Here is a 57,671-nt window from a genome sequence, read left to right as displayed (position 1 = left end):
GCGACACCGTTAACGTACGATTGCGCTGCGTTTGATTGTAATCGAGCAACTGCTCAATCAGGATTTGCAGCTCGGCACTGCTGTCGTCGATCAGCAGCACAATTTCACGCTGCCGCTTACCCAGCGCTCCCACCATCCCATCGGCTAACAGACCGGTGCCTTCTCGAATTGCCGCCAGCGGCGTTTTCAATTCGTGCGACATATGCCGCAAGAACGAACGTTTCTGCGCTTCGAGATCATCCAAACGCTTGCCTAGCCAGTTCAGGCCCTGATTGAGCGACACCAGTTCGGCGGGGCCATTGATCACGACCTCGGTATCGCGCGGCGGCTCCTCAAGGGTGCGAATCTGCTGCTCGAGCTGCCGTATTGGATGGGTGATCCGCCAGGTAAAGAAGATAATCGCTGCCAACGTTAGCAGCAGCGTAACGCCCAGTTCGATCCACAGCGTCGCGTATATATCGCGCGCTTCATTGCGCATTGCCTGCAATTGCGTATCGACCAGATCGTTGGTCACCACCTCGATGGTACGCACGTCGTTACCAAGCACCGGCAGCTCCGCCAGCAGTTCGCGCTGCTCCTCGGCATTTTCCCCGGGGAATTTCCTCAGCTTGGCAATACTGTCGCGTATTTCCTGCTCGACGTTAGGACCGTCCAAACGCTTGGCCTGCTGCTCGAACAGTGCCGAGAAGCGTCGCAGCCGCTCGCGATAGGAGTTCAGCAGGCTTTGATTGTTGATCACCACATACTGGCGCGCGACGCGATCAAGCTCGCTGCTCAGCATGCCTAGCGACTGCGCCCGACGCGTGTCATCAACGCCTGCACGGGCACTGTGCTCGCCCAACTGCGCCAGCCGCGAGACGTCGTGGGCGGCCTGGTAAATCATTACCAGAATCGGCAGCATCGCCAGGGCGAAGCCCAGCAGCACCAGATACAGCAGCGACATACGCCGTGAGTCGCGCCTTTTGGGGCGCGAAGAAGCTGCCTGCTTGGATGCTCCCATGCCATATCCTTACCGAAATGAGTTGTTCACCATCGTGAATCGACAGCAGCACCAATCGCCCAATAACGTCGCGATCGATACCACCCTGTGTTTATTGCGGCCGAGCAGTTCGCCAGCCAGCCGATCAGCACTGCCTAGGCAGCGCCCTTCTCTTGCAAGCGCTTGACCAGAATCTTCGAATTACGCGCGTGGTTATAGCCATCACCGCGCTCTTTTGGCAAGTCATCCAAGGTGCCGGGGGCAAAGCCGTGTTCCAGAAACCAGTGCGATGTATGGGTGGTCAAGGCAAACAGCGCGTGATAACCGCGCAAGCGCGCTTCGCGCTCGATTTCGCCGAGCAGCAGCTCACCGCGCTCACCATTGCGGTAATCCGGGTGCACCACCAAAGAGGCCAATTCGCCCATTTTCGCTTCATCGAAGCGGTGCAGCGCGGCGCAGGCGATGGTCATACCGTCGCGCACGATCACCCGATAGTCCTCGATTTGGCTTTCGAGCCGCTCGCGGGAGCGATGAATCAGCACCCCCTTCTCTTCAAGGGGCTTCATCAGCTCCAGCATGCCGCCCACATCACCGCGCTCGGCCAGGCGCAACTGCTCGTAGCTATCCTGAGTGATCATGGTGCCCACCCCGTCACGGGTGAACAGCTCGCCCAGCAGCGCATTGCTATCGCGCCAGCTCAGCAAATGCGCGCGGCCAACACCGCCCCGTGCGGCGGCGCATGCGGCATCGAGATGGCGCGCCAGCTCTGGGTTTCCCACGCGATCAATCGCGATCTGCTGCGCCTCGGGCGGTGCCAGTTGACGTAATAGCTCACCGCTTGCGTCGATCAAGCCCTCGGCATCGCCCAGCAGCACCAGCTTGTCAGCCTTGAGTGCCACCGCCACACTGCGCGCAATATCGGTTGCTTCGAGATCGAAGACTTCACCGGTACTGGAATGCCCTAACGGCGGCATCAGCACCAGCATGCCGCTGTCGAGCAGTTGCTGAATGGCATCCGCACGCACGCTGCGCACTTCGCCGGCCTGAAGATAATCGACGCCATTGCGCACGCCCAGCGGACGCGCCATCACCAGGTTGCCGCTTACCGCATGGATATCGAGCCCGTGCATCGGGGAATTGGGCAGCCCTACCGAAAAGCGCGATTCCAGCGCCAAGCGAGCGCGGTTGGATTCACTTTCGATCACCTCCATCGCCTCAGCCGACACCACCATGCGCTGGTCAATCAGCGGTGCTTCAATGGTGGACTTGGCGAGCGCCCGTGCAACCCGCTCGCGCACGCCAAACACCACTACCACGCGCACGCCTAGCGTGTGCAGCAGTGCGAAATCCTGCACCAGGGTATCGAGGTGATCACCATCGAAGACGCCGCCTTCGATCAGCACCACCAAGGTGCGGTGACGATGCTTGTCAATGTAGGGAGCACTGCCGCGAAACCACTCGGCAAAACGAAACCCTGATGTCATGGTTAGCCCCTGAAGCTGACGCTCTTTTTGATAATGTGCGTGGGGTGCGCAACCCATATGGAGGTATGGCGCAGCCAGCGATGCAGGTTGTTAGGATGCCCCGATAACGCTGCCACGCTTATAACGCTGTACAATACCGCACACAGCGCACGAGGTCGCCCTTCGCAACGGGTTCGCGGCCGACAGTGCAGCCACTGGCTTGCACGTACAGGCGGGCGCATTCGCGTCACCCTACGATGCTCGAACTCATCAGGCTAGCTGAATTCAGCAACGACAGCGGTATTTTTGCACGGCACGCCGCCTAAGTAGCATCGAGCGCGCCACTATCGTGACCGGCCCACCGCTATTCAGCAACAACGCATCAACCCCAAGGATTCGCCATCATGGCAAGTAACGACAATCGCGAAATCGAACTAAAAATGGCGCTAGGGCCAGAAGGACGCGAGCAGCTGATCACCAGTAAGCTGCTTGCTCAGCTTACGCCCACCCGCATGGCGCTGGGCAATCGCTACTTCGATACGCCCGATGGCCAACTGCGTACGCATCGGCTGGCACTGCGTCTACGCAAAGGCGAGGGGGATTGCCTGATCCAGACGTTGAAAAGCGTGGGCACCAGCAGCGGTGGTCTGAGCCAGCGCGGTGAATGGCAGTGGCCACGCGACTCTGATCAGCTCGATCTCGCGGCGCTCAAGCAGCTTGCCGCGCAGCACTCAGCACTTGCCCCACTCGCCGACGACAGCCTGCTGGAGCAGTTGCAGCCGTTGTTCTCTACCGACTTCGAGCGTCTGGCCTACCGCATTCCGTGGCAGCAAGCGATTATCGAGCTGGCGATTGACCATGGCAGCATCGTCGTGGGCGAGCAAAGGCGCGTTATCAACGAGGTCGAGCTGGAGTTGAAACAGGGCGAGCCGGAAGCGCTGTGGTCGTTGGCCGCCGTGGTGGTGAAAGAGGCACCGATGCGCCCCTCTGATACCAGCAAGGCCAGCCGCGCTGGCGCACTGATATCCCCCCAAGCGCTTGACGATAGCCTGCCGGAAGCACCTGACGCGCTGCTGGAGGCCGCCATAGCGGCGCTCGACTACGCCGAAGACGAACGCGGTAGCCATCATGGTCACGAGGTAGCGCTACAGGCGCTACAGAAGCTCGATATTCGCTACCCTGAATTGGGCGGCGACCGCCTGATCGAAGCACTCAGCCAGCCTGACTGGCAGCAGCAAACTCAGGTGGGCATCGAGATGCTCGGGCTGATCAACCGGCTCAGCGCTGAGCGCTAACGGTGGCCTCATTTAGCCCGTGGCAAGCGCGCCGCCTTCCGCGGCGTTACTCGAACGGTGCCGTATCGCCACGACCTTCCCTGAGTACCTGCGGCGGTAGTTCGCGTAGATCAACGACGGTGGTCGGCTCCAGCGAGCAGGCGCCGCCATCGATAATGATATCGAGCTGATGACCGAACCGATCGCGAATGTCTTCGGCGTCGGTCATGGGGTACTCGTCGTCGGGGGCAATCAGCGTCACGCTCATCAGCGGCATGCCGAGAGTGTCCACAATGGCCCGCGCAATTGGGCTATTAGGAACGCGCACACCAATCGAGCGCCGTTTGGGATGCAGCAACAGCCGCGGTACTTCACTGGTCGCTGCCAGAATGAAGGTATAAGGCCCGGGCGTATGCGCCTTCAGCAGCCTGAACACGGCGTTGTCCACCTTGGCATAGGTGCTGATTTCGGAGAGATCCGCGCATACCAGCGTGAAGTTGTGCTTGTCATCCAACTGGCGCAGCCGCTTGATGCTTTCGACCGCTTTTTTCTCACCCAGCGAACAGCCCAGCGCATAGCCTGAGTCAGTGGGATAGGCGATCACGCCGCCCTTGCGCACCCGTTCGACCACTTGGTCGATCAGCCGCTGCTGCGGTGATTCCGGATGAATTTCAACAAAATCGCTCATCGTGTACTCCTGAATAGACGCCGCGTCGAGAAAACAGCTAACCACGCAGCGTCTTGGATAAATCGTGTCGAGCAACGCGCCTCACGCAGCAATGTCGGGGACCAACAAGCGCCCCCACGCGCTCGTAGCGAGCATGATGCCCAGCCCACGCTGCCCTTCAGCAGGCACAGACTGAGGCTGCTAATGACGGTACCACCGCCCTGGGAAGGCATAGCACAGCCGCAGTGGCACTTGGGCAAGTGCCGCCAGGCTTTAGGCCAGCAGAGCACGGCCAGCGGGGGTTAGCCTTCACTATAGCGCCTAAACCAGTCACACAGGCGCGGATGCTGCCAAATGGGCGGCACCTGGGTGCTCGGTGGTTCGCTGAAGCGGCCGGGCGCGAAGGGGCCGCGCGTCATATGGAAATCGCTACCGAGCGATGCATATAGGCTTCGTTCATCAAGCTGGCGGGCGAGATCACGGCCGCGATCGCTGTTTTGAAAACCGCTGACCAGCTCGGCGGCCTCGCCACCGGCGGCGACAAATGCGTCCATCAGCAGTCCGCGCTTGCGTCGCGTTAGTCCATAGCGCAGCGGATGCGCCAGTACCGCCACACCGCCACTGCCAGTAATCCACTCCACTACCTGCTCAAGCGCCGGCCATAGGGCTTTGATGTCACCGGTTTTCCCCGCGCCCAAATAGCGCTTGAACGCCTCGGCACGGTCGCTGACGATGCCTGCATCGACCAGCGCCTCGGCAAAATGCGGCCGCCCCACCGCGGCCCGGCCCTGCGCTTTTTCACGCGCACGCTGGTAGGCGTTGGCAAGGCCCTTTTTTTCCAACTTGAGCGCAATGCGCTCGGCGCGCTCTTCACGCGCACGTTCGAGCGTATCCAGCGCCAGCGCCATCGACGAAGATGGCGCTAGTGCCTGCTGCTCACCGTTGGGCAGCAATGCCACCACGTGAATACCCACGCCCGACCATTGCGTGGACAGCTCAGCACCGGCTAGCAACGCCATGCCGCGCTGCTCGGCGGCAAGCCGCGCTTCGGCGACGCCCGCCAAGGTATCGTGATCGGTCAGCGCCATCCAGCGCACGCCGTTAGCGTGGCATTTCGCTACCAGTTCGGCAGGTGCAAGGGCACCGTCGGAGGCGGTCGAATGCATATGCAAATCGATTCCCGCCACCTCTGGCCCCATACGGTCAGGCAGCGCGGCACAAGGTGCGGGATGCGATGGAGCGTTGCAATCAGCCATGAGCGATATCAGTCGATAGGTAGAGGGGAAGTTAGCGGCGAGCGTCAACGCGGACCGAGGGAACATGTAGCCCCATTAATTCTCTAACGCCGTACTCGATGCCGTGTGGCGCATTCTAACGTTGCCTTAACGCCATCGATAGCGGTTTTCCAAGACAAGGGTCTTCAGCGGGTAGCCGAGCAGGTATAGTGGGCATCTTGAAACGGGAAAGCGCGCGACTGCCTTATCGACATCGGCCTCAGTGCCAGGGCGTCGTCTTACCCGCTGCCAATCGCAACCATCAAGAGTTCATTCATGAAACTGCTGCTCGATTTTTTGCCGATCGTTGTCTTCTTTATTGTGTACAAGATGACCGGCAGCCTGATTATCGCCACTGCGGTGCTGATCCCCGTTACCGTCCTGCAAGTGCTGTTCACTTGGTGGCGCTATCGCACCGTCGAAAAAATGCAGTTGGTTACCCTGGGGCTGGTGATCGTACTGGGCGGTCTAACGGTACTGCTCCACGACGGTGAATTCATCAAATGGAAGCCGACCATCGTGAATTGGCTGTTCGCCGCGGCTTTTTTGCTGTCGCCGTTGGTCGGACGCGGCGACAACAAGGGCAAGCCGGTGGTGCAGCGGATGATGGAGAAAAGCGTTACGCTGCCGGGGCGCGTGTGGATGCGCCTCAACCTTGCCTGGGTGCTGTTCTTCATTGTGCTGGGGGGCGTGAATATCGCGGTATTTACGCTTTACAGCGAGAACGTTTGGGTTAACTTCAAACTGTTTGGCATGCTCGGACTCACGGTCGTGTTCATTTTGGTGCAGGGTGTCTATATCGCCCGTCACGCCGAGCAGAACACTCACTCTGACCGCTGAAGCCTGCTTCAGCGCAGCCGTTACCTTCTACCCGCCACTTTCGAAAGGAGCATTCTCATGTTTTACGCTATTGTCAGTCAGGATCATCCCAACACCCTGGATAAACGCATGGCCGCGCGCCCTGACCATTTGGCGCGGCTTGAAAAGCTCAAGGCAGAAGGACGTCTGGTTGCGGCTGGCCCCAATCCCGCCGTTGACAGCGAAGCGCCCGGCGATGCCGGCTTTACCGGCAGCACCGTGATCGCGCAGTTCGATTCGCTCGACGACGCCAAGCAATGGGCATCGGAAGATCCGTATAACGCCGCCGGCGTCTACGAGTCGACCAGTGTCAAACCCTTCCTCAAGGTCTTCCCCTAACCACTGCCAAGCGGACGAGCACCATTAGATTCCGCCTGCACCAGCGCCGCTTATCAAATTATCTATCACGCCTTGATAAGCGACGCTGGTGCCACCTGATGCGACGATGCGGCGGCCCTCACCGCCGTTCGCCACGTCCTGATTTACGTTGTGAAGACGGAGCCCCTTATGTCAGCAAGTCATGATGCCAACGCTTCTTACGCTGTCTATGTTGCGAACGCCAAGGACGCAACCATTACCCTTTTGCACCTCGACGGCAGCGCCGAAACGCTGACCACGGTCGATAGCTATGCAAGCGATGCCAAACCCGGCCCAATCGTGTTTTCTGCCGATGGCAGCACCTTGTACAGCGCCACTCGCGGCGACAAGTCGATCAGCAGCTATCGCATCGATCCACATAGTGGCGCCCTGACTCCCGTCGCACGCACCCAGGTAGGCGCAGGGCTGGTCTATCTGACGCTCACGCCCAACCAGCGCTTCGCGGCAGGCGTCTCCTACTCCGATCACAAGCTGGTGGTGGTACGTACCGCTGATCTCGATCAACCAACGGCGACGCCAGTGGCTGAAGTAGAAGGCATCAACCGAGCCCATTCGGTGGTAGCCAGCCCCGACGGCAGCTTCCTGTACGTAGCGTCGCTCGGCAACGACACGCTGCACGGTTTTAAAATCAGCGACGATGGCAGCCTTGAGGCACTGCCAACAGTGGCTGTTGCCGACGGTTTTGGCCCGCGCCATCAGGTAATCAGCAGCGATGGCCGCACCCTCTATGTGGTCAGCGAATTTTTAGCGCAGGTCGCACAGTTCTCGATCGATACGGCCACCGGCGCACTGTCGCTGGAGAAAATCTCGTCACGCTTCGATGCGCTCAGCAGCCAGAAACCGGGCTTTGCCGACGCCGCCGACTCCGAGCAGGGGACCGACGGTCTGATTTGGGCCGCTGACCTGCACCTTGCCGAACAGCAAGGCTATGTGTACGTCTCTGACCGTACTTCGAGCCAATTGATTGGGCTTGATCTCGAGCTTAATGAAGTGTCGGCCGCTGCCACCGAGAAGCAGCCGCGCGCTTTCGATATCAGCAGCGACGGACGCTTTGCCGTTGGCAGCGGGGAGCAATCTACCGAGGCAGCGCTGTATCGCGTAGAGGCCAGCACCGGAGCCCTTACCCCACTCGACAAGGCGGCTGTGGGCAACGGCCCAGACTGGGTCGCCATCCTGCCGCTGGGCCGCTAACGCCCGTCACCGTGAAAAGGCTTTGCCATCCTGTAACGCCGCGCCCAACGCGGCGTTATTGTTATTGGCGCCCCCCTCAGCTCTTCTGGCAAGGCGATACTGCGCGGCCGGCGCGTCGCTAACGCTTTAGCAGCAGCCATCACCGCCCCATTGGCTCTACGCGCAGCTGCTTCCCGCCACCACACTTCTGCCCAGCATTAGCGACTGTTGCCATTTCACCACCACTAGCATCACCCCACTACGGCCATGGCCCAACGCTTAGGTTATCCACCGCCGCTAGAGTCGCGTGCTAACGGGCGCTCCTAGTGCCCTGCACATGCCGATGGACACTGTGGTGCCGATGCGTTGAAGGCGTAACGGCAAGCGCTGCCGGAAAGACATCAGCATCTCTGCCGCCGTTATGCACAGGAGCGGCTGCGCTCGCCAGCGCTGTGGTGCTATCGATGCCGAGCGCTCTGTTTGAGAGTTCGATTCACCGCTGAGCGGCTCAGATGCCTGGCATCAGAACGCACGGAAGTACAGCGCTGCCAGCTATCCACACTCGCTGTGGATAACCATGTGAAAGACCGTTGCAAGAACGCTCAAACGCCCTTCAGCAACTGGTCTGCCGCCAACTGTTTACTTTTCAAACACCCGCAATACCCCACCTTTTCAATAAGTTATGCCTTTAACACAGCGCTGGGTAGTGCGTCGATAAGTACGAAATAATGCCACTCTGCTGCTACTGGCATGGCGTTAGTCACACCCCAGGATCGATCCCGTTCGACTGCCATCCTGTGCACACTATCTGTGAATAACCTTGTGAACGTTAGCCGGAATAACCTTCCACAGCGCTGCCAGCATGGGAGCGCGCGACTTATGTCTATTTTTTGACCGCAAAACGGCTTCTCACTCACATCGGCGATGTCTCGCTACAGGTTCGCGATAACATCCACGCTTAACCACACGCCATCGATCGCTCATACTAGGAGCCTCTGAAGCACGATGAGCATCATCACAAGGAGCTCACTGCCAAGGGGCGTCGAAAGACGTTCCATGCGTGGGTGGAATGCGCAGGTCGTTGCGCAGAGCTCACCCGGCCAAATAGCCAGCCAAACAGCACCTCATACGCCATTGATGGCGGTTCACTCGATAAACGCAGCGCTACACACTCATGCCCCACACAACGCCCTCCCTCGCACCCTTGACTGCACTAACGACCGCCAAACTCGAATGGCACGATGATCAGCCGCACGCGGTTGACTTCGACGACGTGTATTTTTCGCGTGAGGATGGGCGTCGCGAAACCGAACACGTCTTTATTCAGCACAATCAGCTGCCGCAGCGCTTTGCTCAGTGGAATGAGTCACGCCCCTTTGTGATTGCTGAAACCGGATTTGGCTCAGGGCTTAATGCGCTGTGCGCCTGGCAAGCATTTGCTCAGCACGCAACAGCGCAGGCGCGCCTGCATATGGTATCGGTGGAGCGTTACCCCATGACGCGCAAGCAGCTTGAGCAAGCGCTTAAGGGCTGGCCCGAATTCAGCGAGTTAGCGCAGGCGTTAGTGGCGCAGTGGCCGCAACCGGTGGTAGGCATACACCGTCTGACGCTAACGCCGCGCTTCACGCTTGATCTTTATTTCGGTGAAGCCAGCGAGCGCTTAGGCCAGTTCGATGGACAGGTAGATGCGTGGTTTCTTGATGGTTTTGCACCGTCGAAGAATCCCGAGATGTGGCAGCCCGCCTTATTCGAGGCGATGGCACGGGTCAGCCACACCCACACCACCTTTGCCACCTTCACAGCGGCAGGCGTCGTCAAGCGCGGATTAGCGGCGGCTGGGTTCGTTTGGCAGAAGGCCGCGGGCTTTGGACGCAAGCGCGACATGCTGCATGGCCATTTTGCCACCCCCGCCGCCGATCAACGCCGCGCTGCAACGCCTTGGTTTGCGGGCGCGCGTCGTACCGCTCGTCGCGGTGATCACATCGCAGTGATAGGCGCGGGCATTGCCGGCTGCGCTACTGCAGCAGCACTGGCCGCACGCGGGTATCGGGTAACCTTGCTCGATCCGGCAGGAATTGCCCAGGGTGCCTCGGGCAATGATCAAGCGGCGCTTTATATCAAACTGGCCGTTGCCAGCAATCTGCAAAGCCGCTTTTATCTCGCAGCGCTGCTGCATTTGCGCCGTTTACTGGCACGCATTGCGCCCGCAGCGGACTGGTGGGAAGGCTGTGGCACGTTGGATGTTGCGCTTGATCACCGTCAGGCCGAGCGTCAGCAGCGCTTTCTGGCTAACCACGCCCTGCCCGACACCATTGTGCGTGGGGTGAGCGCCGCTGAAGCAAGCCATCTTGCAGGAAGCGATCTATCCCACAGTCACGGTGCGCTGTTCTACCCGCTTGGCGGCTGGCTAGCGCCCCGCAGCTTCTGCCTGCGCCTGATCGAAGATGCCAATATCGAACACCAAGCGCTCGGCGTTAACGCGATGCAGCAGAGCTATGACGGCTGGCAGCTTAGCTTGTCCGACGGCACCCGCCTGAACGCCAATCAGGTAGTGGTGTGCGCTGCCTGGGCGAGCCAGCAGCTCGCCCCGCTAGAGCAGCTTCCGCTGATGCCAATCCGAGGGCAAGTCAGTTGCGTAGACATCAGCGAAGCCCCGATAACGCCGCTACGCTGCACGGTATGCGCTAATGGCTACGCGCCACCGCCCTATCGCGGGCAGCAGCTGTTTGGTGCCACCTTCACACCGCGCTCGCTGGACACCACGCCTTGCCAGGCGGACGCCGACTATAACCTTACCGAGCTCACCACCGCCCTGCCTCAGCTAGCCGCTGAGTTGAACGTACAGGCCGCTGATAAGGCGAGTGCCCGTGTCGGTATTCGCACTGCCACGCCGGACAAATCTCCGTTCGCGGGCGCACTGCCCGACTTCGAGCAGTGGCGGTCGCTTTACGCTGATCTGCAGAAGGATGCCAAGCGCATCAATCCTGCCAGCGGCCCCAGGCTTGACGGGTTATGGGTTAATGTCGGACATGGCTCGCGGGGAATGGTGAGTGCTCCGCTCTGTGCCGAGCTGATTGCCGCGCAGATCAGTGGTGAACCGGCCCCGATGGAGTTGGCGCTGGTCGATCATCTTGATCCGGGAAGACGGGTTATCAGGGAATTGATTACCGCAGAGAGGAAAAGCCGCCAGTCGTCGCCGGCAGATAAATGAGACAAAAAAATGGGCCCTCAAAGAGGACCCCAATACGCACATACACCTTGAAACACGTTAAAAGACTCTCTCGAAGCCTCAAAAGCGTGATGACTTGAACGCGCTGTGGCGTTGCAAGAAAGTGAACGCTACTTTAATAAGTTAGCAGTATAATTAAAATCTATCTAACGGAATATCAGTGTTGCCATTTAGACATCAATGTCACTAAAACGGGGGATGATCCCTGCCAATTCAACAGCATACTCACTCCGCTCCGTCGCCTTGTGCATTAATGTGCGCCACAAATGACTGCACCTGCTGACGTGTCATCACCTCTGTCGATTCGGTCTCCAGATCGTGAATAACCGTCAGTTCACCGCGTTTCAGCTGCTGTTCGAGATGATCAACCCAGCCTTCACTGCCGGCACTCGAGGTGTCGGCGGTATCGTAGCCCTGACGGGTAGCAAAGGCCCCCAGCAACGCGCGCCTGAGTTCGGCGGGCAGCTCTTGATACCCAAGCACCACAAAGCGTGACGGTAATTCACTCATCGCTGGCCTCGCTATCCGTCGTGGCCTCACCCTCATACCCTGCCAAACGCTCAAGGAAGGTGGCTTCGTCAATCACCTCGACCTCCAATTGTTCAGCCTTGGCCAGCTTGCTGCCCGCGCCCGGCCCAGCAACCACGCAGGAAGTTTTCTTCGACACGCTGCCGGCCACCTTGGCACCTAGCTGCTGCAAGCGTTCCTTGGCATCGTCGCGGGTCATCTGCTCAAGCGTGCCGGTCAGCACCCAGGTTTGCCCTTCCAGGGGCTGCGGACGATCGGTCGCTTCGACTTCCTCCCAGTGGACGCCCTCGTCCTGTAACGCTTTGACGGTGTCGACGTTAGCCTGCTGACGGAAGAAGGTGTGGATATGGCGCGCCACTATGGGGCCGATATCCGGCACGCTCATCAGTTGCTCGAGCTCAGCGCTCATCAGCGCATCCAGCGAGCCGAAGCGAGTGGCCAACACGGCAGCGGTGGCCTCGCCCACTTCACGAATACCAATCGCGTAGATAAACCGCGCCAGCGTCGTGCTGCGCGCTTTATCCAGCGCGGCGACCAGATTGCTGGCGGACTTTTCGGCCATTCTTGGCAGTTCGGCCAACTCAGCCACGCCCAGGCGGAACAGATCCGCCGGCGTCTTGACCATTTCACGCTCGACCAGCACGTCGATCAGCTTTTCGCCCAGCCCATCGATATCCAGCGCCTTGCGGCTGGCGAAATGCTGCAATGATTCCTTGCGCTGCGCGGGACAGAACAGCCCGCCCGAGCAGCGCGCCGCTACTTCGCCCTCGAGACGCTCGATTTGAGAACCGCACACCGGACAACGCTCAGGCATCACGATGTCGCGTGTGTTATCCGGACGCTGCTCAATCACGACCTTGACGATTTGCGGAATAACGTCGCCCGCGCGTCGCACAATCACCTGATCGCCAATACGCACATCGAGCCGCGCGACTTCATCCATGTTGTGCAGCGTGGCATTGGTAACCGTTACCCCCGCTACCTGCACCGGCTCAAGCTTGGCAACCGGCGTTAGCGTACCAATGCGCCCGACCTGAAATTCGACGTCGTTGAGGGTGGTGATTCTCTCTTCGGCGGGAAACTTGAACGCGATCGCCCAACGCGGCGCGCGTGACACAAAACCGAGCTCGGCCTGCTGCGCCAGCGAATCGATCTTGAGCACCGCGCCATCGATATCGTAATCGAGCGAGGCACGTCGCTCGCCCATGCGCTGACAGAAGTCGATGATGCCGCTGGCACCCTGCACAATCGCCAGTTCAGGGTTCGAGCGAAAGCCGAATTCGCGCAGTCTGGCCATCATCGCGGAGTGCGTATCGGCCCACTCAGCACCTTCGAGCTGGGCCACCTGATAGGCAAAGAATTCGAGCGGTCGATCATTGGTAATCGATGGGTCAAGCTGGCGCAGGCTACCCGCAGCAGCATTACGCGGATTGGCAAATACCTTGCCGTTTTCCTTGCGCGCACGCTCATTCATGCCCTCAAAACCGCTATGCCCAATAAACACCTCACCGCGTACTTCGAGCAGAGAAGGAACATCGTGACCAGAAAGCTTGAGTGGAATCGAGCGGATGGTGCGTACGTTGCGAGTAATGTCTTCACCGGTAGAACCGTCGCCGCGCGTAGCGCCCTGCACCAGCTTGCCGTCACGGTAGATAAGCGATACCGCCAGCCCATCGAGCTTGGGTTCACAGCAGAACGTTAGCGATTCAGGGTCGCTGCCCAGGCGCGTCGCAGCGCGTTTGACGAAGGCACTGAGTTCGTCATCGCTAAAGGCATTATCGAGGGATAGCATGCGTACACTGTGCGTCACAGAGGGAAATTCACCGGACAGCGGGGCTCCCACACGCTGAGTGGGCGACTCAGGCGTTACCAGCGCAGGAAACTGCTCCTCCAGTGCCTGCAAGCGGCGCATTAGTCGATCGTAATCGTTATCAGGAATGTCGGATTCGTTCTCGACGTAATAACGATGGTTGGCTTCGTCGATGCGACGGCGCAGATCGGCTACTTCGTTGGTAATGTCAGCGGGAATGTCGTGAGAACTCACAGGGCGAATCCGTATATGCAGGGCTCAAGGCAGAGGCCTTGACCAGATAGAAAATAACGCATGGACGAAGAGACCATGGCGGCACACCGGCAATAGCGTGCGCACTGCTGATATTTTAACAGAGGAACCGCTAACGCAAGGGCTCAGCGCACATCTTTTCGACGCTAGCCGCAAGCAGCGATCGTGCTTACATTGCCCGATTCACCAGCAAAAACGCCTTCGCACCGGCATGGCGCGAAGGCGTTGTGATAACCGCGACTGCGTGCGTTAGCGACTGTTGCGGTAAAGATGCATGCGGCGCTCGAAATCACCAACGCGCTGGCGCAGGAAGCCCACCGTTTGCCGAGTCATGACGCTCTGATTTTCATCGCGCAGCTCGCCGTCAAGATTGCGTACGATGGCTCTTGCCGTTTCGTACATGGCTTCGAAGGCCTCGCCAATATGCTCGGCTGACGGCAGCGGCAGCAGGAACGAAACGCAGCGGGTCGAGAACTGCTCCATATCGAAGATGGGGAAGCGGCCCGGCTTCAGCGCATTGATGATCGAGAACTGCAGCGGGCTGTCAGGATCCTCTGTTTCGAAGCGGTGGAACATTTCGCCTTCCGACGCGTAGTTGAGACCGCAGGCGAGGAACAGCTTGGTCAGATCGAGCCCTTTGAAGCCAAGCTCGCTGCGGGACACCACGTTGATAATAATCAGTTCGTCGGCATCCCCCAGCACATCGCGCGGTACATCTCCGTCGACGCGATGGCGCAGGGCTTTTTCGATCACCGGATGCATCTTCTGCTCAGGCTCGGGCAGATCGCGCACCCAATTGCGCTCGGCAGCGGGACGCGGCGCAGGCTCGCGCTCTTCGTGGGCGTACGAACCACCCGCGGCTGGTGCTACGCGCTCAGGTTGATCGCTGTCGCGGCGACGACGGGAGCGTTCTCGGGGCGCTTCCTCTTCGAAGGTATCGACGGCCCCCAGGTAGGGCACACCGTGGCGCATCGCCGATTCACGCGGATCTGAAGAGCGGCCGCTGTCATGGCGCGACGGCGCGAACAGCGGATCATCGTCGGCGGCACTGTCCTCATGATCGACTTCGCGCTGCTGACTGTCATCGTGTCTCAGCTGATCGTGGCGCTGGCGCTCCTGCTCTTCGAACTCACGGCGCAAACGCTCGTTGCGCTCGGCCTCATGTTCGGCGCGCGCCTTGTGCTCATTGCGCTGCTGGCGCTCGTATTCGGCGCGACGCTGCTGCTCCAATTGCTCCTGCTCGCGACGCTGCTGTTCCTGCTCGCGGCGCTGCTGCTCACGTACGCGCTCTTCCTCTTCGCGCTGTTGACGCAGTGCTTCGGCTTCGCGCTCTTTCTCTTCGCGACGCTTGGCTTTCTCTTCGGCACGCCGCGCACGATCCTCAAGCCGCTTCACCCGCGCCTGCTCACGCTTGGCGGCACGCTTTTCGCGACGTTCGGCAGCTGCTTCCTGAAAACGGTGAACGCCATCCATGGGACGTTTGACCAGAATTTCCGACAATCCTTCGTAGCGCGGATCGTCGATTTCTTCTTCTTCACCGTGGAACATCTTGTAGCGGCGCTGATCGCGCTGCTCGTCTTCCTGATAATCTTCGTCGTCGAACTCGTCGTCATAGGCGCTTTCATCCAGCGCCTCGGCGGGCTGCGTTTCGTCCGTAGCGGCAGCGGGCTGGTCAAGCTCGGCGGCGGTCGGCTTGGCGGTTTCCTCAGCGGACTCGTTAGACGAAGAAGATACAGGCACGGGCTGATGCTCGGCAGCAGGGGTCGCGCCAGTATCAGCGTTGTTCACTGACAGTGCGGGTTCTGCCTGAGCGTTAGCGCTGGTGTGTTCGGCGTGCGCGGCTGCCTCTGCCGCTTTGGGATCAGCATCGGCGGAATCGGCGATGTGCGGTTGCGCGGCGGTGTCGGCAACGGGCGAAGATGCCTCGATATCGCTGTCTTTCAGCGAAGTGTCACTGCCAATATGCGGCTCGGTAAAGGGCTGCGGTTGGTCGGCGGCCTGACCACTTTCGGTGAAGGGAACGCGCGTTTTCAGGCCGCGTCGTTCGAACGAGCCGCCCTGTAGGTCGGGTGCTGCCACCCGCTCGGATTCGACCACGCGCGAAGAACCGCTGGGCAATTCCCAGGCGGTTTCGCGGGCCTGCTGCTCATCGCTTTCATTGTCGATAAGCTGCTCATCAATACTGCCGATCTGCTGCTGTTTACGATAGCGCCGCACACCGTCAATAACGATGACGACAACGAAAACAAGCCCCAGAACAATAAGCCACTCGCGTAATTCCATGGAGTCTCGACCTGTTCAACCGATCACATATCGACGTGATCTATAAAGAAATGCGCACCCGAACATAAAGAGGATCGCGACCAGACGCTCTGTTTGCTAGGAAAACCAACGCACAGAGATGCTTTTTGCAAGTTTTCCATAGAATCCAGCGGGATAACAGTAACGGTTGGTTATAGAGTAGAAAAAAGCGTCAAAATTACCAATGCCACACCCCTGCCGCCAACTCGCTCCACAAGGCCGCCAGCAGCAAGCAAACGCTCCCCAGATGAACCATTCCTTCACACCGCCATATGAACGTCCTTTTTCCTTTCCTCATACTGAAGGGAACCCGCCTGACGCTCTACTATCCTTAGGCATGAGTTTTTTGCTGCCGCAAGCAGCGACGCTTGGTGTATCGTGTCGTCCTCATTGCTCAGGTCGCAGCGATAGCACCTTGGCATCCACCTTCACACTGCGATTGTTCACGAGCCACACCACAGATGAGCAGCACTCAAACGCCCCACTACTCCGATGCGCGCTTGCCGCAAGCGTTACTGGCCGCGCTGCCGATCATGTTGGGCTATCTGCCCGTTGCGATTGCCTTCGGTGCCGCCGGTGTGGCGCACCAGCTCTCGGGCGCGGCGCTGGTCACGATGTCGGCGCTGGTGCTGGCGGGCGCCAGCCAGTTCGTGTTGATGACAACGCTGGCAAGCGGTGGTTCGTGGCTGTGGGTAGTGGGGCTGTGCGCGCTAATGGACTTCCGCCATCTGTTCTACGGGGCCATTCTTAGACAAAAGATTCCGTTTGAGCGACGCTGGCGATTTCTCTCGGCCTTCTTCCTGACCGATGAAGTCTTTGCGACTGCGCTCACCCGCAGCGGTTATATCCACCCTTCCCAGCGTGAACGCTGGATGCTGCAAATGGGCGTCGCCGCCTATCTGGTGTGGGTGTTAGGCACCGCGCTTGGGGCTATAGTGGGCAGTCAACTTAGCGATGCGTATCCGGCCGCGATGCAGGCGATGCTGTTCTCGCTGCCGGCGCTGTTTTTGCTGCTCAGCTATGAATGCGCCAATGCCGGCAATCTACCTTCCCTGTTGGCATCAGCGCTGGTCACTGCGCTATGTCTGATAGCGGGAGAGCAACATCTGGCGCTACCGCTGGGCGGGTTTAGCGGTGCGCTAGTGGCCTTTATCAGGCCCAGCAGCGCAGCGGCAATCGATACGCAGGAGCAGCACCATGAGCTTTAGCGATACCGCTCCCGCCATCCTGATGATGGCTGCGATCACGTACCTGTTTCGGCTGCTGCCGCTGCTTGTGCGCAAGCAAACCAACGAGCTCTTCGGCGAGCGCCTCAACAATGCGCTCTCGGCACTGGGACCATCGCTGCTGGTGGCGATAGCCGTCACGACGGTAGTACCGGACCTGATGGAGAAGGCACAGCAGTCGCCCAGCCAGTTGCTGCTGTACGTACTGGGACTGGCAGCGGTGCTGCTGATTCACAGGCTGATCAACAACGTCGGCGTGACTATCCTGCTGGCGATGCTGCTTTACGGCGGCTTGAACGCTTCCGGGCTGTTTTAGCGACGCTTAAGCGGAAGTCGAGTACGGGGGCTGCTCGTCTCGCCCAGCGACACAACTACCACCTCAACAGCGTCTCGTCATCACGCTTCGGCCAGCGCCGCCGCTGCTTCTACGTCCACCGATACCAGCCGCGATACCCCAGGCTCTTGCATGGTCACGCCCATCAGGCGATCGGACGCTTCCATCGCAATCTTGTTATGGGTGATATAGATAAACTGCACGTTGGCGGACATGTCCTTCACCAAGCGGGCGTAGCGGCCCACGTTGGCATCGTCGAGCGGTGCGTCAACTTCATCGAGCATACAGAAGGGGGCGGGATTGAGCTGGAAGATGGCGAATACCAGCGATAGCGCGGTCATGGTTTTCTCGCCGCCGGACAGCAGATGAATGGTGGAGTTTTTCTTACCGGGCGGACGCGCCATGATCGCCACGCCGGTTTCGAGCAGATCATCGCCGGTCAGCGTTAGCCATGCCGAGCCCCCGCCGAACACGCGCGGGAACAGATCGCCCAGCCCGGCGTTGACCTGCTCGAAGGTCTCCTTGAAACGGGTACGGGTTTCCTGATCGATCTTGCGAATCGCCCGCGTCAGCGTTTCCAGCGCTTCCTGAAGCTCATCATGCTGCGCCTCGAGATAATTGCGCCGTTCGGCCTGCTGATCGTACTCCTCGATGGCCGCGAGATTGATCGCGCCCAGCCGCTTGATGCGTTCGGCAGTCTCTTCAAGCGACGCTTGCCAGCTCGATTCGGTGGCATCGGGCGGCAGATGCTCGTTCAGTTGATCGATATCGTGGCCCAACTCGGCAAGATAGTCGTCCTGACTGGTGGCCTTGAGCACTAGCTCCTGCACCTGCAAACGCATTTCTTCGAGTCGTTCGCGCAGTTTCTCGAGATCGCTCTCGTGGCCCTGACGGCGCAGCTCGTAATCGCGCATCCGCTCGCCAATATCGCGCGACTGCTCACGCACCTTGCCCAGCGCCTCTTCTTCGCTGCTGCGCCGCGCTAGCAATTCGTCCAGTTCGGCACGCTGCTCTTCCAGCGGTTCAGTGAGATTTTCACGCTCTTCAAGCAGCGCTTCACGGCGCATTTGCAAGCGTTCGCGCTGACCGTCGCCGCGACCGCGCGAGCGCTGCATGCCTTCCAGTTCGGTATTGAGCCGCTGATATTCAAGCTGCAATTGATTGAGCTGCTCGCGAGCGGGCACCACCGCGGCACGCGCACTGGTCAAGGCCTCACCGCCGGAGCGCCGTGCCTGCTCGAGCTGCTTGCGGCGCTCGCCGCTTTCGACCATCGCTTGCTGCGCCTGCTCGACCGCCTCGCGCTGTTCTTCCAGCGCCAGGGCACGCTCCTCCTGCCGCTCGCGCAGCACCGCCAGCTCTTCTTCCAACTCGGCGGCACGCCCGCCCAGATGCTCAAGCCGCGAGGCAATATTGGCTTGCGCCAAGGCTACGCGCTCGCGCTCGCTGGCGTGCTGGCGCTGCTGCTCGGCAAGGTCATTCAGGCGTGCATCGCTGTTTTTTAGCTGGTCGCGCTGCTGAGCAATCGCCTGCTCAAGCTCCCCAAGCTGTTCGTCGAGGGCGGCCAATTCCAGCTCGACCTCGTCGCGGCGCTGACGTTGACCAATTACGCCGTCTTCGCGTGCGGCGCTGCCTAACTGGCGGCGCCAGCCATGCCCTTGCCATAGGCCGTCGGCGCTAATCACGCTGTGTCCGGCCGGAAGCTCGGCCAATTGTGCGCTGGCATTGAGCGACGACGTTGCCACATGAATGGTATCGAGCCATGGGCCTAGCGCGCCGGCACCGGCGATTTTGCCGGCCAGCGTATCGCCGCTGGCGCTGTAGTCGGCGGCATCGATAACGCCCAGCTCACCCGTAGCGGGCGCTTCGAAAGCAGCGATTGGCGTGTCTACCACACGTGCTTCGAGCCACGGCGATAGCACCCAGGAAGCAACGCTTTGCCACTCTTTGGCTACCTGCAAGCGCTCCGCCAGCTGCGGCGCATCGCTCAACCCCTGCGCCGCCAGATAATCGGTGAAGCTGTCGTCCTGATGCGCTAGCGCAGCATCAATTAGGGCGCTCAGTGAGGCATGTTCTCCGCGCAACTGGTGCTGGCGCTCAACCTGCTGTTCGCGCTCGGCGCTAAAGCGCTGTAGTGCTTCCTCGGCCTCGCTACGCTCGGCGCTCAGCAGTTCGCGCTGTTCATCGAGCGCAGCAAGGGTTTCTTCGAGCTCGGCTAGCTGTTCGGCGTGCGTCTCGCGCTGCTCTTCCAGCCCGGCCAGCTCAGGAAGCTCACTGCGCTGGGCCTGACGGCGCGCCAGCTCGGCGCTGATCGACTCCAGTTCGCGCTCCAGACTACGTACCTCGCCCTGCAAGCGCTCGGCATCGCGGGCGCGGGCGTTGTCCTGCGCGACCGCGTCGTCCCACGCCGCCTGACTGGACGTTTGGCTGGCTTCGACCTCTTCGAGCTGTGCCTGCACCAGTTCGAGCTGCTGCTCAGCCTGCTCGCGCTCGGGCCCAATTTCTTCAAGACGCTGCTCAAGCTCAGCCAGCCGCCCCTGATCCTGCTCTTCAAGCGTGGCGAGCTCTTGCACCTCACGGTCAACGCCTTCGAGATCGGCAGCGATTTGACGATGACGCGACTGGGCGTTGTCGATCCACTGCTCGATACGCGCAATCGCGGCGCTGGTTTCGGAAAACTGGCTTTGCTTGCTATCCAGATCAGCGGCTAACTGGTCATGATCAAGGCGCGCTTGTTCGAGCAGGCGCTCCGCTTCGCGCACGCCGTATACATTGCGCTCACGCTCGATCTCGATGTCGCGCACCTGAGCTTCGGCCTGCTGTTGACGACTGCGCAGCGCCCTTGAACGCATCAGCGCCAGCTCGCCCTTGAGACGATGCTCCTGCTCCTTCAGGCCCTGATAGCGTTTGGCAGCATCGGCCTGACGCTTCAGCCGCTCGAGCTGTTTGTCCAGCTCTTCGCGCAGATCGTTGAGGCGCTCGAGATTTTCCTCAGTACGGCGCATGCGATTTTCGGTTTCGCGGCGCCGCTCCTTGTATTTGGAGATACCGGCTGCCTCTTCGAGAGTGGCGCGCAGCTCTTCAGGGCGCGCCTCGACCAGACGCGAGATCATGCCTTGGCCGATAATCGCGTAGGAGCGCGGGCCAAGACCGGTGCCCAGAAACAGATCACTGATGTCGCGCCGGCGGCACTTTTCACCGTTGAAGAAATAGAGCGACTGGCCGTCGCGGGTCACCAAACGCTTGACCGATATCTCGGCATATTGCGCGTAGGCACCGCCCAGCTTGCGAGAAGGCTCTTCGGGATCGTTATCGAAGGTGAGTTCTATGGAGGCTTGCCCGACCGGCTTGCGTCCGGTCGAGCCGTTGAAGATGACGTCGGCCATCGACTCGCCGCGCAGCATCTTGGCGGAGGATTCGCCCATCACCCAACGTACCGCATCGATCACGTTGGATTTGCCGCAGCCATTGGGCCCGACGATGGCCGTCATGTTGCTTTCAAACGGCACCGTCACGGCGTCGACAAACGACTTGAATCCCACCAGTTTGATAGATTTAAGCCGCATGGACCTCGACTATACCCGCCTGCTAGGCAACCGCATGAGAATGAAGCTGCGCGTCATGATTAGCACCGCCCCGCCGCTGAACATGGCAACAGGGACGGCACCCAAGTGATGATAAAGCGCTCGCTGTTTACTTGGAACACATCGCGTAGATGTCTTCCTTAAAACACGACGGCAATGTCAACGACCCTCACCGCGCTTTGTATCAGCGCAGATTACCATTGGATGGGGAATCAGGCGAGCCGTTAGCCCCGGCCTGCGCCAAACGTTGACGCGCCAGTGCGATGCCCTGGCGCAGCGTCGTTTCATCGGCGTTGTTTGACTGACCGGCCAGCGCCAGGCGCCAGTGATCGATGGCCCCCTGATAGTTGCCCCGGGTGAAGTCGGTGAAGCCCAGCAAACTGTGCATGGTGGGCTGACGCGGATCGAGCCGTTTCACTTCATTCAAGGTAGCAGCAATATCGCTATTCATAACGCGCCCTGACGCGAAGAATTTCGCCTGTGCCAGCTCGGCCAACAGCGCGGGGTCATGCTCGGCATCGCGCAGCGTAATAACCTTCGACAGTGCACCAACGGCGTCCTGATAGCGTCCGCTATCACGATAGAGCGGATACAAAAGCGCCCACACATCAGCATTGCCCGGATGACGCTTAGCTTCGGCCTCGAACCGCTCAATGTAGTGAGCAGGGCTGGTATCGCCACTTTGCTCAATGCTTTGGCGCACGCCATAAAGCTCGACGTTGCTGCTGCTACCGGTGTTCAGATAAGCCACCACGGCCAGCACCACCGCTGCCACTATCGCCAGCGACCACCACAGCGATCCCTGATAAGGCCCCGCCAGCGCCTGTTTGTGCGCGGCAGTGCTGTCGCTCAAAAGACTACGCTCGAGATCAAGCCGGGCCTCGTCGAACTGCTGGGCAGAAAGCGTCTGGTCGTCGCGCTGCTGCTCAAGCTCAGCCAGCCGCGTGTAAAATATTCGCACGTTGGCAGCAGTGGTGTTGTCTTCTTGCTCGAAACGCTGCTGCGCCTGCGCGAACTGCGGTGCCAACCGCCACGCCCACAGCGCAAACAGCGCGAATACCGCTGCCAGCACCGCCATTCCTATCCATAGCGCTAGCATCAGCGCGCCTCCCTGTCACTGCTGGGCTGCTGGTCGCCGTGGCGCGACAGCAGGGCTGCCAAACGCGCACGCTCGGCATCGTCCAAATCACTTACCTGTAGCCGCCGCCGGCGTCTGATCAATAACGTCAGCACCACACCGCCAACCACAACTGCTGCCGCAGGGAGTCCCCACAACAGCCAGGTACGGCGCTCGACACGCGGCTTGTAAAGCACGTATTCGCCGAAGCGCTGCACCAGATGGTGGCGAATGTCGTCATCGCTCTGCCCCGCCTTCAGCCACTCGGCAATACGCTGGCGGATATCAGCGGCGATGGGCGCGCCCGAACTGGCCAGCGTTTCGTTTTCGCACTTGGGACAGCGCAGCTCCTCAGTCAGCGCGCTGTAACGCTGCGCCAGCGCGGAATCGTGAAATTCCGGCGGGCCATTGTCGGCCAGGCTAACGCCGGCCAGCGCGCACAGCAGCAGCGCCGCGCTGAGCAACAGCAGGCGCTTAAGCATCGCATCACGCATCACTGCTGCAACCTCTTGAGCGTTGGCATAATGATCTTGTCGACATCCTGTGCCGTGATGTAGCCGGTGTGGTGATAACGAATCACGCCGTTGGCATCGACGATAAAGGATTCAGGCGCGCCATAAACGCCCAGATCGAAGCCCAGCGAGCCATCGGGGTCGAAGATATTGAGCGCAAACGGATTGCCGAAATCGCTCATGAAGGTTTCGGCGGCACTGCGCTGATCCTTGTAATCGACACCGACGATGCGCACGCCACGCTGGGCGAGCTCAAGCAGTTGCGGCATTTCCTGCTTGCAGGTAGGGCACCAGGCCCCCCACACGTTCACCAGGGTTGTCTTCCCTTTGAGCACCTGCGGGGTTACCTGTTTGTCTTCATTGTCGACGGTGGCCAGCGAAAAGTCGGGGAACGGCGTGCTTAACAGCGCCGACTCGCGCTCGCTGGGATTGTTGCCCAGCCCATGCCACAGCAGCACCGCCAGCCCTACGAAGATAACCAGCGGAACGAACAATATCGGTTTGGCCTTCATGCCTGCGTCTCCTTGGCTGCACGGCCGACACGGCGGCGCTTGTGGCGATAGCGTTTGTCGCTGGCCGCCAGTAGGCCGCTGACGACCATCATCAGTGCTCCCGCCCAGATCCAGCGCACGAACGGCTTGACCTGAATACGCAGCGCCCAGGCTTCGCCATCCAGAGGTTCGCCCAGCGCAACGTACAGATCGCGGAACGGATTGAACGACAGCGCCGTTTCGGTCAGCGGCTGGCGCGTTACCACATAGAGCCGTTTTTCAGGATACATGGTGCGCAGACGGCGCTGGTGGTGGGTCACGCTAACGGTGCCACGCGTGGCTGCGTAATTCGGGCCCTTCAGGTCAGCGAGCGACTCAAGGGTAAACTGATAGCCGCCTACCTCGACACTGGTGCCCGGTGCCATGCGCACGTTTTTCTCGACGCTGTAATGCGATACCAGCACGATGCCAACAATAGTTACCGCCAGCCCCAGATGCCCGATCACCATCGCATAGTGGCTGCGCGGCAGCTTGCGCAAGCCTGCCAGCCCGGCGCGCTGCAGCTGGTGAATGAAGTCACGCAACAGCGGCAGAGTAATCCACAGCGCCATCAACAGCCCGATGGTGACACCCAGACTCCATTCGCCGTCGTAGACCAGCGGCGCGGCTATCGCAATGATGAGCGCTGCCAGCGCGCCCCAGCCGCTGCGTTTGAGCAGCACCTTGAACGGCGTATTCTTCCACTGCGAGACTGGCCCGACGCCCATAAAGATCGCCAGCAGCGCCGACAGCGGCACAAAGATCATATTGAAGTATGGCGGCCCCACTGAAATCTGGCCGAGGTCCAGCGCATTCAGCAGCAGTGGATAGAGCGTACCGATCAGCACCGTCAGCAGCATCACCAATAGCACGATATTATTGATCAGCAGCATCGCTTCGCGGGACATCCACGAGAATGCGCCGCCGCTGCTAACGCGCGGTGCACGCAGCGCATACAGCAGCAGCGACAGCCCCACGGTGATGCCTAGCAGCACCAGAATGTAGTTACCACGAGAAGGATCATTGGCAAACGCATGCACCGAGCTCAGCACCCCGGAGCGCACCAGGAAGGTGCCCATCAATGACAGCGAGAAGGCGGTTATGGCCAGCAGTACTGTCCAGCTTTTGAACGCACCGCGTTTCTCGGTAACCGCCAGTGAGTGAATCAACGCGGTGCCCGCCAGCCATGGCATGAGTGAAGCATTCTCGACCGGGTCCCAGAACCACCAGCCGCCCCAGCCTAGTTCGTAGTAGGCCCACCAGCTGCCAAGCGCAATGCCCCAACTCAGGAAGGCCCACGCCACTACGGTCCAGGGACGCGCCCAGCGCGACCAGACGGCATCGAGGCGACCACCCAGCAGCGCCGCAATCGCAAACGCAAACGCCACCGAAAAGCCGACATAGCCCATGTACAGAATCGGCGGGTGAACGATCAGCCCGGGGTCTTGCAGCAATGGATTGAGATCAACGCCGTTTTCAGGCGAATTCGGCAGCAACCGAGCAAAGGGATTGGAGGTGATAATCACGAAGCTGAGGAAGCCGACTGCAATCAGCCCCATAACGCCCAGCACGCGGGCCAGAAAGTCGCGCGGCAAGCGTTTTGAGCACAGCGTTACCGCCACGCCCCAGCCCGCCAACAGCAGCGACCACAGCAGCATCGATCCTTCATGTCCGCCCCATACCGCGCACAGCTTGTAGTACCACGGCAGTAGCGAGTTGGAGTTTTCAGCGACATAGCCAACGCTGAACAGATCGTTGGCGAAGCTTAGGCTGAGCATCACATAAGCCACTGCTACCATCACGAACTGAACCAGCGCCATCGGCTGCGCCACCGCCATCCACAGCGGCTTACGCCACCACGCGCCCAACAGCGGGAACAGCGCCTGCACGCAGCTGGCAACGAAGGCAAGAATCAGGGCGAAGTAGCCAAGTTCCGGTAACCACTCAAGGAACATTCAATCATCCACTCTCGAGCTAGGGCTCGGTCGCATACGCTATGTGCTGCGCAGACCGGGCCGGGTGAGTCAGTCGGTTGTTGTGTGCTTATCATTATGATGGTCAAGACGCTGCTCCAACCCACTTACTGTCGCAGCGCTTTGGATCGCCTGCGGGGATATCCCGGCGTCGAGCTGGAAACGATACTGATGCGGCATATCACCGCCCTTCTCGAGCGCTTTAACAACCTCGGGCGGGGTGTACTTCTCGTCATGCTTGGCGAGCACTTGGGTGGCATCCAACTCGTGACGATCGCTTAGTTTACCGACCACTACCACGCCCTGCCCTTCACGAAACAGATCGGGCAGTATGCCGTCGTAATGAACGGTCAGATTATCGGCGAAATCGGTCACCACGAAGCTCACCGACACGCCGTTGGGATCCCGCTTGACGCTATCAAACCGCACCACCCCACCGGCACGCAGCGATTGCCCCATGGGAGCCGAACCGCTGGCAATTTCGCGCGGGGTATAGAACAGATTGATATTGGAGCGCAGTGCGTAAAGAATCAGCCCAATCGCTATCCCGGCCAATACCAGCAAGCCGCAGATGAGCACCAGACGCTGGCGACGTTTTGCATTCATGAGGTTGACCTGCTGTTGGACGACGCCTGGGCGGCTGAGGGAGTATCTTCCTGGGCCTGCGCCTGACGGCGCCGTTCCTGACGGCGTATATCAGCGAGCACCGCACGCCGTTCGTAGCGTCCATACAGCGCGGCAAACACCAACACTCCCAGCACCACCGCGAACGCCGGCCATACGAAGCGCGCGTAGCCATTCATGGCAAGGAAGTCAGACAGCGAAGCGAAGTAAGGCGTCATGATGCGGCCCCCTTACCCAAGGCAATATCCCTCACCCAGCGCGACCGTGATTCACGCTTCAACAGCTGACTGCGGGTGCGCGTTAGGGTGTAGGCGGCGAAAAACAGATAGAACCCCAGCATGCTAAACAGCAGCGGCAGCCACATGGAGGCTGGCATTGCGGGGGCTTTATCGATGCTGAAGGTGGCCGGTTGGTGCAGCGTATTCCACCACACCACCGAGTATTTGATGATCGGCAGGTTAACCACACCCACCAGGGTCATGATGGCGGCCGCGCGCGCGCCGCTGTCGCGACTGGTAAAACTGGCACGAAGCCCGATAACGCCGAGATAGATAAACAGCTGAATCAGCATTGAGGTAAGGCGCGCATCCCACACCCACCAGGTGCCCCAGGTCGGAATTCCCCACACTGAGCCAGAAAAGAGTGCGGCGAAGGTCATGGCGGCACCGAACGGTGCCATCACCATCGCGGCGATATCGGCAATCTTGATCTTCCATACCAGAAAAATAATGGCTGACACGGCCATTATCGCGAAGCATGACTGCGCCAGAATGGCCGCCGGTACATGCACGTAAAGAATACGCGCAGAGTCGTGCTGATAGCGGTCGGGAGGCGCAATCGCCAGCCCCCATACAACACCCACTATCAGCAGTAGCAGCGCGGCGCTCCACAGCCACGGCAGCCAAGGTCCGGTGGTGGTATAAAACCACTTGGGCGAGCCCCATTTATGAATAAATCGCCACATGCCTTCGCCAAAAAGTCGTTATTAATGAGTGCCTCACCGCACACATGGTTCTGCTGCTTTTACATCGCGGCAGAGCTGCTAGTCAGAGAGCGTTAACCGCAACGCTGCTACGGTAGCCCAAGGCGCCAGCGCTAATGCGATGGCCAGCATAGCGCCCAGCAAAGCAAGCTGCGGGGCAATACTCGCGCCCTGTAGCGCCAGCTGCGCAGCGCCCGCGCCGAAAATCAGTACCGGCGTATAAAGCGGCAGTACCAACAGCGACAGCAGCACGCCCCCGCGCTGCACACCCAGCGTAAGCGCAGCGGCGATACCGCCTACCAGGCTAAGCGTGGCGCTGCCGAGCGCCAGAGTAACGGCCACCGCCCACCACTGCTGCCACGGTAGCCCCAGCATGGCGCTGAACAGCGGTGAAAAAAGCGCCAGAGCGAACCCCGACACCAGCCAGTGCGCCAACACTTTGGCAACTATTAGCGGTGCCTGTGGATGCGCCGACAGCATCAGTTGCTCAAGGGTGCCGTCCTCGTAATCATTACGAAAAAGTCCATCCAGAGACAGCAGCATGGCCAACAGCGCCGCCACCCACAATAGCCCCGGCGCCAATTCCGCCAAACGCCGCGGCTCGGGGCCCAGCCCCAGCGGAAATAGCACTACCACCAGCGCGAAGAACAGCAGCGGACCAGCCAATTCCTGACGGCGCCGGAAGCGCAGCAGAAGCTCGCGCTTCAGTACGCGACAAAACGCGCGCCGTAAGCTCACCCTGACGGGCGAATCAGAGTTCGACATGGTGACCTCCGCGCCCATCGAGGCGAATGCGCCCCACGCTACCATTCAGCTTTAGCGGATGATGCGTAGTCACGAGCACTGCGCCGCCCGCATCACGGTGCGCGGCAATCCAGTGCTCCAGTTGTTTGACGCCGGCGGCGTCAATCGCGGTAAACGGCTCATCGAGTATCCACAGCGCACGTGGTTCGAGATGCAGCCGCGCCAGCGCCACTCGACGCTGCTGTCCCGCTGACAAACGCTCGATGGCGACATCTTCGAAGCCACTAAGCCCTACCGTCGCTAACGCCTGCCAACGGCGCTGCTCGGCATCTGGCGCTGCGTATTCCGCCAGCGCCTGATACCAGGCCAGATTTTCCAAGGCCGTCAGCCCCGCTTTGACGCCGGACTGATGCCCCAGGTAAAGCAATTCATTGCGCAGCGCGCGTGCGTGGCGGTCCAACCGATTGCCTTGCCAGTACAGCTGCCCTTGATAATCGGCAAACTGCCCGCTCACTATTTTCAATAGCGTGGTTTTGCCGCTGCCATTGGGGCCTTCGATCCACGCCAGTTGCCCAGCTGCAAGGGAGAAATCGAGCGCTGAGAAAAGCACGCGATCGTCGCGCTCGCAGCCAAGTCCAACGGCCGTCAACAGAGCTGGCACTGAACATTACTCCGGTTAGGATGAAGTCGCTACACGCCATCAAGCCGATTGATTGCTGCTATCGTGCGCTGCAAAAAGCCGTTAATTATACAGGGCGAGCGCTACCTACCTCTACCCGTCCCCAAACGCTTTCATTTTCTTGAATATTGACACCGCAATTGCTCGACAACTGTCTACACATACAGTATCTTTTCTCTGTATGCAGGATAACGCTTACGTCATACTCAGCCCGTGGGCAGCCAATAGCGTCTTCCAGCACCTCACCCTACTGTGCCAGGCACCACCGGCGCAGCGCGAGGCCAACATTGTTTGCAGGTACGTTGCCCATTGCTGTTGCAGGGCAATCACTTTAGCCATCGCGACCATTCGCGCTACCGAGCGATCTGTCGCAAGGAGAGTTCTGATGAGCACTGCGGTTGAATCCAGCTTTTTCTCACGACTACCCAACGTTCCCCTGAATGCAGAGGCATGGGAAGCCGTCGCGACAGGCAGCATGACAGAGATTCCGCTGCTCGGTAACGTGTCTGCAGGCATGCCAATAGAGGCCTGCATCGATCACGAGCACGTGACGGTACCCACCAGCCTGGTGCGCCGTAACACCTATGCACTGCGGGTGCGGGGCGACTCCATGATCGAGTGCGATATCTTCGATGGCGATATTATTATCATCGAAAAAACAGAATCGGCCGAGAATGGCGAAACCGCTGTGGTAATGATCAATAACCGCGAAGTCACGCTTAAAAAACTCTACATCGAGAAAAACGGCGTTCGTTTGCAGCCCGCCAACCAGTCGATGCAGCCGATCTATCTCAAGAATGGCGATGTACAGGTACTCGGACTGGTGATGGGCGTTGCTCGTCGTCCCGCTCAGGCGGCCTGATGGCCACCACGCACCGCTATCAGATACCTGCTGTTGCATTGACCGCGCCTCACAGCGCGGAATTTGAGGTCAGCAAGAGTCGCTTTATTACATGGATCGCACGCTGCGAGAGTATTGCTGATGCTCAGCAGCTCGAGCAGCTTGCGCGTGCCACCTACGCCGATGCCCGACACCATTGCAGCGCTTTTATCGCTGGCGCCCCCGGCGAGCAAGTCGCGATTGGCTTCTCCGATGACGGCGAACCCGGAGGCACCGCAGGGCGCCCTATCTATCAGGTGCTCGAAGGCAGTGGCTTAGGGCAGCTTGGCTGCGTGGTAATCCGCTACTTCGGTGGTATCAAGCTAGGCACCGGCGGGCTAGTACGGGCCTATACCAAGGCGGCGCTACTCGCGCTTGAACATCTGCCCACCCAGGCCTATGTCAGCACCGAGCCGGTAAAGCTACAAGTTGGCTTTAGCGACGAACATCCTGCCCGCCATTGGTGTGAGACAGCAGGGGCGCGCATCACCCAGGTTGACTACTCCGCCAATGGCCCTGTGCTCACGCTGGAATGGCCCTGCGACCAGCCGCTACAGCTCGACCAGCTGGCTCTTTCGCTTACCACCCCACCGCAGTTGGTAGATACCGTTCCCCAATAAAACAGAATGCCTGCGCCTTGCGGAGCAAGACAGTCCATCGCGAACTTCGAGGACATCAGGCCCCGCCACCACCGCTCTGTATGCCATGGTCGTAGCGCCGCCCGGTTCGGCGGTTCGGCGGTTCGGCGGTTCGGCGGTTCGGCGGTTCGGCGGTTCGGCGGTTCGGCGGTTCGGCGGTTCGGCGGTTCGGCGGTTCGGCGGTTCGGCGGTTCGGCAAATGAATGTCGGTCATAAAAAAAGAAGCCAGCACTTTTATCCAAAGTGCTGGCTTCTTTGTTCGGTGCATCAAGTAGCGCTGCACGGCGAGCGTTTGATAGCGCAAAAGCACCCTGCCGGCCCAAAGGTGCGACATTGCCATGCGTGTTCGCACTCCCTGCGCTTAGGCACTGTACCTGCCCTCAGCCCGTTACGAAGAGGCTACAGGGCTTCAACGAAGCGCAGCAAACGCTGCTGCAGGCGTTCATTTTCGTCGCGCAGGCGCTGATTTTCATCGAGCAGCTCAAGCGCCAACGCCGCGCCTTGCCAATCCAGCTCTAGCTCGCGCTGCAGTCGCACCACACGACGTACTACCCATACTGTGCTGATATCGAACTGCCAGCGCGGTGCGGCAGTGTTGATAGGGGTGATAATGCCGTGCTCAATGATCGTAATCAGAGTCTCGCCAGGCACTGAGGTGCGCAGGCACAGCTCGTCGAAATCGAAACAATTTACACTAGTCACGAGTCACTGCTCCTCAGCGCCATTTAGTACGCGGGTTGAAGTGTGGGTGATGTTCGGCAAGGCTTTTCCACGCAGCCTCGTCGCCCTCTGCCGGACGTTCGGGCAACACGATTTTCAACTGTGCGATCAAATCACCCTGACCGCTGCGCTGCGGTAAACCCTTGCCTTTCAACCGTAGGCGAGCGCCCGCATGGCTATTGGCGGGCACGGTCAGCTGCAAGCGACCTGCCAGCGTGGGAATTTCGATCTTGCCGCCCAGCGCTGCTTCCCAAGGCGCCAGCGGAACCGTGAGCAGCAGATTATGCCCATCGACGTCGAAGTCGGGATGCGGCGCGAACTGTACCTTGAGATAAAGGTCACCGTTGGGGCCGCCGTTGCCGCCGGGGCCACCCTGCCCCTTCAGGCGAATTCGCTCACCGTCATTGACGCCTTTCGGCACCCGCACCTTCAGGCTCTTCTCGATATCCTTGGGACGTCCTTGCTCATCGTGAGTGCGCAGGGTGAATCGCACCTCTTTCGGCTCGGCGGCCATTACTTCTTCGAGGAACAGCGGAAAGTCGAGCTCGACATCCTGGCCTGGATAGGGGCGCTGAGCGAAGTCGTCGAAACCGCCAAAGCCTGCGCTACTGTATCCCGCACCGCCACGCTGACGCCGTTGGCCAAACAAATTATCGAAGAAATCCGAGAAATCGGACTCGCTACCGCCCGCCTGCTGAGCACCGCCTTGCTGCCACCCTTCCCAGCCGGGCGGCGGTTGAAATTCATCGCCGCCACGATTGCCGTATTTACGCAGCTGATCGTATTCGGCGCGCTTTTCCTTGTCGCTCAGCACTTCGTACGCTTCGCCTACTTCCTTGAAGCGTTCTTCAGCGTTCTCTTCCTTGCTAACGTCTGGATGATACTTACGTGCCAGCCGCCGATACGCCGACTTGACTGCCTTGGTGTCGGCATCTTCAGGCACATCCAGGATGGCGTAATAATCCTTGAATTCCATATACCCCCCAACGCGCAGAGCCTATCGCTCCGGTCATCGCGGCCTGTGCGCCTCGCGCACTCTACACCGCTCCCATTACTCTATAAAATGGCGCCTTTTACGCCGTTAACAAGCGCTGCCTGAAGAATAATGATAGACGCCACCCGCCCCCACAATGCTCCTCACGCACGAATTGGTCTAGCACCGATGGAAGGCGTGGTGGATGTGCATACCCGCGCACTGCTGACCGCTATTGGCGGCTTCGACTGGGTGGTGACCGAATTTGTGCGGGTGGTCGATGCGCGTTTGCCCGCGCGTGTTTTTACTCGCCTGTGCCCGGAGCTAACGAGCGGCGCAACAACCTCCGCCGGCACACCGGTAACGCTGCAACTGCTGGGTTCTGATCCGCAAGCGTTGGGCGAAAATGCGCAGCAGGCGGTGGCCTGCGGCGCCAGCGCCATCGATATTAACTTCGGCTGCCCTGCCAAGACGGTCAACCGCCACCGTGGCGGGGCGTCGTTGCTGCAGGACGCCGACGATGTCTATCAGGCCGTGCGCGGCGTGGTCGATGCGCTGCAAGGCAGCAATGTCAGGGTGAGCGCGAAGCTACGGCTGGGCTTTAACACCAAACAGTTGGCACTGCACTGCGCCTGTGCCGCCGAGGCCGCTGGCGCCTCTCACCTCACCCTGCACGCGCGCACCAAGAAGGAAGGCTATCGCCCGCCCGCACACTGGGAATGGGTGGCGCGCGTGCGCCAGCAGGTAGGCATACCGGTGGTTGTTAATGGCGATATCTGGACACTGGAAGATTTTTGGAAGGCGCGCTCACTGTCAGGCTGTCGTGACGTAATGCTAGGCCGCAGCGCGCTGGCGGACCCTTGGCTAGCGCGGCGTATCAAGCACTGGCAGGTAACCGGCGAGCGCATGGCGGCAACACGCTGGCAGCAGAGGGCCGATGTGCTGCAAACGTTCGCCGAACGCTTGATGACAGTTCCCGCACCTGAACGCGTGCCAGACAAGGTGATTGTCTCGCTGCTTAAGCAATGGCTGGCGATCATGCGCCAACACGATGCCGAATCGGACCAACGCTTCAGTGAGCTAAAACGCATCAATCAGTTGCACGAGATGCTGGCCGCGCTCAACTGAATGCCTTCAGCGGCCTACTGCTTCGCGCCAGCTTCCTTGCCTGCTTAGTCGAGCTAGCCCCTTAGGTGTCAGTGAGTCATTGGCCAGAACAGGAGACTGCCCGCGTAGCGGCTCGTGCACGGCAAGCGCCGCGGGCGCACTCCAGTCGCGTGCGCTATGCGAAAAAATTCCAAGACACAAAAAACCCCGAACCGGCTATTACCGATTCGGGGTTTTGCAATATGGCGCGCCCGAGAGGATTCGAACCTCTGACCCCTTGATTCGTAGTCAAGTACTCTATCCAGCTGAGCTACGGGCGCTTTTAGGTGATGCCATCAAGACCGCGCCGCTAGCGCTTAATGCTTGAGTGCGGTGCGCATATTACCTACCTAGATGCCGGAATGCAAAGGGTTTTTACAGATTTTGCAATACTCGGATGCTTCAACCGACGTGCGTGTTCTCTTTGCCGCAGCATGGCGAAACGCCAAACACGAGCAGAAAACCGTGCAGGAGCAGTCGTCAACGAGAGGCAAAAATAGGTAGAAGGATAAGGCTTACGGCGGGTAAAACAGGATGGCGCGCCCGAGAGGATTCGAACCTCTGACCCCTTGATTCGTAGTCAAGTACTCTATCCAGCTGAGCTACGGGCGCGTATGCGTAACGTTTGGACGGTTACGCGATGCACTTAATGGCGGAGAGAGAGGGATTCGAACCCTCGATAGGGCTATAAACCCTATACTCCCTTAGCAGGGGAGCGCCTTCAGCCACTCGGCCACCTCTCCTTAAGTACGGCGCGTATGCTATTAGATTCGGTGCGGGTTGTCCACCCCGGCTGGCTGATTTTCTCTTACTATTTGAAAACGTTAGGGAACCCAACAACCTCAGCGCAGACTGACCATCGCTCGCCAATGGGGGCTTTAACATCAACCGGTAGCAGCATACGCCTACCGATTGTGCTGTTAGCCATTGATAGGAGCGTCGTCGTCACGCTCAATCATCGCGCCGTCTTCTGCGAGAATACGCTGGTAAATTTCTTCTCGATGCACTGCAACGTCACGCGGCGCGTTCACGCCTATGCGCACCTGGTTACCCTTCACGCCCAGTACCGTTACGGTAACCTCATCACCTATGGTCAAGGTCTCGCCTACTCGGCGAGTCAGGATCAACATAAGATCTCCTTCTCTTAGTGACGTTCCACGGTGATCGCGATAGATGGATCGCCACCGTTCCAACGCACTACATACACTTGCTGCGCGCTTTGAAACGACGGCGGCCAATGTTGCTCGATCGGTTTCGGCGACTTCCTGTTCGACGAAACCAACCATTAATGGATAACCATAGCTGAAGATTGCTTCAGCCAGGTGCCTCATTAAGGGAATGCGGCAAACGTTTTATGCTTCTTCGCTGATATCCGCCCGATCAAGCCCAAATGCGGTATGCAAAGAGCGCACGGCAAGCTCGACAAACTTCTCATCGATAACCACCGATATCTTGATCTCGGAGGTAGAGACGAGGCGAATATTGATGCCCTCTTTCGACAGCGTTTGGAACATCTTGCTGGCGATACCGGAGTGGGAACGCATTCCAACGCCGACCAGCGACACCTTGGCAATATCCGAATCGCCTTTTACTTCACCGCCAAGCTCGGAGATAACCTGCTCTTCGAGAATACGCTGTGCTTTCTTGTAATCGCCTTTCGCTACGGTGAAGGTGAAATCGGTGCGTTCGCCGCTGGCAGAAGCATTCTGAATGATCATATCGACTTCGATATTGGCATCCGCAATAGGCCCGAGAATCTTCGATGCCACACCGGGTACATCCGGGGTATCGAGCACGGTCAGCTTGGCTTCGTTAGTGTTGAACGCAATCCCCGAGATCAGGGCTTCTTCCATATGCTGTGGCAATTCGTATTCCTCCGCAACAATCAAGGTACCGGGGCCATCTTCGAACGACGAGAGCACCCGCAACGGGACGTTATATTTTCCGGCGAATTCGACAGAGCGAATCTGAAGCACCTTGGAACCGAGGCTCGCCAGTTCGAGCATCTCTTCCAGCGTGATGGTTTCGAGGCGCTGAGCCTTGCTGCACACGCGAGGATCAGTGGTATAGACGCCATCGACATCGGTATAGATTTGGCACTCATCGGCCTTTAGCGCTGCCGCCAGCGCTACGGCGGTGGTATCGGAGCCGCCGCGCCCGAGGGTGGTGATATTGCCGCGCTCATCGACCCCCTGAAAACCTGCCACGACCACCACCTGCCCCGCCGCGAGCTCTTGCTGCATCAGCTCGGTGTCGATGGTTTGGATGCGCGCCCGTGAAAACGCGGTGTCGGTGCAGATGCCCGCTTGTGCGCCGGTATGCGAAATGGCATCGATACCGCGCGCCTTGAGCGCCATTGCCAGCAGCGACACCGTGACCTGCTCGCCGGTGGAAACCAGCATGTCGAGCTCGCGGGCGTCAGGTTCTTCGCCGATTTGTTCAGCCAGACCGATCAAGCGATTGGTTTCTCCGCTCATTGCCGAGGCGACCAGCACAATCTGATGGCCCTGCTCGCGGAATTTGCTGACCTTGTCAGCGACGGCCTGAATACGCTCGATCGAACCTACCGAGGTGCCGCCAAATTTTTGTACGTATAACGCCATGATGTCCTATTCTTCCACCGTTGCAGGTGTGGCGGTGCGCGGGGCTAGCCCAACCGCTCGCTTACCCATCCAGACACACTTGCTAGCGCAGCATCGAGATGCTGCGGCTCGGAGCCACCGGCTTGTGCCATATCAGGCCGACCGCCGCCCTTGCCGCCCACCTGGGACGCCACCGCATTAACTAGATCGCCAGCCTTGACCTTGGCGGTCAAATCGTTGGTAACTCCGGCAATCAGGCCGACCTTGGTATCGTTTTCGACCGTCGCCAGTACCACAATGCCTGACCCGAGCTTCTGCTTGAGCTGATCGAGCATGCCGCGCAAGTCCTTGCTGGAAACACCTTCGAGGCGTTTGACCAGCAGCTGTGTTCCGCCCACCGCTTGGGCCTCTTGCACCAGATCGCCGCTCTGGCGACTAGCCAACTGCGACTTGAGCTGAGCAACCTGCTGCTCGAGCTGATGATGCGACGCCACCAGCCCTGCCAAACGCTGCTCAAACTGATCGGGCCGACTCTTGATCTCGGCCGCCGCGCGTTCAAGAGTGCTGCCAGTACGCTGAAAGTGATCTAGCGCCGCCTGACCGGTAATTGCTTCAAGGCGACGCACGCCTGACGCGACGCCGCTTTCAGCAATAATATGGCACACCCCGATATCACCGGTGCGCGCGACGTGAGTACCGCCGCACAGCTCAATCGAGAAGTCGTCAGTACCCATGGTCAGCACCCGTACTTTCTCGCCATACTTGGCTTCGAACAGTGCGCGAGCGCCGAGCGCCTTGGCTTCGTCGAGCGTCATCAGTCGCGTGGTAACCGGCGTGTTGTGACGGATCTCGGCATTGACGATACGTTCGATTTCGTCGAGCTGCTGCCGGGTAATCGGCTCGAAATGCGCGAAGTCGAAGCGCAGGCGCTCGTCGTTAACCAGCGAGCCTTTCTGCTGCACGTGGTCACCAAGTACGCGACGCAGCGCTTCATGCAGCAAGTGCGTGGCCGAGTGGTTGGCCATGGTCAGCTGGCGACGGCTATCGTCGACTTCCGCGCTAACGCTTTCGCCAACGCTCAAAGAGCCTTCTTCCATCACCCCTTGATGCAGATAGTGACCGTTCTGCTTCTGGGTGTCGGTGACCTTGAAACGCCCCTGCGCAGTGCTAATGTAGCCGTGATCGCCCACCTGACCGCCCGCTTCGGCGTAGAAAGGCGTGCGATCAAGCACCACCACCGCATGCTGACCAGAGGCCAGCAGCGAAATCGACTCATTCTGATCGTTAAGCAGCGCGACAACCTTGCCGTCGTCCTTAAGATTGCCATAGCCGGTGAACTCGGTCTGACCATCGAGGGACAACGCTGCCACTTGTTTGGCATCGAACTGGCTAGCGGCACGCGCACGTTCGCGCTGTGCATTAAGCTCGCGCTGGAAGCCGTTTTCATCAAGCTCAATACCGCGTTCGCGCGCGATGTCGGCGGTCAGGTCGTAAGGGAAGCCATAGGTGTCGTACAGCTTGAAAATTGTTTCGCCATCTAGCGTGCTGCCTTCAAGCCCAGCGATAGCGCCATCGAGCATGCGCATGCCGTTGTCCAGCGTGCGCGCGAACTGCTCTTCTTCTTTCAGCAGCACTTTCTCAATTTGGCTTCGCGCTTCGCGCAGCTCGGGATAGGCATCGCCCATTTCATCGTCGAGCGCCGCCACCAGCTTGAAGAAGAACGGCTCACGCACGCCCAGCTTGTGACCGTGACGCACCGCACGACGAATGATGCGGCGCAGCACATAGCCGCGCCCTTCGTTGCTGGGCAGAACGCCATCGCTGATCAAGAACGAGCAGGAGCGAATATGGTCGGCAATAACGCGCAGCGACGGCTGATTGATATCATCTTGGCCAGTCAGCTCGGCGGCCGCCTTGAGCAGCCGCTGGAACAGATCGATGTCGTAGTTGGAATGAACGCCCTGCAGTACCGCCGAGATGCGCTCAAGCCCCATCCCAGTATCGATGGAGGGGTTGGGCAGCGGATGCAGCTCGCCGCTTGCATCGCGCTCAAATTGCATGAATACCAGATTCCATATCTCGATGTAGCGGTCGCCATCTTCTTCGGGAGTTCCCGGAGGCCCACCGGCAACTTCTGGGCCGTGATCGTAGAAAATTTCCGAACTTGGGCCACACGGGCCGGTATCGCCCATCTGCCAGAAATTGTCTTCGCCCAACCGCGCTACGCGCTCAGCAGGCACGCCAATTTCGTCGACCCAGATCGCAGCGGCCTCGTCATCAGTGTGATGCACGGTAACCCAAAGCTTTTCTTTCGGTATCCCTAGCTCTTCGGTCAGGAAGGTCCAGGCAAACTTGATAGCCTCACGCTTGAAATAGTCACCGAAGCTGAAGTTGCCCAGCATTTCGAAGAAGGTGTGGTGACGCGCGGTGTAGCCTACGTTATCGAGGTCATTGTGCTTACCGCCGGCGCGCACGCAGCGCTGCACCGAGGTCGCACGGGAATAGGGACGATGTTCGCGGCCTACAAAGACGTCCTTGAACGGCACCATTCCCGCGTTAACGAACAGCAAAGTAGGATCGTTATTGGGAATCAGAGAGCTGGACGGGACGCGCGTATGCCCATTGCGCTCGAAGAAGGTTTGAAACGCTTCGCGTATTTCTGCGCTTTTCATCGTCATTCCGTGGTTGATTCGAATTGCCGTTACCGTGCCCGCAGGAAACCGGATCAACCGGTCGATTGACAGGGTGATGCGGGAAGTGAAGGCTGGGAATCGCCAGCACTTTGGCTTGGTCGCTAGTCGACACGGTAATTATGGAAAAGGACGATAGTATACCGCTTGACGTGACGGTATAAAGAGGCGAGCACCTGATTGGCTTAATTGGGCGTCATTAATGGGCACTGCGGCTACTTTTACTGCTGCGTTGGATCAGCTCTGGCGACAAGGCGTTGAGCGCACCGCTTCCGCTACGCTGGAGGCCGCTATCGGCGTTTACATATCGTCCTCTGCAGCCAGTGCCGCGTAGCTTTGTTCCGCGTTGAAGCCACGCGAGGCCAGAAAGCGTAATCGCTTGGCACGCTCGCGTGCATCGCTGACCGGAGACGCATACTTGCGTAATAGCACTTCGCGCGCCAGTGCCCGCCAGTCGGTGTCGGCCGCCTCCAGCGCCAATGCGATCAGTGCAGACGCCACGCCACGCTGGCGCAGCTCTGCGTCAATCTTGAGCGGCCCCTGCCCGCGCCCGATGCGAGAGCGGACAAACACCTCACAAAAGCGCTCGTCAGACTGCAAGCCCGCCTGCTGCAATTGCTCGACTGCCTCTGAAATTTCCTGCTGGGCATAGTCGTTACGGGCCATTTTGCCTCGAAGCTCGGCCACCGAATGCTCACGCCGTGCCAGCAGCATCACGGCATAGTCGTAAGCGGAAGGAGGATCGCCGGCGGCGGACTTTTTTCCTGAGAACATGGCGCACTCGCGTTTTTTCGATAGTGGGTGCTTATAAAACGCAAAATGCCATCGAGGCCCGATTAGGAGCCTCGATGGCGGCGTTTAATCACACGGCAACATGCAGCCGTCGATTACAGCAGATCTTCCTGATCATCGGCGCCAGCGCCAACTTCTTCCGCCTGCTTCTCTTTTTCCTCGACTACCGGAGTCTGCAGTAGCTGGGCACGAATCTGGGATTCGATTTCATCCATCATGTCAGGATTTTCAGACAGGAACTGAGCGGCATTGGCCTTGCCCTGGCCGATTTTCTGGCCCTTGTAGCTGTACCAGGCCCCTGCCTTATCGACCAGATTACACTGCACCCCAAGGTCCACCACCTCACCCGCATGATAGATACCGCGGCCGTACAAGATCTGGAACTCGGTCTGACGGAACGGCGGTGCCACCTTGTTTTTAACGACCTTGACGCGAGTTTCGTTACCGACCACTTCGTCGCCCTGCTTCACCGAGCCAATACGGCGGATATCAAGACGCACGCTGGAATAGAACTTCAGCGCGTTACCACCGGTAGTGGTTTCAGGGCTGCCGAACATGACACCGATCTTCATGCGGATCTGGTTGACGAACATCACCATGCAGTTGGCGCTTTTGATGTGTCCGGTAATCTTGCGCAGCGCCTGCGACATCAGACGAGCCTGAAGGCCAACGTGGGAGTCGCCCATTTCGCCTTCGATTTCGGCACGCGGCGTTAGCGCGGCAACCGAGTCGACCACGATGACATCGACACCGCCGGAGCGTACCAGCATGTCGCAAATTTCAAGCGCCTGCTCGCCGGTGTCGGGCTGGGACATCAGCAGGTCGTCGAGATTAACACCCAGCTTTTCAGCATAGCTGGGGTCGAGCGCGTGCTCGGCATCGATAAAGGCGCAGGTTTTGCCTTGCTTCTGGGCCTGCGCAATGACCGACAGCGTAATAGTCGTTTTACCAGAGGATTCCGGGCCGTAGATTTCCACGATACGCCCGTAGGGCAGACCACCGATGCCTAGCGCGATATCAAGCCCCAGCGATCCGCTGGAAACAGAAGGAATAGCCACGCGCGGCGCTTCGCCCATGCGCATGACTGCGCCCTTGCCGAATTGCTTCTCGATTTGAGAGAGCGCCGCATTAAGAGCCTTGCTGCGATTTTCGTCCTGAGCCATGAGAAGTGTCCGCGTCTGATAATCGAAAAGAGCCAAATAAGCCATTTGGCATTGCTGTTGGTACCGTTGGCTGGCATTGCCACCCGAGCGCTCTGAGCGCGCCGACAACCACATAGAGTAACGAGTGAACCCTGGCTGCTATACATGGTTGGATATACAGCATTGTACAGTGTCTATTGCTCGAGCGCTACCTTTGTAACGCTTAACCAAATTGTGCGATAAGCCCCTCGAGCGCCGCATCGACCGCCTGGGCGCGCACCGCCTCGCGATCACCGCTGAAGTGGTAGCGGCTGGCCTGCTGCTGCGTTTGATCGCCCCACGCAATGAATACGGTGCCCACCGGCTTACGAGGGCTGCCGCCCCCCGGGCCCGCAATACCGCTGATTGCCACGCCAAGCGTTGCGCCGCTGGAGTGGCAGGCACCGGCGACCATCTGCTTGACCACCTCAGCGCTGACGGCCCCCACCTCTTTGATGGTTGCCTCCTTTACGCCAAGCTGACGCTGTTTGGCTTCATTCGAGTAGGTGATGAAGCCACAGCCAAACCAGCGCGAGCTGCCGCTTACCGAAGTGATAGCGGTGGCAACACCACCGCCGGTGCACGACTCGGCGGTAGTCACGAAGATGCCCGCCGCCGTCGCCAGTTCGCCGAGGCGCGATGCCAACTCTAGGGCGCGGGGGCGGTAGGATAGATCGGCCATGGCATACCTTCAGTTAAATGGTGGTGCGACTCACTGCGCACAATCATAAAGCACGAGCTTCGCATCTTCTCGCCATGCGCACGAATCAGCAAGGAAGATTGCCTGAAGCTACCGTAAATTCAGCCGAACAAGCCCAGTTGATCGCTTATCAGCGCTGAAAACTCCATGTGCACAAAGGGCAGAATCGCATCGGCCACCGGCGCCAGCTGACGTTCGATATAGAACTCGTAATCCATCGCCGACTGACAGCATTCGAGGGGCTCGGGGCCATTCACCGTCATCACGTAACTGATCCAGCCACCGCGCTGATACTGCAACGGCCGCCCGTGCGCGGCATTGAATTCGTCGGCGCGCCGCGCAGCGCGAACCTGCGGCGGCACATTGCGCTGGTAATCGCTCAGCGGACGACGTAGCCGCTTACGGAACACCAGCAGCTCGTCGAGTTCACCCCTGCGCGTGCGTGCGACGAAACTGCACACCAGCTCGGCACACGGCTGACCACGAAACACCCGTTCATAGAGCTGCTGCTGGAAGGATTGCGCCAGCGGCGACCAATCGCTGCGGACGGTTTCCAGCCCTTTGAATACCAGTGAATCGCTGCCATCAGCGCGGCTGACCAACCCAGCGTAGCGCTTCTTGCTGCCCTCTTCCGCCCCTCGAATAGTCGGCATCAGAAAACGCTGAAAGTGGCACTCAAGCTGTAGCTCAAGCACGCTTTCAAGGCCGTATTCCTGCGCCAGCGTTTCCCGCCACCACTGATTCACCTGTCGAGTCAGCTGCTGTCCGATGCGCATAGCGCTGTGATGGTCGTGCGCGTGCTTGAGCCACACAAATAGCGAATCGGTATCACCGTAGATCACCTCGACGCCGGTCGCTTCGATAAAGGCGCGGGTACGCTGCATGATGGCGTGCCCACGCTGGGTAATAGAGGCCGCCAAACGCGAATCGAAGAACCGGCAGCCGGGCGAGCCGAGCACGCCATAGCAAGCGTTCATGATGATCTTGAAGGCCTGCGATAAGTGCTGATTGTTGCTCGCCTTGGCCTGCTCACGCCCTTCCCATAGCCGCGCAATAATGGCCGGCAGCGCATGCTGAGTGCGCGAAAAGCGTGCACCCCGAAACCCTTCCACGGTGGCGCTGTTATCAGGATCGGCCAAGCCTTCTACCAGCCCCGCAGGATCGATCAAAAACGTGCGAATAATGGAGGGATACAGGCTCTTGTAATCGAGCACCAGCACCGAATCGTAAAGCCCCGGCCGTGAATCCATCACGTAACCACCGGGGCTCGCCTCGGACGGCTGCTGACCGCGATGGGGCGCTACCAATCCCAAGCGGTGCAAGCGCGGCAGGTAAAGATGAGAAAATGCCGCTACCGAGCCACCGTTGCGGTCCGCCTCGTTGCCGGTCACTGCCGCCTTTTCAAGCAAGAAGGCAACCACATCGGTGTGCGCCAGAATCTGGGTAACCAGTTCGCAATCCTTGAGGTTGTAGCGTGCCAGCGCGCTTTTGTCCTCGCGGAACATGCGGACGATTTCATCCAGACGCTGATAAGGGGTTGCGATCGCCTTGCCTTCGCCGAGCAACTGCTGCGCCACATGCTCAAGGCTGAAGGAAGCGAAATGCCAATAGGCCGAGCGAAGCGCTTCGATGCCATCGATCACCAGTCGTCCAACGATCGACGCAAACAGCCGCTGGTCGGTATCGCTAGCCTGGCGCAACCGCAGGCGACTGCCATCGCGCCCTAGCGTGAGTGGCACCTGATACTGGCGCGCACTGCGTTCCAGCACCTTCAAATCGAATTGAATCAGATTCCAGCCCACTATCAGATCGGGATCGTGTTCGCGCACCCAACCGACGAATTCGTGCAGCAGCTCTGCGCGGCTAGCGCAAAACCGCAGCGTAAAATCGAGCTGCGGCGTTTCTCCGGTGGGCGGCCCCAGCATTAGCACCAGACGCTGCCCGCAGCCATCAATACCAATCGAATACAGCTCACCCTTGGGCGAGGTTTCGATATCGATCGACGCCATTTTCAGCGGTGGACGGTAATCGTTAGCGGGACGCAGCCTAGCGTTGTGCCAGCGGCGCTGGGTGTCCGGCGTACCGCTGCATTCAACCCCGGCGGTAATCATGCGCTCCATCAGATAGCGCTCGGGCGGACGCACATCCTCTTCATACACCTCGATGCCCGCTTGCCTAAGACGCTCGCTAAGCCGCAGCAGCACCCGATAGCTATGCGCATAGAGGCCATCGACCGGGCGTTGGGAGAAGTCCTTGAGCGCCAGCGGCCGCAGCGTCACCCCAGGGGCGTCGGCGATAATTTCGCTGACCGCCCGGCGATGCTGCTGCGCGACAAAAGCAACGCTGTCGTGCGCCGCCAGCTCCACCTGCAACGGACCGTCGTCGGTGGCGAGCCACAGCGTTACTCGGGTTCCCTCGGCCGACTCGTGCCAGTGGCGCGTAAGCACAAAACCGTGCCTAGAGGATTGAGAAGAGGGAGCATGTTCCATGCGGTCATGATAACTGAAGCGACTCCGCCCTCGTTAATCTGCCTGCTGTTTGACGCGGGCATATTGCTCAGGCCTTTAAGGCGCATGGAATCATTGGCGCCAGCAATGCGGTCTGCGATTCCGCAACCGCCGCGACGGCCAAGTGGCCCGTCGCTAAAAAACGCCGCGACGGTGAAACGGCGCACCAGCATTTGTTCGTTATCTTGGTTCACCTGCATCTCTGCATCTCTGCATTTCTCCCTTGTCCCGGCTCAGTACGGCTTGCGCGAGTACACCACGGTCCGTTGCGACTTCATGCGTGATCGCGAAACCTGGCCCTTCCAGTGCTGAAGAACAGACCACTCTCCTCTGTGAGCGGTGCACGGCTGCGTGATATTCTTGGCCCAATTGCCCGTTCGCCTTACCGTCAGGAGTAACAGCGCACCGTGTCTGCCAGCGACAGCTCAGCTCAGTCAAAACACACCCCGATGATTGCCCAATACCTGAAGATCAAGCACGAGCATCGCGACGTGCTGCTGTTCTATCGGATGGGCGATTTTTACGAGCTGTTCTTCGACGATGCCAAACGCGCCGCGCAGTTGCTCGACATTACGCTAACTGCGCGCGGCTCCTCCAACGGTGCTCCCATTCCGATGGCGGGCGTGCCGTATCACAGCGCTGAATCCTATCTGGCGCGGCTGGTCAGATTGGGCGAGTCGGTAGCGATCTGCGAGCAGATTGGCGATCCCGCCACCAGCAAGGGGCCGGTCGAGCGCCGCGTGGTGCGTATTGTTACCCCCGGCACGCTGCACGATGAAGCCTTGCTCGATGCCAGTCGCGATAACCTGCTGGTCGCATTGAGCGCCGCCCCACTCGGTAGCGCAGAGCCAAGCGAGCAGCGGCGCTGGGGCCTTGCCTGGCTGGAAGTTGCCAGCGGTCGCTTTGGCGCGCTAGAGGTGGTGGGTGATGTGGAGCTAATGGCCGAGCTACAGCGCCTTAGCCCCGCCGAGCTGCTGGTGCCTGACGCGCTCACGCTGCCGGAAGGATTAGAGCAGCGCAGAGGGCTACGTCGGCAGAGCGATTGGCTATTCGATTACGACAGTGCGCTGCGTTTGCTGTGCGATCAGCTACAGGTGCAGGACGTCAAAGGCTTCGGTGCCGATCACCTCGACCATGGGCTGCGCGCGGCCGGAGCGCTGCTCGACTACGCCCGCGACACCCAGCGCGGCGCCCTCCCCCACGTCACCAAACTCGACGTCGAGCAGCGCGATGACGCAGTAGTGATCGATGCCGCCAGCCGTCGCAATCTCGAGATCGATCTCAACCTGAACGGTAGCGGCGACAACACGCTGGCGTCGGTGCTCGATACCACCGCTACCGCGATGGGTGGACGTCTGCTCAGGCGCTGGCTTAACCGGCCGCTGCGCGACCGCCAGCAGGTGGCGCAGCGTCAGGCCGCCGTCACCTTTCTGCTGGAGCATGCGGCGGTTGATAGCCTGCACTCACCGCTGAAGCGCATTGGTGACGTCGAGCGAATTCTGGGCCGCGTAGCGCTGCGCAGTGCGCGTCCGCGCGATCTGGCACGACTGCGCGATGCGCTGGCCGAGCTACCGCCACTGGCTGAGCAGTTGGCGCACTTCCCCACGGGCAGCGTGCTTGACCAACTGCGTGAGCATATCGCGCCCTACCCCGCACTGGCGGCTGAGCTACAGGCGGCGGTGATCGAAACGCCGCCGGCGGTGATTCGCGAAGGCGGCGTGATCGCCACAGGCTACGATGCCGAACTCGATGAATTGCGCGGTCTCAGTGAGCATGCGGGCGATTTTCTGGTGTCCATTGAGAAGCGTGAAAAAGCGCGCACCGGTTTGCCCAATTTGAAAGTGGGCTATAACCGCGTCCACGGTTACTTCATTGAGATTCCGCGCGCTCAGGCTACTCAGGCACCCGCCGACTACATCCGTCGTCAGACGCTGAAAAATGCCGAGCGTTTTATCATTCCTGAACTCAAGGAATTCGAAGACAAAGCACTATCGGCCAAATCGCGTGCGCTGGCGCGTGAAAAACTGCTCTATGAACAGCTGCTGGATCTGCTCAACGAACAGCTTCAGCCGCTGTCGGCTACGGCCAACGCGCTGGCAACGCTGGACGTGATTACCGCCTTTGCCGAACGCGCCGATGCGCTCGGCTTCACTCGCCCTGAGCTGCGCGATGCGCCGGGTATCGAGGTAGAGCAAGGCCGTCACCCAGTGGTCGAGCAGGTGAGTAACACACCCTTCGTGCCCAATGATCTAGTGTTCGATGAGCATCACCGCATGTGCGTTATTACCGGCCCTAACATGGGCGGTAAATCGACCTACATGCGCCAGAATGCGCTGATCGCGCTGCTGAGCTATACCGGTAGCTTTGTGCCCGCGCAGCGCGTCGAGATCGGCCCAATTGACCGCATATTCACTCGTATTGGCTCAAGCGACGATTTGGCCGGCGGACGCTCTACCTTCATGGTCGAGATGACCGAAACGGCCAATATCCTGCACAACGCCACCGCTCAAAGCCTGGTGCTGATGGACGAAATTGGTCGCGGCACCAGCACCTTTGACGGCTTGTCGCTAGCCTGGGCCGCCGCCGAAGAGCTGGCGCGGCTGCAAGCCTTCACGTTGTTTGCGACACACTATTTCGAGCTAACCACGCTGGCCGAGCATCAAAACGCCATTACTAACCTGCATTTGACCGCCGCCGAGCACGGCGACGATATCGTTTTCATGCACCGCGTCGAACAAGGTCCCGCCAGCCAAAGCTATGGCATTCAGGTGGCCAGATTGGCGGGCGTACCCCGCTCGGTGATCGAACGCGCTCGCGAACAGCTCAATGCTCTAGAGCAGAGCAGCGGCGTCGAGCGCCCCGCTATGGCAGAGCAGACCAGCCCCGCACCACAGCAGAGCGATTTATTCGCCAGCGCTCCCCATCCTGTTGTGGAAGCACTGCAAGCGCTGGATATCGATGACCTCACGCCGCGACAAGCGCTGGAACAGCTTTACCTGCTGCGCGAGCAGCTGTAGCACGACGCTGAGCTTGCGCTGTCGCCATATCACCAGAGGCGGTTGGCGGTCGATGGATTGCGCGCCGAAAAGAGCACGCGGCGGGCGTCATCTCGCCGCAGTTCGCCGGCGGTGAAAAGGTAATATGCTGGTGCGGCCTCGACGTGGCTGCCTGCGCACCCTAGAATATGCCCCCCAAAGAGGCGCGCCTGCATTTGGGCTACCTTGAAGACCTCGCGGCCATTATTCTGTTCTTCAACGTTGCCTGCCCTAAGACTCGTGACCACACGGGCGAACACCGCGCCCAGACCGTTACGACTTCGGAGAAATTCCATGGCATTTGTTGTTACCGAGAACTGCATTCGCTGCAAATACACCGACTGTGTGTCCGTGTGTCCGGTCGATTGTTTTTATGAAGGTCCCAACTTTCTGGTCATTCACCCTGACGAGTGCATCGACTGCGCGCTGTGTGAGCCAGAATGCCCCGCCAAGGCAATTTTCTCGGAAGACGAACTGCCCCCCGATCAGGAACACTTTATCGAGCTGAATGCCGAGCTTGCCGAAGAGTGGCCCAATATCAACGAACAGAAGGACCCGCTGCCCGACGCCGAAGAGTGGGATGGCAAGGAAGGCAAGTTCCAGTATCTCGAAAAGTAATCCGCCTGAACGCAAAACGGCCGCCCTGAAAAGGGCGGCCGTTTTTATTCAGCAAGTCGTCGCGGCTTACTGACCTTTCACTTCCTTGATACCGCGATAAGGTGCTTTGCCACCGAGCTGGCTTTCGATGACCAGCAAACGGTTGTACTTGGCTACGCGGTCACTGCGCGACAGCGAACCGGTCTTGATCTGGCCAGCACTGGTGCCGACAGCCAAATCAGCGATAGTGGTATCTTCGGTTTCACCGCTGCGGTGCGAGATGATAGTGGTGTAGCCGGCATCGTGAGCCATTTTGATAGCATCCAGCGTCTCGCTCAGCGAACCGATCTGGTTGAACTTGATCAAAATGGAGTTACCAATGCCTTTCTCGATACCTTCCTTGAGAATACGGGTATTGGTCACGAACAGGTCATCACCGACCAGCTGGATTTTGCTGCCAAGGCGGTCGGTCAAAATTTTCCAGCCGTCCCAATCGCTTTCGTCCAGACCGTCTTCGATGGACACCACTGGATACTCTTCGGTCAGGTTGGCAAGGTAATCAACAAAGCCCGCTGCGTCGAACGACTTGTTTTCACCTGCCAGCACGTACTTGCCATCCTTGTAGAACTCGGAGGCCGCACAGTCGAGCGCGAGAGTAATGTCGCTGCCGAGCGTATAGCCAGCATCAGCAATCGCTTGCTTGATATCGCCCAGCGCCTCGGCGTTGGAACCAAGGTTTGGCGCGAAGCCACCTTCGTCACCTACCGCAGTACCCAGCCCTTTGCCTGCCAGCACTTTTTTCAGCGCGTGGAAGATTTCAGCACCGGCACGCAGACCTTCAGCGAAGCTTTTCGCACCCGCCGGCTGAATCATGAATTCCTGAATATCAACGTTGTTGTCGGCGTGCTCGCCACCGTTGAGGATATTCATCATCGGCAGCGGCATGGCGTACTGGCCCGGCTGACCGTACAGCTCGGAGATGTATTCGTAGAGCTCAACACCCTTGTCGATCGCCGACACTTTGGCCGCCGCGAGCGATACCGCGAGAATGGCGTTGGCGCCAAGGTTTTCCTTGTTGTCAGTACCATCGAGCTTGAGCAGCGCCTCATCGAGACCACGCTGATCGGCAGCATCGAAGCCTAGCAATGCGTCCTTGATCGGGCCGTTAACCGCAGCCACTGCCTTGGTAACGCCCTTGCCCAGATAGCGCGACTTATCACCGTCACGCAGCTCAAGCGCTTCGCGTGATCCGGTTGATGCTCCGCTAGGAGCATACGCATTGGCTTTGGTGCCACCTTCGATCTCAACTTCGGCATAAACGGTGGGGTTACCACGCGAGTCGAGGACTTCAAGGCCACGAATATCAACGATTTTAGCCATTATTGCGCATCCTTTTGTGAACTGATCGCCGCGCCAGCGGCAGGAAAGAAAATGACGTTATCTAACAACATACCAAAAAAACGCCTCCAAGTGAGGCGCTTCTATATTTACTCCACATTCAATGCGGGGAATCCTTTAATCAAGCGGTCCAGCTCGACGATTTGCCGCAGGAAGGGCTCTAGCTTACTGAGCGGCAGCGCGCTGGGGCCGTCGCACTTGGCATTGTCGGGATCAGGGTGCGCCTCGAGGAACAAGCCGCCAATCCCAACGCTAACGCCGGCACGCGCCAGTTCGGCCACCTGCTGACGACGTCCACCGGCGCTGTCGCTGCGGCCGCCGGGGCGCTGTAGCGAGTGGGTCACGTCGAACAGCACCGGCAGACCGGTTTCCTTCATTTCGGCCATGCCCAACATATCAACCACTAGCGTGTTGTAACCGAAGCTCGAACCGCGCTCGCACAGTAGCACGTTATCGTTGCCGGCTTCGTGACACTTTTGGATGATATGGCGCATTTCATGCGGCGCGATAAACTGCGGTTTCTTGACGTTAATGACCGCACCAGTGGCGGCCATCGCCTGCACCAGATCGGTTTGGCGCGCCAGAAACGCCGGTAACTGGATGACATCGCACACTGCTGCCGCCGGTGCCGCCTGCCAGGGCTCGTGAACGTCAGTAATCAGCGGCACCTGATAGCGCGACTTGACCTCGGCGAGAATTTCCAGCCCCTTCTCAAGCCCGGGGCCGCGGAAGGAATTGATCGAGCTGCGGTTAGCCTTATCGAAGCTCGCCTTGAACACATACGGCAGGCCAAGTTGGTCGGTTACTTCCTTGTAGGCAGCGGCGGTTTCCAGCGCTAGCTCGCGTGACTCGAGCACATTCATACCGGCAAACAGGGTGATGGGCAGTTCGTTGCCTACCTTCAGCCCTGCAACATCGATAACCCGCTGCGGCGCGCTCATGCCTGCGGCTCCTGCGGTGCAGCAGCACGTGCCTGACGGGCCGCACGGTGCTCAAGCGCGGCGTTAACGAAACCAGTGAAGAGCGGATGACCGTCGCGCGGCGTCGAAGTGAATTCCGGGTGGAACTGACACGCCACGTACCACGGATGATCGTTAAGCTCGACCATTTCGACCAGCGAGTTATCAACGCTACGTCCTGAGAACACCAGCCCGGCCTTTTCAAGGTCAGCGACAAACTGATCGTTGATTTCATAGCGATGGCGATGACGCTCGACGATCTCGTCACTGCCATAGATCGCGCGCGCCTTGGAGCCTTCGGCAAGGTGACAGGTTTGCGCGCCCAGACGCATGGTGCCGCCCAGATCGGATTCTTCGGTACGCTCTTCGATTTTGCCTTCCGGGGTAATCCACTCGGTAATCAGCCCCACCACCGGATGCTTGGTGTCGAAGGTCCACTCGGTAGAGGCGGCATCTTCCCAGCCCGCCACGTGGCGCGCGTATTCGACCACCGCTACCTGCATGCCCAGACAGATGCCCAGATACGGCACCTTGTTTTCACGTGCCCAGTGCGCCGTCGCGATTTTGCCTTCGATACCGCGCGAACCGAAGCCGCCGGGCACCAGAATCGCATCCTTGCCTTCCAGACGCTCGACGCCAACGCGTTCGATTTCTTCTGAATCGACGTACTCGATATTAACCTTGACGCGGGTTTGGATGCCCGCATGAATCAGCGCTTCGTTAAGCGACTTGTAGGCATCGAGCAGATCCATGTACTTGCCAACCATCGCGATATTGACGGTTTTAAGCGGATTCAGCTTGGCATCCAGCACATGCACCCACTCGCTCAGATCGGCGGGCGCTGCTTCAAGGCGCAGCTTGTCGCAGACGATTTCGTCGAGGCCCTTTTCGTGCAGCATCAGCGGAATACGATAGATGGTATCGGCGTCGATTAGTGGAATAACCGCACGCTGCTCAACGTTGGTGAAGAGCGCGATTTTCTTGCATTCGGCTTCTTCGATATCTACTTCGCTACGGCACAGCAGGATGTCCGGCTGAATACCGATGGAACGCAGCTCTTTCACGCTGTGCTGGGTCGGCTTGGTTTTGGTTTCGCCGGCGGTCTTGATATAGGGCACCAGCGTCAGGTGCATGAAGATAGCCTGACTAGCGCCCAGCTCGGCGCGCATCTGGCGGATGGCTTCCAAAAACGGCAGCGACTCGATATCGCCCACGGTACCGCCGATTTCGACCAGCGCGACGTCGTAGCCTTCCCCGCCTTCTACCACACGACGCTTGATCTCGTCGGTGATATGCGGAATGACCTGCACCGTGCCGCCCAGATAATCGCCGCGGCGCTCCTTGCGCAGCACGTGCTCGTAGACACGGCCGGTGGTGAAGTTATTACGCTGGGTAACGCGCGAACGAATGAAGCGCTCGTAGTGGCCCAAATCAAGATCGGTTTCGGCGCCGTCTTCGGTAACAAAGACTTCGCCGTGCTGGAAGGGGCTCATGGTGCCCGGATCCACGTTGATATAAGGATCGAGCTTGAGGATAGTCACCTTGAGACCGCGCGCTTCAAGAATGGCCGCCAGAGAGGCAGCGGCAATGCCCTTGCCTAGAGAGGAAACCACACCACCGGTGACAAAGATGTATCGCGTCATGAAAAACCCATCGTTTGGGCCCTGAATCGTAAAACGACTGAATCTCGCGACACAATGCACTGCCGAGCCTCAGACGCTATTCGAGCGCAGGGATATTGGTAAAGGAGCACGTTTAAAGCACGTTAGACGAGGATCGGCGATTAACCGACCCGACAGCGCGAGGTGATATCTGCAAGCAAACGCCTGAGAGCTGGCGTGCGACTCGCGCCTTGGATGGGATATCAGAATACCAGAAGGGCCGATGCGACTCAATTTCCTAACGCGGCGATTGCATGGGAAAGTTGCGCGTTTTACCACCGGCGGGCGGGCACAGCGCAGCCGCTTGTCGCTCGACGTAGCGAAGGCCTTGATCTTTGCCGCTCAGACAACGAAGGTAAGCTGAGTAGAGCACTGCTGCAGTGCGCTCATCTGACCATCCAACAACACTAAAAAGGCCGCTTATGCGCATTATTGTTCACCACCCTCTTGCCGCTAAACTGCAAGCGCTGTTGAGCGAGTCGCTGCCCAACGCCGAGATAGTGACCAGCGATAGCATGCCTGCGGCCCCCGCCGATTACCTGGCAGTGTTCAACCCGCCGCAAGCGCTGCTCGACGCGCAGGATCAATCGCTGAAGGGCATTATCAACGTTGCGGCCGGCGTAGACGCGCTGCTCAATAATCCTTCCCTGCCGCCCAACGTGCCGATCGTCAAATTACGCGATGCGGGGATGGCATCACTGATGCTCGACTACAGCTTGTACGCGCTGTTGCACTTTTCGCGCGATTTCGATCGCTATGCTGAGCAGGCACGCGAGCGGCGCTGGAAGCTGCGCTTCCCGCAACCGCGCAGCCAATGGCCGGTCGGCGTGCTGGGGTTGGGCGCTATTGGCGCGCAGGTAGCCGAAGGGCTGGCGCGCCACGGCTATCAGGTCAATGGCTACAGTCGCAGCGCCAAAACTCTCGACGGCGTTACCACCTTCCACGGTGATGAGGGGCTTAACGAGGTGCTGCGCCGCAGCCGCGCGATTATCAACATTTTGCCCGCCACGCCCGCCACCACCGATATTCTCAACCGCACCACGCTGGCACAGCTGCCTGAAGGTGCCGTGGTGATCAACCCAGGGCGAGGTAACGCCATTGCCTTGGACGATCTGGTCGAGCTGATCGATAGCGGCCATTTGCGCGGCGCAGCGCTGGACGTCTTCCCGCACGAACCTCTACCCCCTGAATCGTCGTTGTGGCAGCACCCGCAGCTATTGATTACGCCACACTCGGCAGCTCCGACCATGATGGAAGACGCAGCGGCGCAAATTGCCGATTACGTTACGCGCTGGGAAAACGGCGAAGCCATCGCCAGCGTCGATCGAGAGGCGGGCTACTGAAGCCTTGAGGCAACCCCATACCACAGCTTGTTTAATGGGAATCACTGACGCCATGCGCTACCCGGTACTATTGAGCTATGCCGCTCCCCAACCATTGATCGACGCTCTTGAGCGTGACTATCACCTGCTTGGCCCGCTCACCGAGATGACGCCGGCCGCGCTGCCCGCTGGCAGCGCCCAAGCGCGGGCGATGGTCACCAAGGGCGGCCTGCCAATCGATGCCGCACTGCTCGATCAGTTACCCGCGCTGGAACTCATTCAGTGCTACGGCACTGGCTACGATCTGATCGATCTGAAGGCGGCAGCGGCGCGTGGCATTCGCATTGCTAACGCAGGCGACGCCAACGCTCCAGCGGTAGCCGAATTCGCGACCATGCTGATGCTGAGCGGCGTGCGCAATCTCGCGGGCTACGATCAGCTAGTGCGCTCAGGTCAGTGGAACGATGCTGCGCGTGGCGCCATGCCGCTGAGCCCGGGGCTGGCCGGACGCCGCATCGGTATTTACGGTCTCGGTGCGATTGGCAGCCGCGTGGCACAGCAGGCTGAAGCGCTGGCGATGGCGGTGGGCTATACCGGCCGCCGCCAGCACCCCGACGTTCGTTATCACTGGTGCGACACGCTGAATGAATTGGCCAAATGGGCCGACGTGCTGATGGTCACGGTGCGCGCCGGTGACAATAACCGTCATGCCGTCAATCGCGGTGTTCTAAAAGCGCTGGGGCCGAACGGCTATCTGGTCAATATTTCACGCGGCTACGTGGTGGAAGAAGCGGCCCTGATCGCGGCCTTGGCAAACGACGACATCGCCGGTGCCGGGCTCGATGTCTTCGAGCATGAACCCTGGGTGCCTGAGGAGTTGCGCAATGATGCACGCGTGCTGATGACGCCGCATGTGGCGCCCCATAGCGAATTTGCTCAACGACGCATGCGCGAGCGTACGCTGGACAATTTACGCGCGCTGTTTGAAGGCCAGCCGCTCACCTGCGAGGTCACTGGGTAACGCCCCGCCCCTTCCAGCGCTAGCATGTGGCACGGTCAGCACGCCGCAGTGCTGGAGAGCAGGCGCTGCCGCTCTGCTTGGAAAGCAATCAACCATTATAAGGCCCATCCGCCCGCCCTCGAGGTCCAACATCTAATGCGGCGGAGCCCTCACTGCCACGGCAGTAGAGCACGCTAAATCGTTCTCGTGCCCATTCCTGAACACTTTCTGATCTGGTTCGTACGCGATAACAGGTTACACTGCACGTTTTGCATCGATTCCAGACCATGACTTTCGACTTGATTCTTCTGCTGCTACCGCTGGTAGTGGGCTATCTGATTCCAGGGCTTGGCAAGCCCATCGAACGCTCGCTCGAACGAGCTTCCAACGCGCTCATTTACATCATTTTGTTGCTCATGGGCGCTAGCATTACCGACTTCGGTATCGATATCGCTGACGCGGGCACTCTACTGATGAAGGTGGGCGTATTCGCGGTGATAGCGCTACTGCTGAATATGCTGGCGCTGCGCTGGGTGGAACGCCGTCATCTCGTGGCCAGCGACAGCCCCGCGCGCGCCGGGGGAGCTGCCATCAATGCGCTAAAAGGTGCCATTACACCGCTGGTAGCGGTGGTGGCAGGCGTTGTTGTCGCGCTGCTGTTACCGGCACTGGGCGCGCTTTCGCATCACGGCATCTCACTGGCGCTTTACTTGATGCTATTGCTGGTGGGCCACCAACTGCGCGCATCGGGCATCAGCTTGCGCCAGATTGTGCTCAACACTACCGGCGTTAAGCTGGCAGCGGCGGTCATCGTGGCATCGCTGATTGCAGCATTGATTAGCGCGCCGCTGATTGGCATTCCGCTCACGTCGAGCCTGGCGCTTGCCTCGGGGTTTGGCTGGTACTCGCTTTCGGCGGTAATGCTCAACGACCAGATCAGCCCCATCGTCGGTGCTATGGCACTGTGCAATGACCTGTTCAGGGAAGTGGTCGCGATCATGATGCTGCCAATGCTTAGTCGTCGCCATCCGGGCACCGCCATCGGTTACTGTGGCGGCACCGCGATGGATATGACGCTGCCGATCATTTCACGCTACGCTGGCGTCGCTCAGGTGCCGACGGCACTGTCGTGCGGTGCGTTGTTATCGCTGGCGGCACCACTTCTGATGGCTCTTTTTGCCTCAATGACGTGAGGATACGAAGTCTCTCAAGCCTTGCACAATCATTGCGCTAACCTGCCCTATATTTGCTATACACTAAATTTTCGACTCACGTTCACCGCCGCCGGACCGCACTTATACCCATGCTGAACCGCCTGAGTATCAAACTGTTCTTCACCATCTTACTGGTCAACGTGCTCATCAGCGCGGTGATCTATCTGTCGGTGTCACGCAGTATTGATAACGGCTTCCTTAACTATGTGAAGCACGGTCAGAAGCACCAGATCGGCAACATCGTCCAAACGCTGGAAGAGCATTGGCGCGAGCACCAGAACTGGGACTGGCTGAACGAGCACGGCGGCTGGACACAAGTACTGCGCGATTCAGTGGGCGGGCGTCACGGCAATATCTTCGATGTGTCGTCGCCACCCGACAGTAGCAGCCCCTTCATTCCTCCGCTGTCAGACCCTCGCCAGTTTGTACTGTTTGACGCCGACGGCAAGCGTTTGCAGGGGCGTCCTAATCCGCCCAAGGACCTGCTGCGTGAACCGATTATGGTCGAGGGCCAAAAGGTGGGCGAGCTTGGCTACTGGTCGCCGGATCGCTTCTCGTCCACGCTGGATGCCATCTTCCTTGATAACCAGATGGATAATCTGGCGATCATTCTGCTGGCACTGCTGCCCGCCTCATTGCTGCTGGCGGCGGGTATTGCGCTGTGGCTGGGGCGTCGCGCCCGCTTGATGGCAACCGTGACCCAATCGCTGACCATGGGCGATTTTCGCGTGCGACTGCCCACCGGTGGTCAGGATGAGCTATCGCGCTTCTCCAGCGATATCAACACGCTGGCACGCACGCTTGAGCACAACCGCGTCGCGCGTCAGCGCTGGGGCGCGGATATCGCTCACGAGCTGCGTACGCCGCTGGCCATTTTGCGCGGTGAGCTGGAAGCCATGCAGGATGGCGTGCGCCCGCTAACCCCCAATAATATTGGTTCGCTGTCGCGCGAAGTCGAAGTGCTCAGCCGTCTGGTCGACGATTTGCGGCTATTGGCAGAAACCGACAACCAGCAAATGGATGCGCAGCTTGAAGAGCTCAACCTTAGCGAGATGCTGGCCCGTCAGATCGAGGATCGACGCGGTGCCGCTGAAAACCTTGGCTTCACGCTCGAGGCCGATATCGCTAGCGAGGTGCTTATCGAAGGCGCACCGTACCGCCTGCACCAGCTGTGGCGAAATTTGCTCGACAACTCAATTGCTTACACCGACACGCCGGGCACGATCAGGGTAACGCTGACGCGCAATAAACAGCATGCCGTGATCGTTTGGGAGGATTCTTCGCCGGGCGTGCCTGATAAATACCTTGAGCGCTTGACCGAACGCCTGTTTCGCGTCGATGCTTCAAGGAACCGCCAGCGTGGTGGCAGCGGCCTTGGGTTGGCGATTGTTCAAGCACTAATCGCTATGCATAAGGGAACCATGCAGGCGCAGTCTTCCAGTCTGGGCGGGCTGCGCTGGGTCATTCACATTCCGCTGCTGCGCCAGCAAACGGCACTGGCAGCGTCCAAGAAGAAGGACATCAGGTGAGCGATATTCTTATTGTTGAAGACGAGCCTAAAATTGCCGAGCTCGTCGCGGACTATCTGAAGATCAACAACTATTCGACGCACCACATCGCCCACGGTGATGAAGTGCTGCCGTGGGTTGCTGAACATCCTGAGGTGAAGGTGGTGCTGCTCGATGTGATGCTGCCGGGCAAGGATGGCCTTGAGCTATGCCGCGAATTACGCCGCCTGTACGAACCGGTGGGCATTATCATTCTGACCGCGCGCGTTGAAGAAATAGACCGTTTGCTGGGACTGGAAATTGGTGCCGACGACTATATCTGTAAGCCTTTCAGCCCGCGCGAGGTGGTAGCGCGCTGTAAAGCTCTGATGCGTCGCGTATCGCTGGCGGCGGAAGGCGAATCCGCCAATGCCGCCGATAATGATCATGGTCTGGTGCTCGATGGTGATGGCTGGCGAGCGTTGGCCGATGGCAAGGACATTGGCCTGACCGCTATCGAATTCCAGCTGCTGAGCGTAATGATGAGCACCCCCGGCCGCATTTATTCGCGCGATCAATTGATGGAGCAGATGTACCGCGATCACCGCATCGTGTCTGAGCGCACCGTCGATAGCCATATCAAGAAGCTGCGCAAGAAGATCGCCGATACCTGGCCTGATAAAGAGATCATTCATTCGGTGTATGGCGTGGGCTACAAGTACATGCCGGAATAACTGCCGACCATTCCCATACCTATATACTGCCGCGCTGCTCCAGCCCTGCCCCATGGTGCTCTGGCGCGGCGCGCGTACGCATTCTACTGCACTATCTTCGCTAGACCGGTAACTTCCCTTCCGCTGTTTGCGTCGCATTTCCCACGATGGTGATCGCTGCGCAAAAACTCGTGACCTTCACGCGCGCTTAAAACAACGGCTGACGAAACTACCCTAGGCCATGTTAGCCTAGCGAGCGCCGCGCAAATACGACGACTAGGCCTAGCGCTGAGCCGGTTTGCATGGTTAGCTAATACGCTTGCAGCGCTGGCACCTGAAAGCCATATCGATTGCGCCTTACATGACACTCGAATGGCTCACCCGCTAGTTGGTCGGTCGCCCAGCCTGCAACGCGCACTGCACCTTGATAGCCGCTCGCTGGCGTGCTGCCAGGCACTATGCTTACGCGCACGAGCTCCTATACACCTTGCTAAAAAAGCGGCGGCACTTTTCTTTCACTCACTGACAAGCAGCCTATGAGTAATCATTCCGACACGCCTACAGAATCGAAAGACAGGCTCAATCCTGTTGTCTTCTTCAGTTCCGCAATAGTGATCGTTGCACTCGCCGTTTGGTCATTAATTACTCCCGGCAGTGCGGATCATGTGATTCAGTCGATACTTGGCTGGATTTCGGAAGGTTTCGGCTGGTACTACTTTTTAGCCGCCGCCATTTACGTGGTTTTTGTTGTCTTCATTGCCTGCTCACGCTATGGCGACATCAAGCTGGGCCCAGAGCAGTCAAAACCCGAATACAGCATGTTTACCTGGGCATCGATGCTGTTCGCTGCCGGTATTGGCGCTGACCTGATTTTCTTCTCAGTGGCCGAACCCCTTACCCAATACCTGCAACCGCCTCAGGCAACCCCAGAAAGCATGGCCGCTGCCCGTGAAGCGGTAGTATGGCCGCTGTTCCACTACGGTATTACTGG

Annotated in this window: 49 protein-coding genes and 3 tRNA genes (2 of these 52 cut by a window edge); 18 read left to right on the top strand and 34 right to left on the bottom strand. The window is 59.3% G+C overall.

The window, feature by feature from the left end; genetic code table 11:
- Both R84865_RS10660 and argA read right to left on the bottom strand, forming a co-directional pair.
- A protein-coding gene (locus tag R84865_RS10660; RefSeq protein ID WP_435631409.1) for a sensor histidine kinase crosses the window boundary here: on the bottom strand, positions 1-1,000 show its 5' portion. 488 nt of this gene lie to the left of the window's left edge; only the first 1,000 of its 1,488 coding nucleotides appear in the window; its start codon is at positions 998-1,000; its stop codon lies off the left edge, out of view.
- A 134-nt stretch (positions 1,001-1,134) separates the two neighbouring features.
- On the bottom strand, positions 1,135-2,463 hold the full coding sequence (gene argA, locus R84865_RS10655) for an amino-acid N-acetyltransferase (RefSeq protein ID WP_435637604.1): 1,329 nt from the start codon (positions 2,461-2,463) through the stop codon (positions 1,135-1,137).
- Between the two features lie 383 nt (positions 2,464-2,846).
- On the opposite strand from argA, the gene R84865_RS10650 reads away from it, so the two are divergent.
- Positions 2,847-3,737, top strand: a complete 891-nt coding sequence (locus R84865_RS10650; protein WP_435631407.1) for a CYTH domain-containing protein — start codon at positions 2,847-2,849, stop codon at positions 3,735-3,737.
- A gap of 46 nt (positions 3,738-3,783) precedes the next feature.
- On the opposite strand, the gene R84865_RS10645 is transcribed toward R84865_RS10650, so the two are convergent.
- Both R84865_RS10645 and R84865_RS10640 read right to left on the bottom strand, forming a co-directional pair.
- A complete protein-coding gene (locus R84865_RS10645; RefSeq protein ID WP_435631406.1) occupies positions 3,784-4,404 on the bottom strand; it encodes an L-threonylcarbamoyladenylate synthase in 621 nt (206 codons plus the stop codon).
- A gap of 281 nt (positions 4,405-4,685) precedes the next feature.
- Positions 4,686-5,582, bottom strand: coding sequence for a PHP domain-containing protein (locus R84865_RS10640; RefSeq protein WP_435639668.1), 897 nt, complete (start codon positions 5,580-5,582; stop codon positions 4,686-4,688).
- Between the two features lie 351 nt (positions 5,583-5,933).
- On the opposite strand from R84865_RS10640, the gene R84865_RS10635 reads away from it, so the two are divergent.
- The 4 genes from R84865_RS10635 to mnmC all read left to right on the top strand — a co-directional run bounded on the left by R84865_RS10635 (position 5,934) and on the right by mnmC (position 11,274).
- Positions 5,934-6,497 carry a septation protein A gene (locus R84865_RS10635; RefSeq protein ID WP_435631405.1) on the top strand — a complete coding sequence of 188 codons (564 nt, stop codon included), beginning with the start codon at positions 5,934-5,936 and terminating at the stop codon, positions 6,495-6,497.
- A gap of 57 nt (positions 6,498-6,554) precedes the next feature.
- Positions 6,555-6,854, top strand: a complete 300-nt coding sequence (locus R84865_RS10630) for a YciI family protein (RefSeq protein WP_435631404.1) — start codon at positions 6,555-6,557, stop codon at positions 6,852-6,854.
- Between the two features lie 168 nt (positions 6,855-7,022).
- A complete protein-coding gene (locus R84865_RS10625; RefSeq protein WP_435639645.1) occupies positions 7,023-8,084 on the top strand; it encodes a lactonase family protein in 1,062 nt (353 codons plus the stop codon).
- A 1,153-nt stretch (positions 8,085-9,237) separates the two neighbouring features.
- Positions 9,238-11,274, top strand: coding sequence for a bifunctional tRNA (5-methylaminomethyl-2-thiouridine)(34)-methyltransferase MnmC2/FAD-dependent 5-carboxymethylaminomethyl-2-thiouridine(34) oxidoreductase MnmC1 (gene mnmC, locus R84865_RS10620; RefSeq protein WP_435639644.1), 2,037 nt, complete (start codon positions 9,238-9,240; stop codon positions 11,272-11,274).
- Between the two features lie 243 nt (positions 11,275-11,517).
- On the opposite strand, the gene R84865_RS10615 is transcribed toward mnmC, so the two are convergent.
- The 3 genes from R84865_RS10615 to R84865_RS10605 form a co-directional block, all read right to left on the bottom strand.
- Entirely contained in the window at positions 11,518-11,802 is a 285-nt protein-coding gene (locus R84865_RS10615) for a YheU family protein (RefSeq protein ID WP_435631401.1), read from the bottom strand.
- Positions 11,795-13,864 (bottom strand): NAD-dependent DNA ligase LigA, encoded by a 2,070-nt coding sequence (gene ligA / locus R84865_RS10610; RefSeq protein ID WP_435639643.1) that lies wholly within the window; start codon positions 13,862-13,864, stop codon positions 11,795-11,797. Before ligA ends, R84865_RS10615 begins: the two co-directional genes overlap by 8 nt.
- 267 nt (positions 13,865-14,131) lie before the next feature.
- On the bottom strand, positions 14,132-16,165 hold the full coding sequence (locus tag R84865_RS10605) for a cell division protein ZipA C-terminal FtsZ-binding domain-containing protein (RefSeq protein ID WP_435639642.1): 2,034 nt from the start codon (positions 16,163-16,165) through the stop codon (positions 14,132-14,134).
- A gap of 479 nt (positions 16,166-16,644) precedes the next feature.
- On the opposite strand from R84865_RS10605, the gene R84865_RS10600 reads away from it, so the two are divergent.
- Positions 16,645-17,391, top strand: coding sequence for an AzlC family ABC transporter permease (locus tag R84865_RS10600; protein WP_435639641.1), 747 nt, complete (start codon positions 16,645-16,647; stop codon positions 17,389-17,391).
- On the top strand, positions 17,381-17,725 hold the full coding sequence (locus R84865_RS10595) for an AzlD domain-containing protein (RefSeq protein ID WP_435637610.1): 345 nt from the start codon (positions 17,381-17,383) through the stop codon (positions 17,723-17,725). The genes R84865_RS10600 and R84865_RS10595 overlap by 11 nt, the downstream gene beginning before the upstream one ends.
- 80 nt (positions 17,726-17,805) lie before the next feature.
- Here R84865_RS10595 and smc read toward each other — a convergent pair whose 3' ends face one another.
- The 10 genes from smc to ccmA form a co-directional block, all read right to left on the bottom strand.
- Positions 17,806-21,306 (bottom strand): chromosome segregation protein SMC, encoded by a 3,501-nt coding sequence (smc, locus tag R84865_RS10590; protein ID WP_435639640.1) that lies wholly within the window; start codon positions 21,304-21,306, stop codon positions 17,806-17,808.
- A 202-nt stretch (positions 21,307-21,508) separates the two neighbouring features.
- The gene (gene ccmI / locus R84865_RS10585; protein ID WP_435631395.1) at positions 21,509-22,423 is read right to left on the bottom strand and encodes a c-type cytochrome biogenesis protein CcmI; all 915 of its coding nucleotides are present in this window, start codon (positions 22,421-22,423) and stop codon (positions 21,509-21,511) included.
- The gene (locus R84865_RS10580) at positions 22,423-22,935 is read right to left on the bottom strand and encodes a cytochrome c-type biogenesis protein (RefSeq protein ID WP_435639639.1); all 513 of its coding nucleotides are present in this window, start codon (positions 22,933-22,935) and stop codon (positions 22,423-22,425) included. Before R84865_RS10580 ends, ccmI begins: the two co-directional genes overlap by 1 nt.
- Positions 22,935-23,465: a DsbE family thiol:disulfide interchange protein gene (locus tag R84865_RS10575; protein ID WP_435639638.1), complete on the bottom strand. Its 531-nt coding sequence runs from the start codon at positions 23,463-23,465 to the stop codon at positions 22,935-22,937. The genes R84865_RS10580 and R84865_RS10575 overlap by 1 nt, the downstream gene beginning before the upstream one ends.
- Positions 23,462-25,438, bottom strand: a complete 1,977-nt coding sequence (locus R84865_RS10570; RefSeq protein ID WP_435639637.1) for a heme lyase CcmF/NrfE family subunit — start codon at positions 25,436-25,438, stop codon at positions 23,462-23,464. Before R84865_RS10570 ends, R84865_RS10575 begins: the two co-directional genes overlap by 4 nt.
- A gap of 69 nt (positions 25,439-25,507) precedes the next feature.
- Positions 25,508-26,062, bottom strand: a complete 555-nt coding sequence (gene ccmE / locus R84865_RS10565) for a cytochrome c maturation protein CcmE (RefSeq protein WP_435631392.1) — start codon at positions 26,060-26,062, stop codon at positions 25,508-25,510.
- Positions 26,059-26,298 carry a heme exporter protein CcmD gene (gene ccmD, locus R84865_RS10560; RefSeq protein WP_435631391.1) on the bottom strand — a complete coding sequence of 80 codons (240 nt, stop codon included), beginning with the start codon at positions 26,296-26,298 and terminating at the stop codon, positions 26,059-26,061. Before ccmD ends, ccmE begins: the two co-directional genes overlap by 4 nt.
- Positions 26,295-27,044 carry a heme ABC transporter permease gene (locus R84865_RS10555; protein WP_435631390.1) on the bottom strand — a complete coding sequence of 250 codons (750 nt, stop codon included), beginning with the start codon at positions 27,042-27,044 and terminating at the stop codon, positions 26,295-26,297. The genes ccmD and R84865_RS10555 overlap by 4 nt, the downstream gene beginning before the upstream one ends.
- Before the next feature lie 78 nt (positions 27,045-27,122).
- On the bottom strand, positions 27,123-27,827 hold the full coding sequence (ccmB, locus tag R84865_RS10550; RefSeq protein ID WP_435631389.1) for a heme exporter protein CcmB: 705 nt from the start codon (positions 27,825-27,827) through the stop codon (positions 27,123-27,125).
- Positions 27,814-28,467 carry a cytochrome c biogenesis heme-transporting ATPase CcmA gene (gene ccmA, locus R84865_RS10545; RefSeq protein WP_435631388.1) on the bottom strand — a complete coding sequence of 218 codons (654 nt, stop codon included), beginning with the start codon at positions 28,465-28,467 and terminating at the stop codon, positions 27,814-27,816. The genes ccmB and ccmA overlap by 14 nt, the downstream gene beginning before the upstream one ends.
- A 403-nt stretch (positions 28,468-28,870) precedes the next feature.
- Here ccmA and R84865_RS10540 point away from each other — a divergent pair, with 403 nt between their 5' ends.
- Positions 28,871-29,347 (top strand): LexA family protein, encoded by a 477-nt coding sequence (locus R84865_RS10540; protein WP_435631387.1) that lies wholly within the window; start codon positions 28,871-28,873, stop codon positions 29,345-29,347.
- The gene (locus R84865_RS10535) at positions 29,347-29,985 is read left to right on the top strand and encodes an IMPACT family protein (protein ID WP_435639636.1); all 639 of its coding nucleotides are present in this window, start codon (positions 29,347-29,349) and stop codon (positions 29,983-29,985) included. The genes R84865_RS10540 and R84865_RS10535 overlap by 1 nt, the downstream gene beginning before the upstream one ends.
- A 55-nt stretch (positions 29,986-30,040) precedes the next feature.
- On the opposite strand, the gene R84865_RS10530 is transcribed toward R84865_RS10535, so the two are convergent.
- Genes R84865_RS10530 through R84865_RS10520 form a run of 3 tightly spaced genes read right to left on the bottom strand, consistent with a single transcriptional unit; the run spans position 30,041 to position 31,699 of the window.
- Positions 30,041-30,343, bottom strand: coding sequence for a hypothetical protein (locus R84865_RS10530; protein ID WP_435639635.1), 303 nt, complete (start codon positions 30,341-30,343; stop codon positions 30,041-30,043).
- Positions 30,344-30,402: 59 nt separating this feature from the next.
- Positions 30,403-30,705: a chaperone modulator CbpM gene (locus R84865_RS10525; RefSeq protein WP_435639634.1), complete on the bottom strand. Its 303-nt coding sequence runs from the start codon at positions 30,703-30,705 to the stop codon at positions 30,403-30,405.
- Positions 30,706-30,718: 13 nt separating this feature from the next.
- Positions 30,719-31,699, bottom strand: a complete 981-nt coding sequence (locus tag R84865_RS10520; protein WP_435631384.1) for a DnaJ C-terminal domain-containing protein — start codon at positions 31,697-31,699, stop codon at positions 30,719-30,721.
- Between the two features lie 129 nt (positions 31,700-31,828).
- Between R84865_RS10520 and R84865_RS10515 the strand changes: the two genes are divergently transcribed.
- Entirely contained in the window at positions 31,829-32,824 is a 996-nt protein-coding gene (locus tag R84865_RS10515) for a tRNA dihydrouridine synthase (RefSeq protein WP_435639633.1), read from the top strand.
- A gap of 222 nt (positions 32,825-33,046) precedes the next feature.
- On the opposite strand, the gene R84865_RS10510 is transcribed toward R84865_RS10515, so the two are convergent.
- The 10 genes from R84865_RS10510 to R84865_RS10465 all read right to left on the bottom strand — a co-directional run bounded on the left by R84865_RS10510 (position 33,047) and on the right by R84865_RS10465 (position 43,276).
- Positions 33,047-33,123 (bottom strand) — tRNA-Arg (locus R84865_RS10510).
- Positions 33,124-33,377: 254 nt separating this feature from the next.
- Positions 33,378-33,454: transfer RNA gene (locus tag R84865_RS10505), tRNA-Arg, on the bottom strand.
- Between the two features lie 38 nt (positions 33,455-33,492).
- Positions 33,493-33,585: transfer RNA gene (locus tag R84865_RS10500), tRNA-Ser, on the bottom strand.
- A 177-nt stretch (positions 33,586-33,762) separates the two neighbouring features.
- Positions 33,763-33,972, bottom strand: coding sequence for a carbon storage regulator CsrA (csrA, locus tag R84865_RS10495; RefSeq protein WP_435631382.1), 210 nt, complete (start codon positions 33,970-33,972; stop codon positions 33,763-33,765).
- Positions 33,973-34,194: 222 nt separating this feature from the next.
- Positions 34,195-35,445, bottom strand: a complete 1,251-nt coding sequence (locus tag R84865_RS10490; RefSeq protein ID WP_435631381.1) for an aspartate kinase — start codon at positions 35,443-35,445, stop codon at positions 34,195-34,197.
- Between the two features lie 44 nt (positions 35,446-35,489).
- Positions 35,490-38,096: an alanine--tRNA ligase gene (gene alaS / locus R84865_RS10485; protein WP_435639632.1), complete on the bottom strand. Its 2,607-nt coding sequence runs from the start codon at positions 38,094-38,096 to the stop codon at positions 35,490-35,492.
- A 318-nt stretch (positions 38,097-38,414) separates the two neighbouring features.
- Positions 38,415-38,888, bottom strand: a complete 474-nt coding sequence (locus R84865_RS10480; RefSeq protein ID WP_435639631.1) for a regulatory protein RecX — start codon at positions 38,886-38,888, stop codon at positions 38,415-38,417.
- Positions 38,889-39,001: 113 nt separating this feature from the next.
- Positions 39,002-40,069: a recombinase RecA gene (gene recA, locus R84865_RS10475; protein WP_435631378.1), complete on the bottom strand. Its 1,068-nt coding sequence runs from the start codon at positions 40,067-40,069 to the stop codon at positions 39,002-39,004.
- Between the two features lie 202 nt (positions 40,070-40,271).
- Positions 40,272-40,769 carry a CinA family protein gene (locus R84865_RS10470; RefSeq protein ID WP_435631377.1) on the bottom strand — a complete coding sequence of 166 codons (498 nt, stop codon included), beginning with the start codon at positions 40,767-40,769 and terminating at the stop codon, positions 40,272-40,274.
- Between the two features lie 119 nt (positions 40,770-40,888).
- Positions 40,889-43,276 carry a DNA polymerase II gene (locus R84865_RS10465; protein ID WP_435639630.1) on the bottom strand — a complete coding sequence of 796 codons (2,388 nt, stop codon included), beginning with the start codon at positions 43,274-43,276 and terminating at the stop codon, positions 40,889-40,891.
- A gap of 467 nt (positions 43,277-43,743) precedes the next feature.
- Between R84865_RS10465 and mutS the strand changes: the two genes are divergently transcribed.
- The gene (mutS, locus tag R84865_RS10460; RefSeq protein ID WP_435639667.1) at positions 43,744-46,311 is read left to right on the top strand and encodes a DNA mismatch repair protein MutS; all 2,568 of its coding nucleotides are present in this window, start codon (positions 43,744-43,746) and stop codon (positions 46,309-46,311) included.
- Positions 46,312-46,340: 29 nt separating this feature from the next.
- Here mutS and R84865_RS10455 read toward each other — a convergent pair whose 3' ends face one another.
- Positions 46,341-46,652: a hypothetical protein gene (locus tag R84865_RS10455; RefSeq protein WP_435639629.1), complete on the bottom strand. Its 312-nt coding sequence runs from the start codon at positions 46,650-46,652 to the stop codon at positions 46,341-46,343.
- Here R84865_RS10455 and fdxA point away from each other — a divergent pair.
- Positions 46,624-46,947, top strand: a complete 324-nt coding sequence (gene fdxA, locus R84865_RS10450) for a ferredoxin FdxA (RefSeq protein ID WP_435631375.1) — start codon at positions 46,624-46,626, stop codon at positions 46,945-46,947. The two genes, R84865_RS10455 and fdxA, sit on opposite strands and share 29 nt — an antisense overlap.
- Positions 46,948-47,013: 66 nt before the next feature.
- Here the strand turns inward: fdxA and eno are convergent, their stop codons facing one another.
- The 3 genes from eno to pyrG all read right to left on the bottom strand — a co-directional run bounded on the left by eno (position 47,014) and on the right by pyrG (position 50,926).
- Positions 47,014-48,306, bottom strand: a complete 1,293-nt coding sequence (eno, locus tag R84865_RS10445; RefSeq protein WP_435631374.1) for a phosphopyruvate hydratase — start codon at positions 48,304-48,306, stop codon at positions 47,014-47,016.
- A 107-nt stretch (positions 48,307-48,413) separates the two neighbouring features.
- Positions 48,414-49,265 (bottom strand): 3-deoxy-8-phosphooctulonate synthase, encoded by an 852-nt coding sequence (gene kdsA / locus R84865_RS10440; protein WP_435639628.1) that lies wholly within the window; start codon positions 49,263-49,265, stop codon positions 48,414-48,416.
- A complete protein-coding gene (gene pyrG / locus R84865_RS10435) occupies positions 49,262-50,926 on the bottom strand; it encodes a CTP synthase (protein WP_435631372.1) in 1,665 nt (554 codons plus the stop codon). The genes kdsA and pyrG overlap by 4 nt, the downstream gene beginning before the upstream one ends.
- Before the next feature lie 440 nt (positions 50,927-51,366).
- Between pyrG and R84865_RS10430 the strand changes: the two genes are divergently transcribed.
- The 6 genes from R84865_RS10430 to betT all read left to right on the top strand — a co-directional run.
- Positions 51,367-52,287 (top strand): 2-hydroxyacid dehydrogenase, encoded by a 921-nt coding sequence (locus R84865_RS10430; RefSeq protein ID WP_435631371.1) that lies wholly within the window; start codon positions 51,367-51,369, stop codon positions 52,285-52,287.
- A gap of 52 nt (positions 52,288-52,339) precedes the next feature.
- The gene (locus R84865_RS10425) at positions 52,340-53,287 is read left to right on the top strand and encodes an NAD(P)-dependent oxidoreductase (RefSeq protein WP_435639627.1); all 948 of its coding nucleotides are present in this window, start codon (positions 52,340-52,342) and stop codon (positions 53,285-53,287) included.
- A 266-nt stretch (positions 53,288-53,553) separates the two neighbouring features.
- Entirely contained in the window at positions 53,554-54,459 is a 906-nt protein-coding gene (locus tag R84865_RS10420) for a LysO family transporter (protein ID WP_435639626.1), read from the top strand.
- 110 nt (positions 54,460-54,569) lie between these two features.
- Complete coding sequence (locus R84865_RS10415; protein ID WP_435631368.1) at positions 54,570-56,009, top strand: ATP-binding protein; 1,440 nt, start codon at positions 54,570-54,572, stop codon at positions 56,007-56,009.
- The gene (locus R84865_RS10410; protein ID WP_435631367.1) at positions 56,006-56,701 is read left to right on the top strand and encodes a response regulator; all 696 of its coding nucleotides are present in this window, start codon (positions 56,006-56,008) and stop codon (positions 56,699-56,701) included. The genes R84865_RS10415 and R84865_RS10410 overlap by 4 nt, the downstream gene beginning before the upstream one ends.
- A gap of 515 nt (positions 56,702-57,216) precedes the next feature.
- On the top strand, positions 57,217-57,671 hold the start of the coding sequence (gene betT / locus R84865_RS10405; protein WP_435631366.1) for a choline BCCT transporter BetT. The gene runs 1,600 nt beyond the window's last position; 455 of the gene's 2,055 nt are visible here — the first part of the coding sequence; it begins with the start codon at positions 57,217-57,219; the stop codon falls past the right edge of the window.

Source organism: Carnimonas bestiolae, from assembly GCF_051251145.1.
Taxonomy (GTDB): Bacteria; Pseudomonadota; Gammaproteobacteria; order Pseudomonadales; family Halomonadaceae; genus Carnimonas; species Carnimonas bestiolae.
The sequence above is the reverse complement of the archived record's forward strand: the minus strand, read 5'-3'. Positions and strand labels throughout refer to the sequence as shown.

Excerpts from the sequence above, each read along its gene's own strand:
- argA (WP_435637604.1), bottom strand. The coding sequence starts at position 2,463 with ATGACATCAGGGTTTCGTTTTGCCGAGTGGTTTCGCGGCAGTGCTCCC.
- R84865_RS10650 (WP_435631407.1), top strand. The coding sequence starts at position 2,847 with ATGGCAAGTAACGACAATCGCGAAATCGAACTAAAAATGGCGCTAGGG.
- R84865_RS10645 (WP_435631406.1), bottom strand. The coding sequence starts at position 4,404 with ATGAGCGATTTTGTTGAAATTCATCCGGAATCACCGCAGCAGCGGCTG.
- R84865_RS10640 (WP_435639668.1), bottom strand. The coding sequence starts at position 5,582 with ATGGGGCCAGAGGTGGCGGGAATCGATTTGCATATGCATTCGACCGCC.
- R84865_RS10635 (WP_435631405.1), top strand. The coding sequence starts at position 5,934 with ATGAAACTGCTGCTCGATTTTTTGCCGATCGTTGTCTTCTTTATTGTG.
- R84865_RS10630 (WP_435631404.1), top strand. The coding sequence starts at position 6,555 with ATGTTTTACGCTATTGTCAGTCAGGATCATCCCAACACCCTGGATAAA.
- R84865_RS10625 (WP_435639645.1), top strand. The coding sequence starts at position 7,023 with ATGTCAGCAAGTCATGATGCCAACGCTTCTTACGCTGTCTATGTTGCG.
- mnmC (WP_435639644.1), top strand. The coding sequence starts at position 9,238 with ATGCCCCACACAACGCCCTCCCTCGCACCCTTGACTGCACTAACGACC.
- R84865_RS10615 (WP_435631401.1), bottom strand. The coding sequence starts at position 11,802 with ATGAGTGAATTACCGTCACGCTTTGTGGTGCTTGGGTATCAAGAGCTG.
- R84865_RS10605 (WP_435639642.1), bottom strand. The coding sequence starts at position 16,165 with ATGGAATTACGCGAGTGGCTTATTGTTCTGGGGCTTGTTTTCGTTGTC.
- R84865_RS10600 (WP_435639641.1), top strand. The coding sequence starts at position 16,645 with ATGAGCAGCACTCAAACGCCCCACTACTCCGATGCGCGCTTGCCGCAA.
- R84865_RS10595 (WP_435637610.1), top strand. The coding sequence starts at position 17,381 with ATGAGCTTTAGCGATACCGCTCCCGCCATCCTGATGATGGCTGCGATC.
- smc (WP_435639640.1), bottom strand. The coding sequence starts at position 21,306 with ATGCGGCTTAAATCTATCAAACTGGTGGGATTCAAGTCGTTTGTCGAC.
- ccmI (WP_435631395.1), bottom strand. The coding sequence starts at position 22,423 with ATGCTAGCGCTATGGATAGGAATGGCGGTGCTGGCAGCGGTATTCGCG.
- R84865_RS10580 (WP_435639639.1), bottom strand. The coding sequence starts at position 22,935 with ATGCGTGATGCGATGCTTAAGCGCCTGCTGTTGCTCAGCGCGGCGCTG.
- R84865_RS10575 (WP_435639638.1), bottom strand. The coding sequence starts at position 23,465 with ATGAAGGCCAAACCGATATTGTTCGTTCCGCTGGTTATCTTCGTAGGG.
- R84865_RS10570 (WP_435639637.1), bottom strand. The coding sequence starts at position 25,438 with ATGTTCCTTGAGTGGTTACCGGAACTTGGCTACTTCGCCCTGATTCTT.
- ccmE (WP_435631392.1), bottom strand. The coding sequence starts at position 26,062 with ATGAATGCAAAACGTCGCCAGCGTCTGGTGCTCATCTGCGGCTTGCTG.
- ccmD (WP_435631391.1), bottom strand. The coding sequence starts at position 26,298 with ATGACGCCTTACTTCGCTTCGCTGTCTGACTTCCTTGCCATGAATGGC.
- R84865_RS10555 (WP_435631390.1), bottom strand. The coding sequence starts at position 27,044 with ATGTGGCGATTTATTCATAAATGGGGCTCGCCCAAGTGGTTTTATACC.
- ccmB (WP_435631389.1), bottom strand. The coding sequence starts at position 27,827 with ATGTCGAACTCTGATTCGCCCGTCAGGGTGAGCTTACGGCGCGCGTTT.
- R84865_RS10540 (WP_435631387.1), top strand. The coding sequence starts at position 28,871 with ATGAGCACTGCGGTTGAATCCAGCTTTTTCTCACGACTACCCAACGTT.
- R84865_RS10535 (WP_435639636.1), top strand. The coding sequence starts at position 29,347 with ATGGCCACCACGCACCGCTATCAGATACCTGCTGTTGCATTGACCGCG.
- R84865_RS10530 (WP_435639635.1), bottom strand. The coding sequence starts at position 30,343 with ATGGCAATGTCGCACCTTTGGGCCGGCAGGGTGCTTTTGCGCTATCAA.
- R84865_RS10520 (WP_435631384.1), bottom strand. The coding sequence starts at position 31,699 with ATGGAATTCAAGGATTATTACGCCATCCTGGATGTGCCTGAAGATGCC.
- R84865_RS10515 (WP_435639633.1), top strand. The coding sequence starts at position 31,829 with ATGATAGACGCCACCCGCCCCCACAATGCTCCTCACGCACGAATTGGT.
- csrA (WP_435631382.1), bottom strand. The coding sequence starts at position 33,972 with ATGTTGATCCTGACTCGCCGAGTAGGCGAGACCTTGACCATAGGTGAT.
- R84865_RS10490 (WP_435631381.1), bottom strand. The coding sequence starts at position 35,445 with ATGGCGTTATACGTACAAAAATTTGGCGGCACCTCGGTAGGTTCGATC.
- alaS (WP_435639632.1), bottom strand. The coding sequence starts at position 38,096 with ATGAAAAGCGCAGAAATACGCGAAGCGTTTCAAACCTTCTTCGAGCGC.
- R84865_RS10480 (WP_435639631.1), bottom strand. The coding sequence starts at position 38,888 with ATGTTCTCAGGAAAAAAGTCCGCCGCCGGCGATCCTCCTTCCGCTTAC.
- recA (WP_435631378.1), bottom strand. The coding sequence starts at position 40,069 with ATGGCTCAGGACGAAAATCGCAGCAAGGCTCTTAATGCGGCGCTCTCT.
- R84865_RS10470 (WP_435631377.1), bottom strand. The coding sequence starts at position 40,769 with ATGGCCGATCTATCCTACCGCCCCCGCGCCCTAGAGTTGGCATCGCGC.
- R84865_RS10465 (WP_435639630.1), bottom strand. The coding sequence starts at position 43,276 with ATGGAACATGCTCCCTCTTCTCAATCCTCTAGGCACGGTTTTGTGCTT.
- mutS (WP_435639667.1), top strand. The coding sequence starts at position 43,744 with ATGATTGCCCAATACCTGAAGATCAAGCACGAGCATCGCGACGTGCTG.
- fdxA (WP_435631375.1), top strand. The coding sequence starts at position 46,624 with ATGGCATTTGTTGTTACCGAGAACTGCATTCGCTGCAAATACACCGAC.
- R84865_RS10455 (WP_435639629.1), bottom strand. The coding sequence starts at position 46,652 with ATGCAGTTCTCGGTAACAACAAATGCCATGGAATTTCTCCGAAGTCGT.
- eno (WP_435631374.1), bottom strand. The coding sequence starts at position 48,306 with ATGGCTAAAATCGTTGATATTCGTGGCCTTGAAGTCCTCGACTCGCGT.
- kdsA (WP_435639628.1), bottom strand. The coding sequence starts at position 49,265 with ATGAGCGCGCCGCAGCGGGTTATCGATGTTGCAGGGCTGAAGGTAGGC.
- pyrG (WP_435631372.1), bottom strand. The coding sequence starts at position 50,926 with ATGACGCGATACATCTTTGTCACCGGTGGTGTGGTTTCCTCTCTAGGC.
- R84865_RS10430 (WP_435631371.1), top strand. The coding sequence starts at position 51,367 with ATGCGCATTATTGTTCACCACCCTCTTGCCGCTAAACTGCAAGCGCTG.
- R84865_RS10425 (WP_435639627.1), top strand. The coding sequence starts at position 52,340 with ATGCGCTACCCGGTACTATTGAGCTATGCCGCTCCCCAACCATTGATC.
- R84865_RS10420 (WP_435639626.1), top strand. The coding sequence starts at position 53,554 with ATGACTTTCGACTTGATTCTTCTGCTGCTACCGCTGGTAGTGGGCTAT.
- R84865_RS10415 (WP_435631368.1), top strand. The coding sequence starts at position 54,570 with ATGCTGAACCGCCTGAGTATCAAACTGTTCTTCACCATCTTACTGGTC.